Here is a 57,671-nt window from a genome sequence, read left to right as displayed (position 1 = left end):
TCTTATCTAAGCAATATTGAATCATTGTCCGGGTGACTAGCGACTTTCCTACCCCACCTTTTTCACCATCTATTAAATGAATTGTTGGCATAATAGCTACCCCTAATACTGTTTGAAGTTATTTAAAATATCTGCTTGTGTTTTGGAAGCTTTTGGTGGCTTCTGCTGCAACTTTTATACCATCTGTTGAGAAATACTGCTGATTTTTCGTTAAATTAACGCGATGTGTGACTTATTCTTGAAACCCCTCTCCAAACCTCTCACGCCAGTCGCTACAACGGAGGAAACCTCCGCAACGCGCTGGCTCCCCGAAGCGGAGAGAGGCTTTGAATCTTACCCCCCTTCCCTTGTAGGGAAGGGGTTGGGGGTTAGGTTTGAGAGAAAGTTGCACATCACGTTAAATTAACGTTTATCTATAGAGTTTTTTGAGACTTTGTGCCTGTCATGTTACCGATCAGGGTCAAAATTTAAATAATCCTATCATCAAAGACTGACAAGGGTTCGATACAAACTTTTACATTTGCTGGGGGGAATAAGAGGCAAAAAAATACCAGACTCTACTTTTAGAGTTTTGCGAGTAGCACTTTAATATTTTCGGTGTTATCTTAAAATCCTGGCTTTATGTCAGGCTGTGCGCTTGATTATTTAGCGATCGCACCCACAAACATCATCACTATATCTAGTAATTTTTGCCTAGTAATTGAGCAAAAAAATCTCATCCATAAATCATTGAATCTGTCCTGTATCTACCTAAAAATACAGTCAATTAGTGTATCTATTGTTATAGATTTAATTGCGAAATTGTAATATTAAGCAACCAATTTTGAGCAAGAAGTCTACAATTTGGGTGGTAGCTTCTATAACTAATTTGTGTAAAAATAGGCGGCTACCTCAAGCTGTTTTTTAATGGGGGTCAGGTAATGGCTATCGCCACCATCAATCCCGCCACTGGGGAGACGCTCAAAACTTTTGAGCCACTCAACGATGTAGAAATTGCCGCTAAACTAAATTTGGCAAATCAGGCTTTTGAGCAGTACCGTAAGACGAGTTTCCCACAGCGATCGCTCTGGTTGCAAAAGGCTGCGGAAATTTTAGACCAAGAAAAGGCAGACTTTGGCAAAATTATGACGCTGGAAATGGGTAAACCATACAAAGCAGCGATCGCAGAAGTTGAAAAATGTGCCAGTGTTTGTCGCTATTATGCGGAAAATGCTGCTGATTTTTTGGCGGATGTGACTGTGAAAACAGATGCTAGTCATAGCTTTGTCCGCTATCAGCCCTTGGGGGTAATTTTGGCAGTGATGCCGTGGAATTTTCCCTTTTGGCAAGTGTTTCGCTTTGCTGCACCTGCACTGATGGCAGGTAATGTTGGTTTATTAAAACATGCGTCGAATGTACCGCAATCAGCTTTAGCAATTGCCGATATTTTCCAACGGGCTGGTTTTCCCGGAGGTGTATTTCAAACTTTATTAATTGGTGCGGCAAAAGTAGCTGATTTAATTGCTGATGACCGAGTAAAAGCTGCTACCTTAACTGGAAGTGAACCTGCGGGTGCGTCTTTAGCCGCCAACGCCGGCAAACACATTAAAAAAACTGTTTTGGAATTGGGGGGAAGTGACCCGTTTATTGTTTTAGCCAGTGCGGATATAGCAGCCGCAGCAGCGACAGCCACCGCCGCCCGGATGTTAAATAATGGGCAATCTTGTATTGCTGCGAAACGCTTTATTGTGGAAGAAGCGATCGCTGATCAATTCGAGAAGTTATTGTTAGATAAATTTCTGGCTTTAAAAGTCGGCGATCCTATGCAACCAGACACCGATTTAGGGCCACTCGCCACACCAGATATCCTCCAAGAGTTAGATCAGCAAGTACAAGTTGCCAAACAAAGCGGCGGTAAAGTCTTGACTGGTGGGCATCCTATATCAAACCTTCCTGGTAACTTTTATCCACCAACAATCATCTCAGATATTCCTCTTGACGCGCCAATTGCCCAGGAAGAATTTTTTGGCCCAGTCGCCTTGTTATTTCGAGTGCCAAATATTGATGCAGCGATTAAACTGGCAAATGCTACACCCTTTGGTTTGGGTGCAAGTGCTTGGACAAACAACGACGAAGAACGTTCACGCTTAATTGCCGAAATTGAAGCTGGCGCAGTCTTTATCAATGGTTTAGTTAAATCTGACCCCCGCTTACCTTTTGGCGGTCTCAAACGTTCTGGCTATGGCCGAGAATTAAGCATTCAAGGCATACAAGAGTTTGTCAATGTTAAAACTGTTTGGGTGAAGTGATTAGTGAGTAGGGAGTAGGGAATAGGAAGGCAAAAATCAAAAGGCAAAAGTTAAAAGAAACCTAGTTTTTTACTTTTTACTTGATGTATCACTACTCCCCACTCCCCACTCTCCATTCCCTACTTTGTGCATCTTATGAGGAACTTAAAATGAATACAGCAGAACTATTAGTAAAGTGTTTAGAAAATGAAGGTGTAGAGTATGTTTTTGGACTGCCGGGTGAGGAAAATTTACACGTTTTAGAAGCAATCAAACACTCTACCATTAAATTTATTACGACTCGTCATGAACAAGGTGCGGCTTTTATGGCCGATGTTTATGGACGGTTAACTGGTAAAGCTGGGGTTTGTCTTTCTACCCTTGGCCCTGGGGCAACAAATTTGATGACTGGTGTGGCTGATGCTAACCTGGATGGTGCGCCTTTAGTAGCAATTACTGGGCAAGTGGGAACCGATAGAATGCACATTGAATCTCACCAATATTTAGATTTAGTGGCGATGTTTGCCCCGGTAACTAAGTGGAATAAACAGATTGTGCGACCGAGTATTACACCAGAAGTAGTCCGCAAAGCCTTCAAGCGATCGCAAACCGAAAAACCCGGTGCAGTGCATATCGATTTACCAGAAAATATCGCCGCTATGTCTGTGGAAGGGAAACCTTTACAGCGCGATAAAACTGAAAAAACCTACGCATCTTTCGCCAGCATCCGCGCCGCCGCCGCGATGATTTCTCAAGCCGTCAATCCCTTAATTTTAGTTGGTAATGGTGCAATTCGTGGTCAAGCTAGTGATGCGGTAACACAATTTGCAACACAAATGAATATCCCTGTTGCTAATACATTTATGGGTAAAGGTGTAATTCCTTATACTCATCCTTTGGCATTATGGTCTGTCGGATTACAGCAAAGAGACTTTATTACCTGCGGTTTTGATAATACAGATTTAGTAATTGCGATCGGCTATGATTTAATTGAATTTTCGCCGAAAAAATGGAATCCTGAAGGGAATATTCCCATCGTACATATTAGTACATCTGCGGCAGAAATTGATAGTAGTTATGTTTGTAATGTGGAAGTTATTGGTGATATTTCCGATTCTTTGTTTGAAATCTTAAAAGTCGCCGACCGCCAAGGTAAACCAAATCCTTATGCGATTAGTTTACGCAGTGAAATTCGCGCTGATTATGAACAATATGCTAATGATGAAGGTTATCCAATTAAACCGCAAAAATTAATTTACGACTTGCGGCAAGTCATGGGGCCAGATGATATTGTAATTTCCGACGTTGGCGCACATAAAATGTGGATGGCGCGTCATTATCATTGCCATAGTCCCAATACTTGCATTATTTCTAACGGCTTTGCCGCAATGGGGATTGCGATTCCTGGTGCTTTAGCCGCTAAACTGGTGTATCCCAAGCGCAAAATTGTGGCTGTAACGGGTGACGGTGGCTTTATGATGAATTCCCAAGAATTAGAAACAGCGTTGCGCGTCGGTACTCCCTTTGTCACCTTAATCTTTAATGATGGTGGTTATGGCTTAATTGAATGGAAGCAAGAAAACCACTTTGGTAAAGGTAATTCATCTTTCGTCCATTTTGGTAATCCCGATTTTGTCAAATTAGCCGAAAGTATGGGTTTAAAAGGCTATCGCGTGGAATCTAGTCTCGATTTAATCCCGATCCTTAAAGAAGCCTTAGCGCAGGATGTACCCGCAGTTATTGATTGTCCTGTAGATTACAGAGAAAATCGCCGTTTTACTCAAAAAGCCGGTGAATTGAGTTGTGAACTGTAGTTCTGAGGACTGACACATAAAGGTTGTCTATTGAGAATGGGTGTAAGGTTTTTCCCTCCTAAACCTGCACCCTGATACAGCACTTTTGAAGTAAGTGAGGTACACCATTTACTTTTTTCAATCAGTTGCTGTACCTCATAAACAAGGCTCAAGTATTACTACTTGAGCCTTGATAAAATTATGTAACCGAGGTGTCGGTATTTTTCAAAAAATAGCAGTAGTCAAGTTGGTAATTAGACAGCAAAAGGCTGATAATTCTGCCCTCTGTTACCTGTTACCACTTAATAGCGGTTACGGTAGCCGCCGCCACCACCGCGATTACCACCACCACCAAAGGAACCACGGTCTTCTTTAGGTCTAGCTTTATTAACTTTGAGGTCACGACCCATCCATTCAGCACCATCAAGTGCTTCAATAGCGGCTGTTTCTTCAGCATCGCTACCCATCTCTACAAAGGCAAAACCACGTAGACGACCTGTTTCACGGTCGGTAGGGATTTGAATCCGCTTTACAGAACCATATTCTGCAAAAACACTATTCAAAGCATCTTGTGTAACTTCATAAGAGAGGTTACCTACGTAAATTGACATAATTTAAATCCGAAATCGCAAGTTTGCAGAGATATTAGATTTCGGGGAGAAGTCTGTAAATACCAAAAGGAAAAGCCCATCAATACTAAAAACAAACGCTATCGCCGAATTAATTCTCACACCTCATCATGACACAAGATGTAAGTTTTAGGCAAGAAAAGAGAAAAATTGTCATAAAAAGAAATGTAACGACTTGTAAAATCTGCTGGATTCTCCATTTAACGGGAGAGTTTAGGATGAATGTAACGAGTAGGACACAAATAGTTCCTTTGAATAACAAAGAGGAACAGCTATGTTAACTAAACCAACAATTTATGGGCTAGTAGGTATACTCGCAGGTAGTGCGATTACTGCTTTATCCTTTACCTACGCTACCAGAGCCGCACAACAGCGTCTACAATCGCCTCCTTGTGCGACAAGTAGCACTATGCCACACAAAATGGCAGGAACACAGCAAGCAGATCAGAACTTCATCGAAATGATGATTCCCCACCATCAAGGCGCAGTCGAGATGGCGGATATAGCGTTGCAAAAATCTCAACGGCCAGAAATTAAACAGCTGGCTACGGCAATTAAAGCTGACCAGACCAAAGAAATTGACCAAATGAAAGCTTGGTACAAACAATGGTATGGCGCGGAAGTTCCTGCGACTCCAAGCACCGAGATGGGAAGTCATCATAGTGCAGGTCACAAAATGCCGGAAATGTCCATGCACTCAGGAATGATGGGTATGGGGATGAATTTAGAGACATTAAAAAATGCCTCTGATTTTGACAAGGAATTTATTCGTCAGATGATTCCTCACCATGAATCAGCAGTGATGATGGCCAAGATGGTAGCCAATAATGCTACACATCCTGAAATTAGGAAGTTAGCTGAAGCAATCATTAAGTCTCAAACTGCTGAAATTCAACAGATGCAGCAATGGTATCAAGCTTGGTCTAAGTAGTTTTATCATTCAAAATTCTAAATCTATGACACTGACACTTACCGTTCCCAACATGGCTTGTTCTGTTTGTGCTAACAATATCACCAATGCTGTGAAAACAGTTGATGCTGATGCGATCGTACAAGCTGATCCCGCAACTAAGCTTGTTAATGTGGAAACTCAAGCTTCTGAGGAAAAAATCAAAGATGCTTTAGCTAATGCTGGCTATCCCCCAGCTTAAGTATTACCTGGATTTACCTGTGTTGAGGCTGGGTGTAAGGGTTTTGAACACCTACACCCTTACACCCCTTACACCCCTGTCACCTGTCACCTATCACCCGCTATTTCATCATACTTAGCGCGGACTGCCTGAATATCTTGCCACATCAACCATTTTGGGCTGCCTTTTTCTTTCGATGGGTTACGCAACAAGTAGGAAGGGTGAAAAATTGGCATACATAAACGGCCTTCCCACTCTATCCACTGACCGCGAATTTTGGTGATTCCTTGCTTTTCGCCTGTTAATCCTTTGACGGCTGTTGCACCTGTTAACAAAATAATTTTGGGGTCAATTAAGCGAATTTGTTCTAATAAATATGGGATGCAAGCTGCCATTTCATTAGGAGTAGGAACCCGATTAGCAGGAGGGCGACAATTATGTACAACCCCTGCTGGTGTGACAAAATTGGCTGTATCTTCAACATCAATACAGTAGACTAACTCAGAATTAGATTTTGGTGGTACTGGTTTTTTAGTAACTGGTTTCCAATCAGTGACTACTGCTTCTTCTTGGTAAACTTTTAAGTTAAATGGAATTTTGTGCAGTTCCTCTGGTAATTTATACCGCATCGATACAGGAATATATTCGGCAATGCTCTCTAAAAATCGAATGCCCTCACCATATCTAAAAAATATTCTCCAAGTTGACTGAAAAACTGCATAAGTTTTGTAACCTTTGCTGTCAAAATACTGAACAACTTTTTCTGCTGTTTCTGGTTTGATATCTCCTAAAGCAATTTCTACATCAATGCTTTGTCTAATTTTTCCATCTTTAGTCTTTCTTCGCCAATAGCCATCATCCATGTACCAAATAGCTAGACCAAAATTGTCTAGTTTTTCTAAGGCTGCAATCGGAAAGTCTTTTTTACCTTGGGGATACCATTCTTCACGTAGTTGATGCAAATAGTATGTTTTTGCCAGTCCCATGCTTAATGATTGATAGGTATTGCCATTTTGGGACTTAGCTAGATATTCTCTCATCTGGGGTTTAAAGCCAGTTAATACTCTTGCTTTTAGCTTTAAATACGCAGCTTGTTGAATACTGTGATTTTCAATAAATTGACCATTGGAGCTAATACAAGCATCACCCAACAACGAACCTAATAATATCTGTAGTCCTCTATTTCCAGGAGCAGGTGTCCCAGTTGCTACTAAATCATCGTCTTGTAATTCTGCAACAGTAATCCAGCCTCTACGGGTCATAACTGGATGATCTTCTGTGGCAACATAGCCAACTTCACCGTTATTACTACCTTTGCCACCTCTAAAGGATACTTTGTAAAGTTGTCTGCCTGCTAGTTGTGATCTGTACCAACCAGTTACTTTTTTCCAAACTAGTTGTCCATGTTCAGTAACACTCGCTACTTCACCTGACCACTGGTTTTTTACAATCCAATTAAGTCGTTTAGAACCTGCTTTGGTGATGACTCTAGTGTAACCATCAAGGCATTTATTGATGTTACCAATGTAGACATCTTGCTCAGTAGTCAAATTCACCGATGCTAATATTTTTTCTAGTAGCTGACCAGACCGACCAACAAATGGTAAGCCGGTTTCGTCTTCGCTTTGGCCTGGTGCTTCGCCCACAATCATGATTGGTGCTTTGAGATTACCTCGCCCTACGACAGCATTGGTGCGTGTTTGTCCTAATTCGCAACGTTGACACTGGTTGCAGTGCTGTGCCAATTCGGTCATGTTGTTGTAGGTTCCCGTCGGAATGGGAATTTTGCCATCTGTAGGAATCTGGTCTTTTTGATTGATGTTAGATTCTCCAAAGAGACTCAGTTGAATGTCGCTGCTCATGAAACTACGGTTGTTGGTTTAAGCACCTAGATTGTGTTGATTGCGGAATACTGAAATTGGCGTGAGTTCCATTGTAGCAGCGAACTTAAGACAAAAAACTATTGCCTATTGCTGATATTGCATAGCTTTGGCGTAATCACCCAAGGCATAGCAAGCAACTTTGAGGCTGGCAAGGGCTTGTTCTTCAATACGGCGGTCTTTGATACTTCTCGCTAAGAGTAAGCGTTGTTCATAATATTGGATGGCTTGGTTATAATCTCCCAACGCTTCACAAGTTACGCCTAAACTGCCTAGAGATTGTTCTTCACTGCGTTTGTCTTTTAATTCTCTGGCTAGTTGGAGACGTTCTTGATAATAAGTCATGGCTTTGCCATATTCATTGGTAGCATAACAAGCATTGCCTAAATTTTTGAGTACTTGAATAGCACTGCGGGGGTTGTTGAGAATGCGTGCGACTTTGACACATTGTTCGTAATAGGCGATCGCTTTGGGATAATTGTCCAAAGCATACCAAGCATTACCCAAATTTTTCAGGACTTGTTCTATACCCCAGTTATCTTGAAGTTCCTGCACCAATTTTAAGCTTTGCTCTTGATACTCGATCGCCCGTGTTAAGTTACCTGCTGCTTTGTAAACCAATCCTAAATTATTTAAGGCGGCAACTTGACTGCGCTTGTCTTGCAAGCTGCGGGTAATTTTCAAGCATTCATCTAAATATTTAATTGCTTTCTCATGCTCATTTAAGTGACGATAAGCGTTACCTAAATGGGAAAATGCCTGCATTTGTATTGATGGGTCTGGTGTCTCTTTTTTTAAAGTCAGACATTGCTTGGCATAAGTAATAGTACTTTTATAATCTCCCGAAGCGTAGGTAACTACTGCTAAAAAGCATAGCGCCTGTTCTTGTTGGGGGATATCTCCAATCACCTCAAATAACGCCAAGGATTGTTGCAAGGACTTCAAAGCCGCGATGAGTTCTCCCGCTTGTTGCTGTTGTATACCTTGACGCAATAGTTCTGCTGCTTCCCATAACTGAGTATTGCTGTTTTCCGCCAACATTGCATCAGCAGCATTTTGGTCAAATTCATGGGTAATGGTATTGCGCTTGATTGGCGTAAGGCGGGTTGTAGGCGCTGGCGTAGGAGAGGTACTGTTCAAGTTGTTTTTCCATTGACCGTCAGACATTGACCAATTCCCGTTAAATCAACTAGTAGATCAAGTGTTCCCAAAATCAATGCTGATCTCTCATAGACAGGAGTTACGCACCAAAATTGTGTATGGGGAGTGTGGGGAGTGTGGGGGGTGTGGGGAGTGTGGGGAGTGTGGGAGGTGTGGGAGGTGTGGGAGGTGTGGGGAGTGTGGGGGGTGTGGGGAGTGTGGGGGGTGTGGGAGGTGTGGGGGGTGTGACTTGATTTTTTCGTTTTTTTGCGTAAGTCCTAATAGAAAACTATTACTGTAGTTATTGTTGGTTGAATAACAGGGTTGATGATGGAAAGAGTTTTGGAACCAGAAGTCATGGATACTTGGGAAGAAGCCATTGACTATGATGCGATGGATTTTACTGAGGTTAACACAGCTTTTGCCAAGGAAGCGATCGCTCTGGGTACAACAGCACCATGCTTAGTACTCGATGCGGGGACTGGCCCCGGTCGTATCCCGGTTCTCATTGCACAAATGTGTCCCCAATGGGGGTTGATTGCGATTGATTTAGCTCAGAATATGCTCAAAATTGCCACGCAGCATGTTCAACAAGCTGGCTTACAACAGCAAATTGCTTTGGAATTGGTGGATGCGAAACAGTTACCCTACGCAGATGCAATGTTTGATTTGGTGATTTCTAATAGCTTGGTTCACCATTTACCTGATCCTCTGCCGTTTTTCCAAGAAATCCAGCGTGTTAGTAAACCGAACGGTGGCTTGCTGATTCGTGATTTATTACGTCCAGCCGATGCAGAGACCATGAATGCTTTAGTATCCAGCATTGGCCATGACTATGATCCCCTTCAGCAAAAGTTATTTCGAGATTCTCTCCACGCTGCACTTACACTAGATGAGGTGAATCAGTTGGTGACTAGTGTCGGGTTAGCTGGAGTGAAGGTTTATCAATCAAGCGATCGCCATTGGACTATTGCACGTCATTGTAATTTATCTGTTTAAATTAAGTCAGCAACGCTTTAATTTCTACTACCCAAATTTAGCGATTCATTGGGATTTTTGTATTCCACACTTGTTCAAATTCTGCTTTAGTAATCCCAAATTCTCGAATATCTTCTTCTTGAATTGGTTTATCACATAACATTCCGTAATTGTCAGCAAAGTGGCTACTATCATAAAATAAGACATTGCCATTTTCGTAAACTTCTATTTGTCTGATCGGATATAGATCATCACCAATTTCGAGAAAGTAAGTACTAGTACCCCAAGCATCATATTCTCCTCCTAGGGTTTCATCCCAAAACCATTTACAATATTGTTTGACTTTAGTTTTTGATAAAAGCATATTTTTGCCTCCTTATATTGCCTCCTTTCAAACTCTGTTCTTTTTTACTTAAAGTTACAAAAACTAGTTTTTTGTAACTTTAAGTAAACATCTATTAATAAATTCACATTGATGACTGAAATGACTATCTATACAGCAATCATAAATGATTTATAAACATCTTTTTCTTATTTTCCTTGTCTCCCTTGTCTTTGTTGTTCAGATATCAACTAGGACTGCTATACAAGATTGAAAATTAACACTGACCAGTTTATTTTATCGTAGCATTTCCCGATTTAGTGCCATCTTCTGCGCGTATAATATCGCGCACTTCCATTAAAATTATCCCTAACATATTTTTGCCACTGCCGTCAGCGCCACAACCCCAATAATAATCAATGGGAGAATTTTCTACTATTTCGTCATTACCTGTACTGAGTAAAATTTCTCTAATATCTGTATGGGTTGTAAACTTGCATAGTACTGCTTTTTTCATAATACTATCTTTGACTTGCTCCCAATCTTGACGCAAAGGACGGCTTCTTTCTCTACCCATTTTTGCGGCTTCTTTTGGAGTTTTTACCAAGCGAATTTGTTCTAAATGAAATGTTCCAACAAACTTTTGTGCTTGAAAATAATGTTCGCTTGTATACCAGTATAAATCATCCAACACAAATCCGTGATCAGAAAAGTTGGAGAAGCAACCATATTGTTCGCGGGTGCTATAAAAATAGATAGTCATCGAATTACTTGTGAAAAATCAGCTATTAGAGATTATTCATAGCATTTTCTTGGCAAATCGACAAAATTAACTCTGAAAGTAACTAAGCTTTGCACTTCAACGATGAAATTACATTTCATTAATAAAACAAAGAAATTATAGGACTCATATAGGAATCCGATTTGATTTCTGAATTTATTTGTGTAGGTAGGGAATAGGGAGTCGGGAGTCGGGAGTAGAAAAGAATCAGTACACCCAGGTCATTGCAATCTCATGATTTCAATCACTTTCACCATAAAATATTGAAACTGTTGTTATACCAAATTAAAAAATGATTGCGACAGATGGATGGCTCAAAGGCTTACCGATCAACCCTTACCCAATCCAAAATCTAAAATCCAAAATGGTATTAGATGTGTAGCCGCGACTGAAGTCGCTGGCTACAAGCTATATATAAATTTCTTAATTAATTTTAAACTTTATACTTTTCTCCTAATCTGCGATCGCCCAGCGCACATAAGGACGAGAAGCAGCTACAGTTTTGTAAGTAATTAGCTGTCCTGGTGCGTTGATGTTTCGCAAATCGACGCGAAAATATGCCTTTTTATTTTTAAACCGCACATTATAAAAAGGATATTCCTGACTTTGGGTTTGACCAATACAGTTAGCATAATTACTGCGTAAAGGTGAAACAAACTCAACAAACAGCTTATTATTAGATGCGACTAATTGAGTTGTATCGGCAAAATCTCTAGTCTCGGCAATTACAGTATGTTCTGCACCACCTTCATAAGGTAAGATTAACCACCACAAACCAACTGTCTGCGGGCAAGTTCCGCTTGTGCGTTGCACTTTTAATTGTACATTGGGTTCAGCTAGTGGACTCTGTGAAGGTTGTGCTTGCGCTGTAGAGGCGATCGCACCTGCGGTAATTAAAGGGCATAAAATCCCAGCAAAAATTGTCAATTTTGCCAACTTATTCATAACTCAAAATGTTCATTGTACTAACTATTCTTCATAAATTGACTCGGTAAATGTCGCAAAAGTGCCTAATTAATTTGATTTATCGCTAAGGTGTTTTCAGTTACAGTTACATCCTCAAAAACAACGCCACAATATGGTTAATTACGAATTACAAATTACGCATTCATACTACTTGCTGTCTCATGAAACCTCGAATCATTGTTTGTGGCTTAGGGCGTACAGGATATAAAATCTTTCGTCTGCTGAGACAGCAGGGCGCATTAGTTGTTGGTATTCATCACAAACCAATTGCCGGGGAATGTTCTCCAGATATTATTATTGGTAATTTACATGCGGCGGCGACTTTGACGGCGGCCGGGATTCAGCAAGCACATACGTTGGTCATTACAGCTTCGGAAGATACTTTAAATTTATCAATTATGATGCAAGCGCGAGTGTTAAATCCGCGCATTCGCATTATTAACCGCTTTTATAATACAAACTTAGGTGAAAGGCTAGATCAAACTCTCCCAGAACATTTAAGTATGAGTGTTGTGGGATTAGCTGCACCATTATTTACCTTTGCGGCTTTAGGAAATCAAGCTATAGGGCAAATCAAATTATTTGACCAAACTTGGCCTGTTCAAGAAGAATATATTGATGAAAATCATCCTTGGTTGGGGCGGAATTTAAGTGATTTGTGGGAAGAACCCGCGAGAATGCCAATTTATTATCTGCCGTTACAAGGGGAGATGAATTTAATTGATGGAGTGCTATCTGGACAAGAATTACAAGTAGGCGATCGCTTAATTGTCGCCACTCAACCGCGTATTCGTTCTACCCGCAGATCATTAATTAAAAAAGTCTTGAAAGTTTGTACCAGTTTGCGTCAGTTTCAGCAACATGGACAATCAATAGTCGTGGGTGCGTTAGTCTTAATAGCAATTATAGCGATCGCCACACTCACATATATGTCTACAGAACTGAGTTTATCTGTAGTCGATGCCCTTTATTTTTCTGTGGGGATGATTACTGGTGCAGGGGGTAATGATAAAATTGTTGAAAACGCCCCCAACAGCATCAAATTATTCACCATTGTGATTATGCTAATTGGTGCAGTGGTGATTGGTACTTGGTATGCGATGCTAACTGATTTTGTGTTAGGTAATCGCTTTAAGCAATTTTGGGACGCAGCGAGAATTCCCCAACGCCATCATTATATTGTCTGCGGTTTAAGTGGCATTGGTAGCAAAATTGTTCAGCAACTTCATAGCAGTGGTTATGAAGTTATTGTGATTGAAACCGACTCAAATAATAAATATGTCAACTCGGTGCGGGGTTTGGGGATTCCGGTAATTCAAGGTGATGCAAGTTTCCGCACGATTTTGCAAACCAGTAATGTAACTGCGGCGGCGGCGGTATTAGCTGTTACTCACAACGATGCAACTAACCTAGAAATTGCCCTTAAAACTAAAGGTTTAGCACCTAAAATTCCTGTAATTGTTCATTATGCTGACCCCGACTTTGCTAGGATGGCACAACAAGTATTTAATTTTGAAGCCGTCCTCAGTCCCGCAGAACTAGCCGCGCCAGCCTTCGCCGCCGCCGCTTTAGGTGGACGCATCCTCGGTAATGGTATCACCGCCAATAAACTATGGGTAGCCTTTGCCACACTCATTACAGCATCACATCCCTTTTGCGGTCAATTGGTGAAAGAAATCGCCATATCTGCTGACTTTGTACCGTTATATGTGGAAAGTAACAGTCAACGTGTCCAAGGTTGGCAATTACTCACAACACAATTAGACGAGGGCGATATTCTATATTTAACAATGCCAGCAAATCGTTTATATCAACTGTGGCGGGATGAGAAAGTATCGCAGACAAGTTAGGAAAAGAAAGGGTGTGGGGGTGTCAGGGTGTGAGGGGGTAGGAGTTGAAGAAATGCGATCGCTCACATTATGATTGTGATGATTGAAAGATGAAATGCGATCGCTCTCATTATGGTTGTGATGATTGAAAGATGAAATGCGATCGCTCTCATTATAATTGTGATGGTTGAAAGATGAATTGCGATCGCTCTCATTATGATTGTGATGGTTAACAATATAGCGGTTCTTACTTGCTTGTAATACAGTCGGAACCCCACCCCGCATTTGCTAACGCAAACGCTCCCCTCCCCGCACGCGGGGAGGGGTTGGGGGTGGGGTTTAAATGTATCTCATCCAACCGAGAACCGCTATATAGTAATTCTTCGTTGACACAGTACATTTTTGACCTCTCTCCTAGGAGGAAGGAGGCTTTGAGTCTTACTCCCCTTCCCTCGTAGGGAAGGTGCTGGGGATTAGGTTTGTATCAAACTCAACTCTAAACGGATATGTTGCGATCGCTGACATTAAACGCTATGGATAAACCAAGAGTCTTTGCCGATTTTCATAATGCTGATTCTCAAGGTCGCTTGCGACTTAATTGTACTGGTACTATTGAAGATTTAGCTCGTTAAAAAATTTGGTTGCGAGATAATTTAAACGCTCCTAATTTTCTTCTTCTAGTAATTGTTCAATATATTTCTGCACTAAAGGCACTTGAAAAGCATTACCTTCTTGAGTCAAAATTTCTTTGCGGGTGAGCCTTCTTACTGTTCCTTTATCTTGTGGTGTGGGAGTTTCATCTTGAATTATTCGCTGAAGTAAATTACGGTCATTTTCTGTTAAATTATTCCAGATTTCCCGAAAATATGAAGTGCCTCGCTCTAGCACAATGGGAATAATTTCTTGTACATCTTGCGCGGTGGCTTTGATTGTCTTTAGTTGGCGGCGATTTGCTCTAATATCTTTGTTTAAAAATTCTACTAACTCATAACACATTAACTGCACAAGATAAGGTTGACAGTGCGTTAGGTGAATAATTAAATCTACAGCATTTGATTCATAAATATTAGAAAAATCTTCGATAGGACAGGTAATTAATTCACGCGCTTCAGACTCTTGCAAATAACTCATTCGCAAAGCGCGAGTATTAATTAAATAATCAGTCCAGTAAGCATCAAGTTCTGATAATTGATGAGAACCACTAAAGAGTAAAAGCCATTGTTTTTGATGTTGTAGCAAATTGCGAATAAAGTTGAGTGGCGCACGGCTATTTGTGGCTGCAACTACCTCACTCAAACGTTCATATTCATCTAAACATAAAAGAAATCGCTTACCAGAATTGCTGCGTTCGATTTCTGCTAACCAAGTTTGCAATGCGGGAAATGGATCTTCAGCTAATTTATCAGCATCTGGATGTGGTAAGAAGATTTTGCGGGGTAAGCGTCGAGCAGCCTCAATAATTTGTTGGGCTAGATTTTCGGCTAATCCTTTAAGTGTTGTAGCTGATAAACCACCTTGTAAATCTACCAGTAAAGGAACAATGTTAGCGCCTATTTTGTAAGGTAGATATTTTAGTGCAGAAGTTTTACCAGTTTTTCGCCCACCGTACAGTAACAAAACTTCTGGCTGGTCGGCAAGTGTTAAAGTTTCAATTTCTCGAAAGATGTCAATTCGCCCTTTAAAGCGATTTTTAGCTGTTGTGGGGTCTAATGAATTACTAGCAATATAAACTTGTGAAATTTCTTGTGATTTTTTTGCTGTTTCTTCTAAAGTGCGTTGTGCTGTTTCTAAAATTGTTAGCCAACGGTTGGTAATGCTGCCAAATTGAGTAGCTAATGCAGCGTTTTTTGCAAAAATTAGAGTGTTTTTTAGTTCCTGCAAAGCATTGATAGGAGGTTTTAATAATTCATATTGTCGATAAGATGTGGTTGCTTCTTGTGATGCTTTTACGCCTTGGCTAATATCTAACAATTGGGGCAGAATTGTACCAATTTCTGGTGGTGGTGGTGACGGAATCCATGTTAATTGAGAGGCAATATCGGCAACATCTCCTAATTTTCGGCATTGGTGGAGACTTTCTACAGTAATTTTAATAATTGCCTGTAGTGCAACTTGTTGTTTATTTGTGAATGTAATTAGATAGTCAATAGTTTCACGAGCAGTATTTGGGTTTTCTTGGTAAGCCTTCATAATCATCGTATCCATGAAAGGCAGAGGTAAAATAATCAATTGATCGAAGCGAGGCGGTAGATATTTTAAATAATTTTTTGGTTTTTGAAAGCGAGACATACAGAAAAGGATGAACATCCACAGCAATTCTGCCAGCCAAAAGTAAATCCGCAACACCCCAAAAAACCACGCCAAGCCTACCGCCAAGCTCCCTGCCAAGCCTATCATTGAGCCTAAGATGCTTGATAGTAGGCTTCCTCCTACTAAACCTATCATTATGCCTCCCACTTCTACTCCTCCTGTTGCCGCGCTTATCTCATAGCTTATTCCCCAACTTCTTGCGATACTTTGCGCCCAACCAATTGACACACATAGCGCCAAGCTCATCCCCAAGCCAATTGCCACGCCTAGCGCCAAGCCTACCGCCATACTTCCCCCCAAGCCTAGTACAACGCTGCTAAACGCCATACTGTACGTCACGCTTAACACCAAGCCCATCCACAGGCCAATCCCCAAGCCCATTGCCAAGCCCCCTAAGCCTGTTGCCAAACCAAGCGCCAAGGCAACAGCTACGCCTGACAAAAACCTAAGTGTCAACAATAAAATCAGAGCAGCAAAAAATAAAGTTACTAATCTATTTCTATTAAAACCACGGTCTAAAACCCTTCCCATTAACCAGCCTGAGCAAAAAATAAAACTTACGAACCATTCAAACGACTTACCACTAAGCAGCATGTAAACTGGTGCTACTAGCAAAACAGAAAACATTGGTGCTAATGCAGTTAACCACCAAACTTGTCCTGCATAACGACGCAAACGGGGATTGGTGCGAAACTCAACGCGTCTGTTAAAGGGGTTATCTATAGGTTTTAGTTCTGGATGGATATCGCGCAGCCAGCGTTCAAAGGTAAAAGGCTTGAAGTAAATCCAATATAAAAGGCGCAGACATTCAGCTACATAATTCCAAAAGCCTGATTTTGGTGAGGTTTGACTCATATCATGTTCTGTAAATAATTTGTCTTACGTCATTGCGAGTGCAACGAAGTGAAACGAAGCAATCGCAAACTCTCGTACTAAAAACTAAACTATGCGATTGCTTCGTCGTTCCTCCTCGCAATGACATTTGTAATTAATTCTGTCTGATTACTTCTCATCGCTACTTAATCCCTAATTGGTCACGCACAAAATCCCAAACTTCATTCCAATTGATAACTCGTGTAAACACCAAAATAACCATTACTAAAATAGTCATTCCTTTAATCCAGCTACTCACATCATCTACAGTTCCGCCCAGAAATTTAACTATGCGCCCTAGACGTATTGGTAAATTCCAAACTAACCAACGCAGTCCACGCCACCATCGGCGCGAACCTAACCGAGACTGTGGTAAGCGCCGAGATTCTTGAACAAAACGAGTTTTCACCCAGTTTTCATCGTGTCCTTGTTGACGTGCTTCACACACCAAGCCTCCTGCTATTTGCAGTAAAAATGGATGACTCCCAGCTAACTGCTGAGTTAAACGCTGTTCATCCAGACTTAAAGCAGATGCAGCATTATTAACTGTACTAGCTGGTAAGCGTAGCAAATCTTTGACTTCATCTTCTTGCAGTTCTCCCAATTTAATCACATGACCTAAGTTGAAAAAAGAAGAAGTTAATTGATGTTTTTTGCTGTAAAAATCTAATTGATGTTGTGAAGCGATTACCAACATCACAGAGTTGTGATTCATCAAAGAACGCAAATTGTTGTAAAAGTCATTATTAAATTCGCTCTGGTTGTCAAATAAAGTTTTGAAATCATCCAAACATAAAACTGGTAATACACCTTGCCTTTTCCATTCTCTGATTGCATTAGAAAAAGCTATACGGTCAAGGGGTCTAATTCTTAAAGGGTCACTTAAAGCTGGGTTGGTCGCCACACTAGGCAAATTGAGTAATTCCTGCGCTACCGCTAAATAAAAATTTTCTTCCCGTTGACAATGTACACTTTGCAAAGAAAGGTAAATTACAACGTAGCGGCTAGGGTTCTGTACTCGCTGTTCCCAAGTCAGAAAAAAGTGATAAAGCAGCGAAGATTTACCAATACGCTTTTCACCGACAATGTTAATACTTGTTGGCTGTGCGCCACCCATCCGAGATGCGATCGCGTGTAATTCATCCTTCCGACCAACAAACAATCTAGAGTCTTCAATCATCCCCGCAGCCACAAACGGGTTAGCAGGCAGCGATCCAGAAGTCATGTAAAATTTTATATTAATTTAATTTATTTCAGTGTAATTGCTTAAAAGCATAGCATTATATTTTGTTCGGTAAAAGACTCATCATCAAAGCCGCAAAATTTGTAAGGAAAGCAACCATTACAAGTGTGATGGTTGAAAGATAAAATGCGATCGCTCACATTATGATTGTGAGGGTTAAAAGATGAATTGCGATTGCTTACATTGCTGTTGTGATAGTTGAAAGATGAAATGCGATCGCTCTCATTGTTATTGTGATGGTAAAAATAAGAATTGCGATCGCTCACACTGCTATTGTGACGGTTGAAAGATGAATTGCGATCGCCTGCAATAAAAAAACCGGGATGAACCCGGTATAGTTTTATATTACGTTTGCAATCGCAGTGTTATAGACACGGTAGCTGTGAGTAATTGAGGAATGCGCCAAGAAACAAGCGATCGCCTGATAATATCAATTACAGACTGTTCCTTAAAAGTAGAAGTCTGCTCATCTAACAACACCTGTCTGACTCGTCCCTTATTTATCTGCAATTCAAACACTAAATCGCCACTGTAAGCTGTATGCAATGGGATAGATTCTAAATACTGAGTCAGCAGTGCAATCATCTGCTCATTCAATCCTGTCACACTCACCACTTCTAGATGCTCGACAGGCGCAATATTCCCTAAAAAAGTTTCTTCATCCTCAAGACTTTCATCAGCAAAATGGTACTGTTCTTCATAACGTGACATTTTTGGCGATGGTACAGGAGAAGACCTCAAAACTCCTGGTGCGCCTGGAGATGCTAGGCTTCGCTTACGTTGCAAAAACTCAGGCGCAGCAGATATTGGTCTTCTTTCCATTGCGGAAGTAGCAGCAGTAACAGCACTCCCAAAAATACCTTGATAACTAATACCTTCAGCCATTTCTACAGGTACTTGCACCGAAACTGAACCCTGACGCGAATCAACTCGCACATCATCACTCACAGCCACAAAAGCTGTATATTGCGACAACAGTTGATAAGTCAAAGCTGTATCCGTCACCGCTTCCACACCCAACTTAGTGTCACCACTCACCATAAGATTCATTAATTCCTTGATGCGGGAACGTCCCCAAAGTTGAGCGATTCCTGAATTACCAATTTCCTCAAAGTTCAAGTCAAAGGTATGCTGATAACGTGTACCACCCGCAACGATTCCCGTAATGTGGAGTTTTCCCCCACGTCCATCTGGCTTTTTAGCAAATAAAACTAACGGCTGTTCTGCAAATAAATCTGGTGGGGTGCAAGGATAAATAATTGGCGCATCACCATCGCCTTCCCATTGCAAATTAATGTTAGTCAAAACTGGATTATTAATTTGACGGTAGAATTTATCGACTACCTCATCCGTTGGTTCATCGTGGCGAATAATGTGAGATATACCCCTTCCTAATTCTGCAATGCGATTGAGTAAAAAGCGATTTACCGAACTACCTGCACCAAAACTATAAAGGCGGTATCCTGGTTGGAGATATCGTTGCACGTCAGAAAGAATTTGGTTTTCATTGCCAATATAACCATCCGTCAACAATACAATACTCCGCAAACGCACCGTATCTGTAACTGGGAAATTCAAAGCACTGAGAATACCCCGTGACATTTCCGTGCCGCCATTAGCAGTCAATCGATTAATATAATTGATGGCGCGTGTGCGATTTTGGGAATTATTAGAGAGGGGAACAGGCGATAGTTGCCGAGTCGTATCAGAGAAATCAATAATACTAAAAGTGTCATCAGGGTTAAGTCCATTAATAAAGCGGCGCATCAACTCTTGACATTGCATCAATGGCGCACCCATTTGTGAACCGGAAGTATCGATGAGAAATACCACATCTTTAGGAACAACCTGATTCTGATGATATTGGAGTGCAGGAATTAGATATAGTGCAAAATGTCCACCCCGTTCATCAGTTTGGCTGAGTACCGTAGCTTGGGTAGATTCACCTGCGACTTGATAGCGTAAAATCAAATCTTTATTAGGAATAGTATCCCCACCCGCCAATTTCACTAACACCCGCTTACCTTCATAAGCTACCTGAATTTGGTGAGAAGGAGACTGGACATTCTGCACCTCAACCCCCGCATCAATTTCTACCGTTACATTAATATCATGGGGCGATCGCGTACCCGATGGTAAGATAGGTGCATTCAACCGTGAACCATCGGGAACTATATCTGTATCTTGATTTTGCGTCATCGGTGCAGTAGCCGAACCTACACCACCTGCATTTCCCTCAATTGGTATCCCTGGAACGTAACGGGGAGCAACCACCATCGGGAAGACAAACTCATAATTACCCGCAGTAAATTTCAAACTTTCAGAGTAGCGAATAATCACATCAATTTGCTCACCTGGTTGAATGTTGGCGAGGGATTGAGTAAAAATATTGTCTCGTTCTTGTTCCAACAGTCCGGCGGTGCGTCCTTGTTCCTTTGCTTGCTCGTAGATTTGCTGTGCTTCTTGGCGTTTTTTAATACTACCTTTAATAGTCTTGTCACCAATCCGAATCAGCATATCATCAACAGCCGCCTCATCCGGTAATGGGAAAATATAAACAGCTTCCAACGTAGTTGTAAAAGGATTTTCAAAACTTTGGGTAACTTCCACCCGTGAAATATTCCCCGCAATTTTGGCTTGTACTTCAGTGTGCTTGAGGGGGAAAGCTATTTGCTGTTGTTCAGGCGTTTGAACATATAAGCCACCAGCTTGGCGTTCTATAGTTTGAGTCATATCTGTTACCTCACGCTTGTATGTTATGTCTCTAGCGTAGGTGTGTTTACTTGACAGATATGCTCAGTTTTGTGTTCAGTCGATGCTCAGTGATTGGCTCATTGCCAAAAGCCGATTTTTACCAGAATATATGCTGAATATCTTGTGTATTTTAGTTGCAGTGAAAATTAGTGATGAAGATTGTTCAAGAAGTTTCATTAATTAGTATAGGGAATTTTGAAGAATCGAGCGATTGGGCGATAATTCGTGCTGAAATTCGTGATGCTATCTCTCTAATTGTTCACCCTCCTGGTACATCTAGCTTTACAATCAATCCAAAAAAGCACGGTAATGGTGTCAAGCCTATTAAAGAAGCTTGCATGATTGCATTAAGAGATAAATTTGAGTGGAGATTAGAAACTTCGATTAACTATGCCACAAAATCACCAGGAAAAGTTGATGCTACAAAAGTTATCGATAATCATCTTTTTGCCCTTGAGTGGGAAACTGGAAATATTTCTTCCAGCCATCGCGCAGTTAACAAAATGATTCTGGGATTAATACGTGGTGTTTTTTTAGGTGCTGCTTTAGTTCTTCCCAGTCGGAAACTTTACCCTTATTTAACTGATAGGATTGGTAATTACGAAGAGTTAGAACCATATTTTGATGTTTGGCGTTCTGTTCAACTCCAAGAAGGGTTTCTGGCAATTTTTGTAATTGAACATGATCAGCTAGATAGTAATGTACCAACGCTTACCAAAGGAACAGATGGACGTGCTTTAGTCTAAATTTTCTGACTTAAATATTTATTGAGAATAGGGGATAGAAAGTTGTGAAGCATTGATTTTACTTTGCTTTGATTTCTTATTTCCCCTTGCTGATTCCCATTGTTCGATAATTCCGTTAGCGAGATCAGTTAATCGTTCTACAGCCGGATCTGTATCTCCCAGTTCTGAACCTATCCAGTAACGCTGTAACTTTTCTGCTGCATAAAATGTAGTACCAGATCCACCAAAAGGATCGACTACAATTTGTCCCGGATGAGAGGCCATTGCGATAATTCGCTCTAGCATAATGGGTGCAAGTTCGTTAGGAACTCGCTTTTTGTGTTGACGATGGCGCACTGGGGGAATGTCCGTCCACATTTCTTCTGTTAATGTCCATAAAATATCTTGAGAGTCAGCTTCAGAAGTTTCTTCCCAAACCTCTTCCGGCACATCCCAAACATCCATTAAATTAATACCCTGTGGATTAAGTTTTTTGCGATGTCCACCATAATCACGAATTTCCCCACCACAATGTCGGCAAACTTGAATGGGTGTATAAACCTTATTAAAAACTGCGGGTTCTCCTTTAGTGTAATAAAGTAATCCATAATGAGCCGGAGACATTTTTTTGCCTCTAGGAAAAGCTTTCGGCATTCTACAAGCAATCCAATGCCGAAAATTCATTTCTTGCTGATTCAAATATGCACCATATTCTATACACCATTTAGGTAGATTAAATACAAATAAACTGCCACCATTTTTCAAAACTCGAATACTCTGATTTAACCACTGTTTTGACCATCTTAGATATTCATCATCTGCCATTTGATCATTCACGCCTTTACCATATTCTTTACCAAGGTTAAAAGGTGGATCAGCAAATACAATATCTACAGATTCATTCGGTAATGCTGAGAGAAATTTTAGACAATCTCCTTGATAGAGAATTCCATATTCACTTTTATAGATTTCTTGTAATTCCCGTTCTTGTGCAACGTCAGTAGCAATCAGTTGAAAAGGTAGCATTACTGTATATTTGAGTTTTGCTTTATATAACTAGTATAAAAACTCTATTAACACTTGTCAATAGAGTCATAGTGTATTTGTACTACGAGGTTGATAAGGTTTTCCCATCGGTTGATTTTGATATCGCTCGATTTCAACATTTTCTATGTAGTAATAACGTCCAAGTTTACAAGCTATAATTTGACCATTCTTAATTAAGTTGTGTACTCGTTGACGTGTAACACCAAGTAATTTGGCAGCTTGAGCTACAGAGAGTAGTTCAGCACCATTTTTAGCAATAAAGTCTGTCATACGTTAGTCGATAATAATGCTTAAAATTAACAGGTTGATCCAATCAATATTGCATTTTCAAGCGTAACTCAGTCTTACTAGTGAGGAAAGCTCAAACCCTTTGACTTTGAAATCATCTGCTCAGTTAACAGATATATGTCAAACTCGCTCAAAGCATCAACAACTGGACTGGTAATTGTAGACAAGGCGCGAAAACGTCTTGGGTGGACGAAAACTAGTACGGCGCGTTGGTGGCAAGATGCTCACACTTCTAGAGCTACTTTACGGCGATTTTGGCAGGGCGATCGCATTCAACAAGAAATTTTCATCGCTATCTGTCAGGCTGTTGGCATTAACGATTGGCAAAGTATTGCAGAAATCCCTAACGCAGACTTCGAGGAAACCTCTACACAATACCTCGACTGGGATGAAGCACCTGATGTTGAAAGTTTTTATGGACGCAATCAAGAATTAACTCAGTTAGAAGAATGGATTGTAGGCGATCGCTGTAAACTAATCATCATCACAGGGATTGCTGGCATTGGCAAAACGTCTCTGGCTCTGGCTTTAGCTGATTGTCTTCAGTTACAATTTGATGGCTTAATTTGGAAAACGCTTTATTCCGCGCCATCCCTAGTTTCGCTGTTAGATGGACTTCTCCACACCTTTAAGCAAACTCCGGTTGATGACATACCCTCAGATACAGCAAAACTCATTTACCATCTACAACAGCATCGGTATTTATTAATACTTGATGGGTTAGATGAATCAGAAAAACACTATAATCAATTTATCCAGCAATTAAGCCGCGCTCATCATCAAAGTTGCATTATCTTCACCAGTCGAGAACAACCAAATCTCATTGAATCGAATACAAAAACAGTTCGCAGTCTCACATTACAAGGATTACCAAAAGCTACGGCTGTGGAACTATTACAAGCCAGAGGATTTACAGGTAAGGAAATCGGACTATCACCCTTAATTCAACTTTATCGCGGCAATCCTTTGGCACTCAAACTAGTTACGCCATTGATTCAATTGGTGTTTGGTGGGAATATTGCGGCTTTTCTGAGTCAAAATACGATAGTGATTGGCGATCGCTTGCGTGCTATCCTCAAGCAACAGTTTGAGCAACTGTGTGATTTAGAACAAAGTATTCTCTATTGGTTAGCAATTTGGCAACAACCAATCTCTTTTAGCCGCTTGCAAACTCATTTACTCATTTCGCTCGACCCAGCTACAATTTTAGATGCTATTGTCAGCTTGGAGAGGCGATCGCTTTTAGAAAAATGGATTTGTAGTGATGCACCAGCTTTTACCTTGCAACCACTGGTGATGAAAATTGTCACCGATGAATTAGTAGAACGTGCAACTCAAGAGATAATTCTGGTGATGCAGAGTCAAGATATCGCTGATTTTAAAGTTCTGCGAACCCATTGGTTATTGCGTCCGGGTAGTGATGATATTGTAGGCGATCGCATTTTGCATCAACTACAAGAAAAACTCTGGCAGATTTATGGAGCAAATCTCGTACAAAATCTCCAGCAAATTCTATTACTTTTAAATGATAAATCCCCTTTAGCAATTGGTTATATTGCAAGCAATATCACAACAATTATTAAACGATTAGGATAATAATATTGCTACCAAATTTTAGACATATTCAAGGAAAATCCTGGTAAAACTGGATCTGCACTAACTGTCTCAGGATTTTCTAAACATTCTTCTGGTTGACCAGGACGATAAATATAAACTTGGCGATGCTTGCGGTCAATCAAAAAACCTAACTGTACCCCTGGCTCTTGCATATATTCTGCCATTTTATCTTTGAGGGGTTGGAGATTATCGCTAGGCGATCGCAATTCAATGACAAAATCAGGACAAATCGGTGCAAATCTTTGTTGTTGTTCTGATGATAAAGCATTCCACCGTTCTAATTTCATCCAGGAAGCATCAGGAGAGCGTTTTGCACCCGTGGATAATGTGAAGCCTGTACTGGAGTCAAAACAAATACCTGTACCGTCTTTTTCTGACCACACCCATAACTGTCCGAATATATTACCTCCTCGATACCCTGTCTCTGAACCTGTAGGTGGCATAATGGAAATTTCTCCGAATTGATTCATTTCAATGCGTAAGTCACGGTTGACTTGACAGAAATCAAAGAATTGTTCATCTGTCATTTGCATTGATGCTGGCATTTGAAGTAATAAGGGATCTGAAAGCATAATGCTTGGGCGACTGGCTTTATTTTTATTCTCACGCATAGACGCGGTAGCGGCTTCTCGAAGAATAGGCGCAAAGTCGCTAAGAATAGAGTCTTGCAACTTTGCGCCTTGATACAAAATTTTAATGGGACTTTAGCATACTCAGTACTGATTGCTGAATGCCTTAACTCAGCACTCAGCACTTTCAACTCAGCACTAATTACTTGTTAGGTTGAGGAGTTAACCGCAAATAGGGTTTGACTACTTCGTAACCTTTGGGGAATTTTTCTTTTAAGACTTCGGGGTCTTTGAGAGAGGGGACGATAACAACCTTATCACCATCTTTCCAGTCTGCTGGGGTGGCTACGCTGTAGTTATCGGTGAGTTGCAAGGAATCAATTACTCGCAACAGTTCATCAAAGTTACGTCCAGTGCTGGGAGGATAGGTGAAGGTGAGACGCAGTTTTTTGCTGGGATCAATTACAAACACAGAACGCACTGTTACTGCTGCGTTAGCGTTGGGATGAATCATGTCGTAAAGGTCGGAAACTTTACGATCTGCGTCTGCCAAAATGGGGTAATTAAGGGTGGTGCTTTGAGTTTCTTCGATGTCGCCTACCCAGCCTTTGTGAGATTCTACATCATCAACGCTGAGAGCGATCGCTTTCACGTTACGCTTGTCAAATTCTGGCTTGAGTTTCGCAACTGTACCTAATTCAGTTGTACAAACAGGTGTGAAGTCAGCAGGGTGAGAAAACAGCACCACCCAGCTATCACCAGCCCATTCGTAAAAATCTATGTCGCCATGTGTAGAAGCTTGTGTAAAGTTTGGTACTGTATCACCAAGACGGAGAGCCATAAGAGATTCCCTGTAGATAAAGAGGCAGATGTAGTCTACTTTGCCATCATCCCATAAAACATCGGTTTCCCTATCGACTTTTAGCTATTTGTTACAAAATTTTAATTTTTTAGCACAGAGGCAGGGAGAGATGCAGTGTAACTAGATGCGGCTTGATTATTATACAGATATAAGGTTTATCTTTTACACTCCATCAATTAACTGAAAATTAACTTTTTGATCGCACAATAGAAGCAGAATTTACCACTTGATTGCCAAGATTACTAGATTACTCTTGATTCTGGGAGAAGTGCATGGTTTTTCAAAGGTCGCGGTTCGCCACTCATCTTGTAGTAATCTCTGCTTTAGTGTTCATGACGGGATGTAACACTGACCCAAATTCCGAGAATAATTTTACCGGGTTAACAGTCAAGTTACTGGTTGGTAGTGCTTTGGGTGACTTTTGCAATCAAGCGGCGAAAAATTTTAATACGACTCAACCAAAGCTAGATAATGGTACAGCTTTTCAAGTGAAATGCGAGTCTTTGGGTAGTGGCGATGTCGTGACCAAGGTAGTGGCTTTAGCAGAACAGTTGCAAAAGGGGACAGTACAAGCCGACGCAGCAGATTTTCCCACAATTATTTCTCTGGATGGTGACATATATCACAGTCAGTTAATTTACCGGATGAATCAACTGTTTCCGGGGAAAAATTACATCCCAGAAATCACAGAGTCGTCACTGGTTGCGAACACACCAATGGTATTTATGGCGCAAGCTGACATCGCCAGTGGTTTGCGGAAGGTTGCAGATCCTTATAAAGCTTTGGTGACGGCTAAAACTCACCGTGATATTGACCCAACTTCGCCACCTGTGACAGTTCATTATGTACATTCTGCCCCGACTCGTTCTAATTCTGGGCTGCAAACATTGGTAGCTCAATACGCCAGTGTATCAGGTAAGCGTCCTGAAGAAATCACAGTGGCGGATGTGCAGCAATTTCAACCCCAAATTCAGCAAATTCAAAGCAAGATTACTCGTTACGGGGTTTCGACTAATTCTCTCGCCCAAGCAATGGTGAAGAATGGGCCTTTTTGGGCTTCCGTTGGTTCAGTATATGAATCGAGTGTAATTGTGGCTAATTCTGGTTTAGCGACAGGACAGCAACGTTATCAAGCAGTTTATCCCAAAGCTACTTTTACTTCTAATATGCGGGCGATTATCCCGAATGCACCTTGGGTCAGCGCCGATGAAAAGGCGGCTGCGGAAAAGTTTATCACTTATTGGCGATCGCCAGAAACACAAAAAATTGCCACCGATTTGGGTTTACGTCCCGGAACTCCTGGTGTAGCTTTGGGTGCTAAGTTCAGTCCCGACTTTGGTGTAGAACCCCAAGCTAAATATGATTCACTGCGTCCACCAAAGCCAGAAGTTGTCGATGTAATGTTGAAATCTTGGCAAGAATTGGCAAAAAAACCTTCTTTAGTGGTGGTTGTTGTTGATTCTTCTGGTTCCATGTCGGGTGATAAATTACCAGCAGTCCAAAATACTTTACAAAACTATATTAAGAACTTGGGGCCAAAAGAGCAAATTGCCTTGATTGATTTTGACTCAATAATTCGTCCACCTGTATTAGTTGATGGTACACCCCAAGGACGCGATCGCGGTTGGCAATTCATCAATGAACTGCGGGCTGATGGCGGCACAAAATTATATGATGCGGCTTTAGAAGCAAGAAATTGGCTACAAAAAAATCTGCGTCAAGATGCCATTAACGCTGTGTTGATATTAACTGATGGTGAAGATGCTGGTTCAAAGATTAGATTAAATGAGTTAGAAGCAGAATTGAAAAAAAGCGGTTTTGCAACTGACCAAAGAATTAGCTTTTTTACGATTGGCTATGGTAAGGAAGGTGAATTTAAACCAGATGTTTTAAAAGCAATTGCCGAGTTAAATGGAGGATATTATTCTCAAGGCAATCCTGAGACAATTTCGCAGGTCATGTCAAACTTACAGGTGGAGTTTTAAACGCCAAAGTACGCGGAGTTTTTTATGGTGAAGTTAGTCAATCCTTTGTATTATCCAGTGGCTGTTTTAGTTGGTGGTTTGACTTTATTTGTTGGGGTACGTTTGGGGAATTTGTCTAGTTTGATGATGCTACCTGTGGCGACTGGTGTGGCGGTGGCTGGTGCAAGTTTTTTCAAGTCTCGTGAAGGTGAGGTATTAGAGTTAGATAATCCAGCTTTAGAACGGGAAATATTAACAGTTAAATCATCGGCTTTGGCTTTAGCAAATCAAGCTAATGCTATGCGGTTAGAGGTGCAGAAATTATTAACTGATACCTTTCATGTGGAACTGTTGACAACAATTTTAATGAGTTGCGATCGCGCCGCCGAACTTCCAGCTAAACTTGATAAATTAGGAGTTAGTCTACATCACACAAATTCGCTCCTTTCTATCGAAGCTTTACAACAGCAACTTACAGAAGTCAAAACCAAATTACCAGCTAGTTCTGGTGTAGCTAAACGACACCTGAATCAGTTAGCAGAAAGTCTGAAACGTAATATACAGTTAGCACAAGAAGGTGAAGATAGTCGTCTAGCCAGAGTTATCAATATTGCGACTCTCATTCAAGATTTTGCTGGCGTATTGCAAAAACTCCAAACAAGATTACGTACATCTGATTTAAGTGATGCAGAACAGATTAATGGTTTGCAATTAATTGCTGATGAACTCAATAGCCTTGCAGAGAATCTGGATTTAGTAGTATAACATTTCCTAGTCTGCTGAGGTGCAAATTTATCTGTGTCCATCTGCGGTTAATTATTCTTGCTTGTACTTCACTAGAAAAAGAAAGGCTATAAGACAGTGAAGTTGTAATTTCAGGAATCAAAGCGGATTCCTATATATGCAGAAAAAAATCAGCCATCTCAAAAAATTTACCTTTGTTGTCATCTTTGCAGAGTCGTTGATAGTTATCCCTATGTTGGTATTGACGCTGGGTAAATCAATTAACTTAAAATGTCACCGACTTGAACCTAATTATGTCAAATGTCAGCAGCAGGTTAGCCATTTATATGGTTTATGGTCAAATACATCTACATCATTTAGATTAACGGAGGTGGAGCTAGAAGAGTATGTCTTTAAAGAAGATTTACCTGAAGGAACTTATATTTACCTCAAAACTAATAATCAAGGAGAAGAGCTATATTTTTACGGGAGTAATTTAAAAACAGCATTAGCAGATAAAGAACGACTAGAAACACTACTAAGTAATAGTGGTCAAGCATCCTTAGAAATCACAGTTAAAGATACTTATTGGAGTACTTTAGATTGTCTGGCAACCTTAATAGGTCTCAACATTATTATTATCTTCTCGATAGCTTTATTATTCTGATTATGTTCGCTTTGATACTAGTTACTGCAAGCCACTTTTTTAACAAAACAAAATAATATGAAAAGCAAAAAATCTCAATTCAACCGCAGAAAACAAGTTTTTACTTCTGTAACTATTATCGCAGCTGCATTAGGTTTAACCTACGCGCCAATTCCTGGTTTACAGCAAACAGTGGTCATTGTTAGCGGGACAGAATTACAAGAACCACTGCAACAACTAGAAGCTAAATTTGAGCAAGCAAACCCTAATATCAAGTTAGAACTCAAATTTCAGGGTTCACAAGATATGGTGAACAATTATGTTGACCAGAAAAATGATTTTAAACCTGCGGTGTTAATTCCAGCCAATGGAGAAATTTTAACAGAATTAAGCGATCGCCTCCGCAGCACCACCCAAACCGAACCCTTTTATGAAACTCCTCAACCACTGGCTAAAACCTTACTTGTAGGTATTGCTTGGCCAGAACGGGGTAAAGTCCTTTTTCCCAATGGACGCTTTCAATGGTCAAAACTAGAACAAGCAATGCAAGCTGGTAACTGGGGAAAAGTTGGCGGTTCAAGTAACTGGGGTAGTTTTGATTTTGTCACCACCGACCCCACGCGGTCTAATAGCGGTCAGTTAACTTTGAACTTGTGGACACAATCAAAATTAGGTGGTGTTATTAACGCCGATAGTTTTAATAATTCCTCAGTCCAAGAACTATTTAGTTTAATCAAAAAATCAGTTTATCAACCGCCTCGTTCTACAGATATTCTTCTACAAGAATTTATTGTTAGAGGTGCTAATGATGCTGATGTCGCTACTGTCTATGAAAGTGTAGCTTTATATCGTTGGCAACAATCAGCCGCCAGTAAAGGCAAACCATACCAAGTTTATTATTTAGACCCATCAATTGAAACTACCGCCACCGCCGCCATTGTCCGACGAGACGTAGACGCAGGGACAGCAAAAGCCGCCAAACAATTTTTAGACTTTCTCACCCAACCAGAACAACAAGCAGTATTTGTGCGGTATGGTTTTCGTCCGGTAAATCATAATATTGATTTAAAGACTGTGCCGAATAGTCCGTGGAATCAAAATATTCCTGGTGTAGAAGTTAAGCCGAGTGTGAAAATTCTTCCACCAGCAGATAGTAAAACAATTACAGAAATTCAACGTCAATGGGAAAGGACGAATTAAAAAATGAAATTAATTAAGGGATTGATATTATTTTTTGTGATATTCGTTTTACCTGTAGGGATTTCCGTCTGTTTCTCAGAAAGTGAGTTTATCTTCTATCCTTTAATTGATACTCAATTACCTCCAGGTTTTACAATGCAGAAGTTCGAGAGTATCAAACCAGGAATGACGAAAGCTGAAGTATCAAAAATTTTACCAGCACAGAAGTATTCATCAGAGGATGACAGTTCTTGGCATTATGGCCAAGATGGTGCAGCACCTTTTGGGGATTTTGCGTGGTTTGAGTTTATCATCCGCTTTAATGCAGAAGGAAAAGTGATCAAAACAGAACGGCAACAATTTAATGACTAAGTTTTCCCAATTCCATGAATTTATAGCCAATTACCTACTAAAACGTAAGGAGACCAATAAAAAGGATGCCTATAATTAGGGTCTGCTAAAAGCAGAAGTTGAGCGCGTTTTAAAGCTTCTGCTTTAGTCTCTTTGCTATTAGCAAACTGTTTATAAAACTCTCCCATAATCATAGCAGTACCTTGATCATCAACACTCCATAATGTTGCTAATGTACTACGCGCCCCAGAACGCAGTGCAAATCCAGCAATTCCTAAACCAGCCCGTTTATCGCCAGTAGCGGTTTGACAAGCACTCAAAACTAATAGCTCGATCGCATTTCTTTGGCTATTCTCTCTAGTTTGCAATAATGAACTTAATTCGTTAACATTGACGCGATCGCCGACTAAGGTGAGGTCTTTAGTTTGTGAATCTTTCCAAGTCAAAATAAAGGTATCTTCGGCGTTAGAAGCAAATTGACCATGTGTCGCCAGATGAACTACCGGTGCGCCAAATGACTTGATGATTTTTTCTAAGGCAATTTTAGTAAATTGACTATCTAGCAGGACTCGCGCTGGTACTTGTTGTTTAATAGAGTTGATTTCTTGTTCAACACTGGGTAATCCTTCAAAGTTTCCGATAGCTTCTGTGATTCCGGCTGCAATAGTGCGTGGTTTTTCTCTATTTAAAGAACGAGTCGGTAATAGGTGTAACCCTGGTGTGAGTGCAATGTTATAGCCTTTCTGAATCAGATATTCTTTCCCATCATGAAGTGCGGCCATTGGGACACTCCGCAATGCGCCATCTAAGACAAACACGAGGTTTTCTACTTTGTGTGCTTGCAATTGGGGTTCGATATCTTTAATCAACCAGTTATAAACTTTTTGGGAAATCGGCAAAAATTCCCGCGTTGAACGTGTCACCAATTTTGCCCGTAATTCTTGAATGGTCTTTTCTACTTCGGTTTGAGAAACTGGAATGGGTTTGGGGCGTAATAATAAGTTTTGTTTTTGGTTTTGAGCTTTGTTAGGTAAAGAAACAATTACCTCTAAGCGATCGCGTAAAATAATCGGATAAATGACTGCGGCTTTAGGATCAATTTCGTCAATCTGCACAGGTTTAGCATCTAGACAAGCTGTGCGAAAAAAGTTATCTAACTCCGCTAATTGCAGTGATTCAATAACATCCCTAGCAGTTTTGAGATTTTCTTGGCTGGCTGCGGAATCTTCTTGATAGGGCGAATTTTGCAGCAATAAACTCACGAGTTCCCGATAAACCGGTTCAACTCCCTCTTGAAAGGAGAATTGGACTTCCCGGTTAATCGCTACTAAATCACTCCGCAATAATTTGAGAATATTCACCGCTTTGGTGTAAGCTGCGATCGCCGCTTGTTCGTTACGTCGCGGATTATCTGGCGCTGTGAGAATCCTGCCTAATTGCCAATGCCAACGATAAGCAATATCAGCAGCACCAATTCCTTCCGCCAATTTTAAAGCTTCCTGAGTCAATTGTTGGGCTTCTTGCCACTGGTGGGTTTGCTCGTATAAATTACCTAATGCCCCTAAAGCATAAGCTTCTGCACGCCTATCCTTGAGGATTTTAGCTTGGTCAACTGCACTGGCAATCATTTGGGCGATCGCTTTCCATTCTACATTTTCCCCGGTTAATTGCACAGTTTCGAGGTTTTTGACATTACTAAAACTCCCATCGGCTAATATCTCATTTTTGGGACAATTAGCATTCATTCCCATCCTCATAGGTTCAGTTAATTGTTTCAAACAAGTCAAACTCTGAGCAAAGTGAATCCGCGCATATATAGTTGTGCGATTTGCTGGTACAGCATCGAGTTGTTGGTGAATTTCTGGCAACAAACTTTGGACTTGCTGCCATTTTTGCTGATCCATTAATAGGCGCATTTGATTCAGTTTTGCCTGTAACCGAGTTAACGGTGATTTAGCTAGGGTAGCTTTAGTGTAATAATCTAAAGCATCGGCAAGTCTTTGGCTTTTCTCTTCAGGATTCTGCCCTAAACTTAAAGCTTGAGCAGTGTTTCCTAAACTCAACTGAATTTCGGGCATTAATTGTGGATATACTTGTGCAGCTAGGGATAAACTTTTCTCTAATACTTGCAAAGAACCAAGGTTTTCTATTACTGTTCCCTCAGCATTTTTTTGAGTTAAATCACCCATCAACCGCAAAGTATTACCTAAATTCAGTAGTCCCATCACTTTTAGGGGAGAAGTTGGTTGTTTTTCGAGTAATTCATTTACCTGAATTAAAGTAATTCTTGCCCGACGATATAATCCTAATGCTTGTAATGCTTGCGTTTGATTTAGTTGGCTACCAATTTTCCCCGCATCATCACCTAATTTAGTATAAATAGCTGTTGCTTGCTCCCAACTTGCTAATGCTTCTTGGGAATGTCCTGATGCTAATTGTATTTGTCCTTGAGTGTTCCAAGCTTGGGCAAGTATTGATAAATAGTCTGACGAATTTCTTTGCGCCGCTATTTTTAATAGTGCTAAACTGTCAGCGATCGCTTTTTGCGCTTGGGGTAATTGTCCAATTTGCTGTTCTGCCAATGCCAGATAATTTAAGGCTAGGGCTTGATTGAGATAATCTGCTTGTGCTTGAAAACCTCCCACCGCTTGCTGAAACAATTTAGCAGCTTCGCTAAAATTCTCACTTCGGTAAAGTTGCATCCCTTCTTCTAAAGTTTGTTGGGGATTTGCTGACAACAGAGTTTCTGTGATGGGTGTAGTCACATTTTGTATCGCCACTTGGTAAGAGTTAGGAATCAGGGCAACTGGCTGAGTCATTTGTGATATTGTCGCAAAAATAATTAGTGCAGACATAATTTTTAAATTCGTAATTTAACCAGACAAAAAATATTTGATCAGCAGAAGGAATAAGTTAAACCTGACTTGAGATTACCGGGTTTCGACACTTCTCCTGCCGGAGACGCTACGCGAACGACAAGCTCAGTGCATCGCTTCGCTTAACCCCCGTCTAGTCAGCTTTTTGAGCATTGAGCGCAGTCGAAATGCGTCTTATAAATAATTTTTCAAAACTCTTTTTTCTGATTCAAACTTCAGACTTCCTAAAACGGTTGAGTATAAACTAAAGAAAAATACAAACCATTTTCCTGTAAAGTATTTTTCTGAGAATTAGCATCAATTAAAGGGATACCCCAATCAAATCGGGCATTAATGCGATCGCTTTGCCATAGTAATCCCAAACCAACAGAAGCTAGGCTATTAGGATCAGGATCAGCACGATTGGAACTGTTGTAAGCAGTACCATAATCAATAAATGGTGTTAATTGTAATACACCTCCTAATTGCGGGGCGCGGAGAATCGGATAACGTAATTCAGCCGACACAAAAACTGCATTATCTGTCAAAAGTAAATCTTGGCGATAGCCCCGGACTGTTGCTTGACCACCCAAACCAAACTGTTCTAGGGGTACTAATGCTCTGTCGGCTAATTGAGCATCGGCTCGTAATACAAGTAAAGTTTCCGGTGCTAACAGGCGTACCCATTGGGCTTGTCCCCGCCAAGAGAAAAACCTGCTATCTGGTGGTGCGCCACTGTTGGTAACATCAAAGGCATCGATTCCAAAACTAAATTGCGATCGCGCTGCAAATACTTCTCTACTATTGCGTTGTGTCCAATCTTGAAAAAACCGCAGCACCGAAAGCCGAGTTTGTCCATCCACAGCCCCAGGTGAAGGAAAGGGAACACGTTCCCCAACTAAAGCTTCTAAATAGCCAATATCACTGTTACGCCGATTGGCTGTAATTCCCAAGGCAAATTCTGTGGTAGGAGTTTGCAACAGTGGTTGGCGAAAGGTAATGGCAAAGTCTTGGGATCTACCTTCAATATTTAAAAAATCAAAAGGTTCTTCTACAACATTGCTAGTGGTGTAGTTATATTGAAACTGCACAGTCCCATTGTAGGGATTAACTGGTAATGTGTAGCTAACATCAACATCATTACTGCCATCGGTGTTGGCATAAGCAACAGAAAGTCCATCACCTAATCCCAATAAATTGGCTTGGTTAAATTGAATTTGTCTCTGAAAACTGCCAATACTTGGAACTCGATTATTATTAAAATTCACCTGGGCGCTGAAGGTTGAATTTTCAGATGCCCTGATATCAATTATACTAGTCCCTGGACGAGAACCAGCCGCCAACTCCGCCGAAATATTTTTAATTAAAGGATTTAGTTGTAATAGTTGCAGTGCTTGGAGTAACTTGTTGACGTTTAAGGGTTTGCCTGTAGCTACAGCAATGCGACTCCGCACATAATCCGGGTTGAGTCGTTTGAGTCCCCTAACTTCTATGCTTTCTACACTACCTTCAATCACTTGAATTGTGACAACACCACCCCTAGTCTTGAAGGTTTGATCAGCCGGGATAAATGCTCCCGAAGAAATGTAACCTTTATCTGTATAGAGTTTTGTAATCGCATCACTGGCTCTGAGCAATTCCGCAAAGGTGATGGGTTTACCAGTAAATTTTTGCGTGGCTTCTGCCAATTCTGCACTGCTAAATACAGTACTACCAATTACCTCAAAGCGATCGACGCGAATTGTCTCTTGTCTACCACTGGGGATTGTTTCTGGTGGTGGAGTAGTTTCGTTGGGCGTGCGGAATAAATCTGCTGGCGGTGGTAATTTGGGAGTCTCTGGTGGAGTTGGTTGTGGTAGTTGTGGTCTTGGTAAATTTTCTGCTGGTGGCAGATTTGATCTGGCTTGAGCTACTAGATAAATACTTCCCGTCTGCGCCTGCACAAGACTAGGAGATAAATTGCCAAGAAACAACGATAGGAAGATCAGGCAATTGCGCGATCGCCTATAATCTTTCAGACTCAAAAAATATTCAACGGACATGGTAGGTAGATGTTGATAGGATATGTTATGTGTTTCCGTGGAAGCATCGGCTGTGTGACTTTGCCTTTGTTAATGTCCGGCTAGTAGTAGTCATCTCCACAATTGCGCCATATCAATATCTATCTTGGAGAGATATTTAAGTTTTTCACTGTTTTTCGCTAACTAATAAACACCCAAAAATTATTCCAGATGAATTTATCTACTGATTTTACCAGTATATTTGCGTAGGTAATCTTTCTATTTTATTAATTTTCCTGATGCGCCAATAGATTACTCATCTTGAAAAATCAGACTAAGTTAGCTAAAGTTTCAGAGTAAAAAATCTGCACCCAAAGCATTTTGGGTATTTTAAAATACTAAAAATTCGGTGGATTATTCTGCGTTGTCATTGGAAAAAAACCGCTTTTCGTCAAGCTCTGTAACAGCCTGTGCGGGTTCTCAGGAACTTCCAACTAAAAAATCCCATCATCAGGAGTATTAGCAATACGGTTCGGATAAGAAACTTACTTGTGTAGGCAAGCAAGGGTGCAGGGGTGAAAGGGGTGAAAGAGGGAAGGAAGGTACGCTCTCCCCTGCACCTGAAGCTCCTCCGCCCCCCTGCTCACCTTTCTCTGCATCTTAATGCTAAGTCTTTCCGCGAGCCAGACATTACTCAGTAATTTACACTAGAATTGTTGGAAATTTATAACCACAAAAAAACAGTATTTATACTATGCTTCAGTAGTAACAATTTAAGAATATTAATAAATAATAAGATTTTACTTACCGAGCGATCGCACTTTTATTCAGCAATTCTCAATATAATTATTCGCGGAAGTTGGCAGCATTCTGAAACGAGTGATACATCGTATTTTCAGGAGCGAGGCGCAGCGCCATATTATAGTCTTCCATCGCTTTTTTCTGCTCGCCTAGGTCATTATAAGTCTGACTACGCCAAAGATAGAACAAAGCATTTTGGGGATGAATCCCAATGGCTTTACTGTAGTCATCAATCGCCCCTTGCTTGTCTCCCAGGTTCTTACGCCGGAAATTTGCCCTTTCACCATACAAATAAGCATTCTGGGGATTTACACCAATTGCCCGATTAAATTCTTCAATTGCTCTTTGGCTATCCCCTTGTTTGAAATAACTATAGGCTTGTTTAATATATGCAGTAATATCTGTAGTTTCTGTAGTATTTTGTATTTCGGTTCTGTCTTGGGAAATAGAGTTTTCTGTGGATGCAGAATTTATTTTCTGAAAAGACAGTTTACTTAAAACAGACTTTTTATTTCTCAGCGCCAGCCAGCCAAATACTCCACCACCTGCAATTACCAGCATCACAGATAATTGCTGTCCAATGCGATTTTGATTGGGGCTAGAACTCAGTTCAGATAGTTGACTTAGACTGCTAGTGTAATTTTGTTCAGCCATTGCAGGTTTAATTTTACCTAAAGGCGTGAACCATGTCATTGTCATTAGTGCTGTAGCCGTGAGGAATCTGTGCTTCATAAATTAGCTCGATTTGACTTAAGGAGGGTGTACAGCCAAACTTTGATGCAAGTCATTAACTAAATAAGAATTGATTGACCTTGCTGTAAACATTGTCAGCTAGATGAATTTTGTGATCTTATCCAGAGTTGAAAATTAGGAACTGTGATTGCTTCTAATTCTCCCAAAGTTATTTGTTCTTGACTTCTGTGTTAGTACTTACCGGGTATAGTAGCAATCATCATCGATAAAAGTATCTATTTTCCAGCAGATATCAGATGTTTGAATACAATCATACTTTAGGTAGTACAGTCATATCTATGGCCGAATTTTACATGATTAAGGATATATATAATACAGTAGATAACTTTGGGGATCACCCTTTACATAATTAAGAAAAAATTTTAGTCTCCCAGTGGGAGCCTATTCATAAAGTAAGTATTAAGTAGATAGTCAGTGTGGTAAAAAGATTTTTTGATAAATAGCAAATATCAAATAAAGTAATTTTCATTTATATGAAGCACAAGACAAGTTTTACAACCAAATATAAAATTGCTTCATACTACTTCCACATCCAACTCTAGAGCTTATCCAAATCCTCAAGAACTTCTTTAGCAGTTTGATATCTTCTGAGATAATCAAAATAAGTCATCTTGTCTAATATCGCCGCCAACCCATCAGAGACTTGTGCTTTGTCACGCCAAGTTAGTGCTGTTGTTTGGGGGTCACGTTCAATTTCTTTCGTAACTTTTCCAGTTAAAGCTTGAATTCCAATCATACCCAAGGCATGAATATCACTGTTTAATCTGGGCTGACCCATGAGTTGTTCAGGGGAGGCATAACCCAAAGTACCTACAGCCACTGTTAAGCTTTCTTCTTCTTGCTGTGGTTGAATTTGTTTAACTGCGCCAAAGTCAATCAATACTATCCTGTTGTCTGTTTCCCGGCGCATCAAATTGCTCGGTTTAATATCTCGGTGGATGACATTATGATCATGGACAAATACTAGTACCTTCAACACATCCCTTAAGATTTTAATGACCTCAGCTTCCTCAACACGCTTACCAACAACCAATTCATCTTGTAAGCAATGTCCTTTGACATATTCCTGTACAAGATAAAATTGTTGATTTTCTTCAAAATAAGCCAATAGTTGGGGAATACGCTTGTGTTGACCTAAAATCTCTAGAATTTCCGCCTCTGCTTTAAATAAACGTCTAGCAACTTCTAAAAATCTGGGGTCTTTCTGAGCAGGTTGTAAATGCTTGACAACACATTTTGGCGAACCAGGGCGTTTAGTATCATCTGCTAAGTAAGTATAGCCAAAACCCCCTGAACCCAGTACACTGCTTACTTTGTAACGGTGGTTCAGCAATTGATCCCTTTGGGGCTGGCTATCAACTGGTGAACTAGCTTCGTTGCCAGTATTACTACCTTCTCTTAATAAGGATTTTAAGAGGTCTATAGTTTTTTCTTGTTCTTGAATTTGATGGGCAATTTTATCTCGCTGTAGTTTTTCATAGTATGCAGTGTAAACAACTACACTGCCAGCAGCAGCGATTAATCCCAAGACAGGCTGTGCTATTGGTACCCATCCAGCTTGAGTAAAAATGATAAAGCCACCACCTACCAAGCCAACCACAGCACCGCCACCAGATAAGCCCAGAAGTATGGGATGTTTAATTTTCCATCCAATTAATGAACCGATAGCAGTCCAGCCCCACAGCCAAATGACCTCTCCCCATTCCGGGAAGTACCAAAATATGCGTCTTTGGTCAAGAACTGCACTGAGAATTTCACTCACAATATGGGCATGAATCACAATTCCGGGCATCTTGCCCGTGTTGTCTTGTCTACCAGTAGCGTAAGGAGTATTACGAATATCCTGTTTACTAGGTGCTGTGGCTCCAATTAAAACGATTTTGCCCTTGACCCAATCAGGATTAACTTTATTGTTGAGTACGTCTATAAAACTAACTGTGCGGGCAATACTATGAAAGGCACGGTAGTTGAGCAAGATTTGAAAACCACCATTATCTGCGGCTACATAACCGCCTGCATCTGGTAATAGACGATGAAACAGAGTTTTTCCCAGCTTTAATTGTAAGCCTTCACCTGTTTGGGTAATTTCTGGTTGGATTTTGGCTGTGTCGGTGAGATATTTTAGTGCGGCTAATACTGCTAGAGACTGTTGGCTTTGGCAAGGTGCTTTTGGGTCTGGACTGACAAATAGCAGGGCGCGGCGAATAACTGCATCAGGGTCTTCTGGCAAATCGGCAAACCCGACATTATTAGCATCTAGGCCTGGTGGCGGTGGTGTTGTGGTGCTACAAATCGGAATAATTTTATTGCTTGTTTGCAGGCGGTTAATTAGTTGGGTATGACCAGGGTTGAGAGGTACATCTCGAAAGAAGTCTAAAGCAATAACACTGGCTTGGTTACTTTCTAATTTGCCTAACAGCCTGTCTAGTTCTTCATCTGTGGGGGTGCCATGCTTGAGTTGTTGGATATCTTCTTCTGTAAATCCCACAATCAACAGGCGGGGGTCAGGGGGTAAATCTGCACGCCTTTGCATCATTTGGTCAAACACCTTGAGTTCAAAGTATTCTAACAATCTGAGCCTTTGAACCCCAACCAAAACTAGTGTAACTAGGACGCTAGTAACGATGACTGGCTGTGTGAATAATTTTTTCGCCCCTGCAAACATAGTCTTAGGAAAGTTGGATTTTTATGGTATGTCAACTACGTTACAGTAAACAACTTTGGCGTGAGTGTAAACATACACATTTAAAAGTAATTGTAGGTTGATAACTTCAAGTTGCGATATTCTGTATCAGAACTGGAACAAAAATCATTAAATCTCTAGAAGTAGGGAAAATCATCTTTGATTCTCCCTACCGTAATTTACATTAACTTGCCTTGGCGATCGCACCACAAGCTAAACGACCACCACCAGCTTCATCGGCTGTACCACCAGATTTCTTTTGATCCTGGAGCTTATGGATAATAACTGCACTACCATCACCATCAAATAAGCTGATCGGACTATCGCCAAGAGTGACACTGCTAATAAATGCTTCTAAACGACCTTGACCCAAGGGATTAATTTTAATATTGGGTAAATCACCTAAATGATAAGGATGGTTTTTTTCCACCGGAGTGGGTGAACCAAAGGGGCCAGGGTCGAAGTGTCCACCAGCAGAACTAAAAGGCTTTTCTGTACCTGCTTCACAAGCGCCTTTTTCATGAATATGAACACCATGTAATCCTGGAGTCAAGATTTTGGGATCACCTTTAATTTCCACAGCCACCCAAACAGACTGAAGCTCGGTATTTTGTACAGCTTTCAGCGTCCCTGTAATCCCAGGGCCACTAATTTGGGCTTGAGCTTTTAGCGGTACCCCAGCACCATTGGAAGGAGAAGCGCAAGCTGTTAGTAGTACTAGACAAGCAATAACAATGTAAGAGATAAATTTCATAATTCAAATTCTCAAAACTCAATCAACACTGGTTTTGTTATTCACAGGACTTACGTACAAAGATTGTCTATGAAGATTGGGTGTAAGGGTGTGTGGCTTAAGGATTTTAGATACATACACACGCCACTTGGCTCAAGTCGGGAAACCCGCCCACGCCAGTGGCTCCCCTACACCCTCGCCAAAACCCTTGATTTTTCGTCTTTATGCGTAAGTCCTAATTCAATATCTTGACCACAAGAGGAAGTAAAAATGCGTGAACGTTTACGTAAATGGATACAAGACTTTCAAGAGTGGATTATTTTTGCTGCGATATTTGTGTTGTCAATAGTGGTGATTCGGTTTGTTGAAGATAAGCCTCCATTTAAAAGTATTGTGGAATTATTGATGAGTTCTAAGTTTATTAGTACTCTGCAAGACTTGAGTATTTTAGCGGTGGTGATTCTTTATTTCCGAGAAACTCCTTCTCGAAAAAAGCAAGAACATTACGAAGCATGGCGCGTAATTAACTCAGCTTATGGACAACGAGCAAGTGGGGGTAGAATTCAAGCCTTACAAGACTTGAAAAATGATGGTATTAGCTTGGCTGGACTAACTGCGGAGAAAGCCTATTTAGCTGGCATTAATTTAAAGGGTGCAGATTTACGAGACGCGAATCTCGAAGGTAGTAACCTAAAAAATGCTTGTTTGCAAGAAATTGATTTACGCAATGCCAATCTGCAAGGTGCTGATTTAAGATATGCCAATCTTGAGGGAGCAAATTTAAGAAATGCCAATCTTCAAGGACAAAGTACTAACCTCAGCTATACAAATTTTCAGAATGCTTACTTAAGTCATGCCAATTTTCAATTAGCCTATCTCTGGAGTGCCAATCTGCAAGGTGCTGATTTAAGTTATGCCAATCTGCAAGAAGCTGATTTAAGTTATGCCAATCTGCAAGGTGCTAATCTCAAATATGCTAATTTTCAAGGTGCTGACCTCAGCCCAACTAATCTTGGCCAAGCCAATTTTCAGGGGGCTGATTTGCAAAATGCTGATCTCAGAGATGCTCAAAACTTGAATCCAGAGCAAGTTAAATTAGCCAGAAATTGGGAACATGCCAGATATGATGAGGCTTTGCAAATGCAGCTAGGGTTAATTCCCGCTCACCAAAACTTTGAACTCATACAACCAGAAAACTCTGATCAAGACCATAATTTTTTTGATACCTAGCAGTTCCAACTCTCTGACGATTTTTAACGCTCCTAGATTAGCCAACTAAGCATCAATCACCACCTTCCCAACTGGATAAGCAACACAAGTTAAGACATAGCCTTCTTTAATTTCACTTTCTTCTAAGGCTTCGGGATCATAGCCTTCCATTTTGACAGTGCCTTCTAACTTCCGTTTTTTGCAAGTCCCACAAACCCCAGAACGGCAACTACTACGGATTTTTACGCCTTCTTGGTCAGCCATATCGAGGATTGTTTCTTCGCCATCACAAGCTACTTCTTTACCTGATTTAGAGAAAACTATCAGGGTTTGACTAGAAGAGGCTGGGGGGGGAGAAACAGGAGCAGATGCTGGGGTTGTGGCCACACGCGCTCCGGCATCTTGGACTGGTGCTGCTTCTGTCGAGATTTTACCAAGCATTTCGCGTAGCCCTTTGCCTGCGGGAGCCGCAGCAACTTCTACTGGTGCAGGAGTCGGTGCTGGGGCTTTTTTGACTTTTTTCCGGGGTGGGCCGAAGCTTTCTTCGTAGTAGTTTTGCATCGGGAAGTCGATACTTTCGAGTAAGTCGTTGACCGATTCCATAAATGGGTTCGGGCCACATACATAAACTGTACGTTCTTTGTAGTCTGGCGCAATCAGTTTTAACATTGCCGCATCTAGTCTGCCGGTGAAACTCATCCAACTTTGACCAGGTTCACGGCGGGTAATGCTAATTGCGAGATTAAACTTAGGATGGTTGGCTCCTAACCAATCAAGTTCCTGGCGGTAAATGATATCTCTGGGGCTACGAGCGCAATGGAAAAAGACGATATCCACATCTGAGGCGGTGTCATACACCCAACGCGACATAGACATCATGGGTGTGATGCCACTACCAGCAGAAATGAGCAACAGTTTTGGTGAAGGGTTGGCAAAACAAGTAAATTTACCTGTTGGCCCATTGACTTTCAGGACGCTACCTGCTTTTACGTTGTCGTGCAACCAGTTGGAAACTAAACCACGGGGGACATCTGGCCCCGCATCTGCTGGTGCAGGCACACGTTTAACTGTGATTTCTAGGGTATGGGGACGAGAAGGTGTAGATGAGATGGAATAGGAACGTAATACCTGTTCGCCGTTAATTTCTAGGTCGAGGGTGATAAACTGACCTGGTTTATAGGTAAAGAGCATTGGTGGGTCAGCCACGAAGCGGAAGGTTTTAACATCGTGGGTTTCATCAATGACTTGGATACATTGGACGGTTAAATCACCTTTCATCCACCGCTCAATTTGGCTGGGTTCTAGCGTTGCTAGGGGCATATACTCTTGCGGGTCTTTGGTGGGAAGCGCAGGAGTGGGGAGGGGTTCTGGGGTTGGTGTGGGTGCGACTGGTGCGATCGCTATTTCTTGTTGTACAGCCTGACCATTGCTTGTAGTGACAACGTTAGTATTAACGTTAATATTCAAATCAATCATGGTCGGTTCATTGCTGGCTATTAGGCTGATTACCATCAAAAAGAACCGACCAATCTGCATCATATCTCCCGATTTCAGAGGATAATCTTGATTGATTTGGATTTGGTCAGCATTCAACCGTGAACCAGCCCGGCTGGCTAAATCGGTGTAATAATAACTACCATTTTTCAGAGAAATTTTGCCGTGCATCCGACTCACTTCGGCACTATCCAGCACTACATTACAGTTGGGATAGCGGCCAATTAGACACTCATGATTGAGCATGGTATCTAAGTTGAGGTCTAGTTCCTTGAGTTCGTTGGGTTTCTGAGGATCAATGATTCTGAGTTTAAGCATATTAATTACCTAATACGTCAACTTCTCTGTGTTTATACGCAGAAATTTCTGCCGAATTCTGAATTCTGCTTTGTCAGCATTACCTAAACTCAATAGAGGTAATGAGGCGTGCTACAAAACTAATGCCCATAGTTTTAACTGGGACGGTACTACCATCCCAGTTAAAATCTTAGAGTTGCGTTATTGAACAAGCTTGTCCCATACTTGCTTGCAGACGATTACTCAAAAGCTCCAAGATATTTCTAGCTAGTAACGTGTCTTGTGCCAGCACTGCCTCAAAATTCTCGGCATTGATTCTGAGTGTCTTGGTTCTAGTACCAGATGCAACGATGGTTGACGCATAATTGGTGTGGTTTAATACTTCCAATTCACCAATTGTTTGTCCAGGTGAAATCATCCCTGACATATCTTGATTGCCCATACTTTGGCTGACTCTCGCCTCACCATCAATTAAAACAATCAAGTCATGGGCAGGTGTACCCATCCGGCAAATTTCTTCTTCGGGGCGATATACGCGCACATGGCTATTTTTCGCCAAATCAATTAAGACGTTGGCTTTTAAACCAGAGAAGAAACTACTCTTATACAGCCACAACAGTTTTTCTAAGGTACCTAAAGCGTCCGCAATGGTGTCTCCTTGTTGGGCTTGCATTTCCCACTGCACCAGAATCACGATGTCGTCACCACTGCTGAAGCGGACAACATCACCTTGTTGGAGTTGTGTTTGCTGGTCAAAGATTTGTGTCTTACCAATCCGCAGACCATTGCTACTACCCAAGTCTTTCACACTCACGCCTTTTTCATCTACATAGAAGATGGCGTGTTGGCGAGAAACGCGGTTATCGGAAATGATAATGTCGTTGCCAACTTCCCTTCCGACGCGCACTGTAGACTGTTGAAATACTCGTCTTTCCACACGTCCCATGATTTTGATTTGAGCAATCATGGTCGGGACGGTGGTTTTGCCGTGGGGTTGTCCTTGACCCAGAATCCTTTCGGCTGTTTCAATCACTAAACTCTCTTTGATGGTCTTTGTATCTAACAGCTGACGGGCTTGTTGAAAACCCAGACTGGGATCAATTTGATGTAGCGCATACAAACTGGCTGCTTGGACTAAGGGATCGATGTCTTGTAACAGTTGCATTAAGACATCAATAATCACATCAGAACGTAAAGCAGGTTCGGGGATTTGGGTAGGCGCGACGATGGAACTCCAAGTGGCGGTGGTGGGAGTAGCATTGCGAGTGGCATTATTGTTACCCGGAACGTCGATTTGGGTATCGGCGATGCCATTATTAAAGTCTGTTGTTAGGGGAACTGATTGGGTTACTAGGTCTTTGGCTTGACGTAAGGCAGAGATTACTCTCATACTCAGACGGGACATCCATCTGGACTGCTCTTCGTTAGACCGCAGAATTTCTCCGAGGATGTTGGCTGCTAGTACACCAATGGAACGAGCAATATCCAGGGCTTCGGGGGTATCTCCTAAAATTTCTAGGATGCTGAGTAACTGGGTAACAATCAGTTTTTGTTTTTCTTGGACTGCTTGGCGCAGCAAGAGGTAAACAGGTGCATGGGGATTGGAAACTAAGTTTTGCAGGGCTTGATAACGAACAGCTAGGTCTTGTAGTTGCGAGAGTAGCTGTTCTGCTGTCCGCAGCAGTGCGCCATCTTGGTTAAACATTTCTGCCAAGACTTGTTCTTGTTCGGCAGATGTGATGGCATATTCTTGGCGCAAGCTCATAATTTGCTTTTGTTTGCGCTCAAAGGCATCTGCTAAGGGTGTGCCTGTTTCTACGAGTTCTTGGATGACTATTTCGAGGGCGCGGCGATAGCTATCAATCCGCAGTTGGTTCTCCCGGCTGAGTTGTCTTTGGGGATCAAGGAGGGAGGGGTCTTCAACACCGAGTTCAGCGAGGACAGAGTAATGCTCTTCATCGCTGATGTTCAATTCTTTGCGGACATCTTTGAGAACTTCTAAGCTGTCGGCAGATTGGACGTTACCTTCTTGCAGGGATTCTTGCAATACACCTTTATAGACGCGCAGTCTGTCGGCTCGGTTAAAACCAGGCAGGACTTTGGCTAGAACATAGACTTCGTTGGGGAGGAGGTCTTGGAGCGATCGCCCTTCGAGGAATTTGCTCCAATCTACGGCGAGTTTGTTCAACTGGCGGCGCAAACTACTAGCCAAGCTCTCACGAGAATAGTTATCTCTGCTGCGGGCTAAACTTCTGTGTAACCACAAGCTGCTGACAAGGACGATGATGGCGTTGAGTACCAAAATCCCCCATTGGGGAAACAAGCTGATGTTGGGACGACCACCAAAGGAAAAGAAGACGTTAAAGGAGATAAATGTACACAACACAAAGCAGACGTGTAATATATCTTCTTCACTTACGTTTCTACCTTGGCGCTTGAGGAAGGCGCGATAAGCATTTTCTAGGGTTTGACAAATCAAGTAGCTGAGGGCAGCACAGATCCCAATGGTCAGAGGCGAAGCAATGATTTTGGGGATGGGAATAGCTTGACCAAAGATGTAAAAACCAGGGTTGAATAGGGTGCTTAATTGTCCTTCTTCATGTGTCCATGCGCCTGAGTAGTAGTAGTCCCAGTTGCCTGCATACAAGAAGTAGTAGAAGTAGAAGCCAAACATCAAGCCAAAATAGGTGTAGAACACTAATTTTTGGTCTGGTCTGGTAATGCCTTCCCAATAGGAGCGTTCGGAGTCAATATCTATACAAGGAGATTGACAGCTAACACAGGCACTTTTTTCGTTACCACTGGTATCTACTGACCGACACATGGATTGAGTGATACTTTGGGGCGGCTTGAGGTGAGCATCAGTACCTAATAAGCCTCTAGGGCCTGTATAAAACATCTGCACGGGAGCCATTGGGCAGAAGTATTGACACCAGCTTCTACCCTTGAATAAATAACCCACACCAATGGATGAGGTGATGGTGAATAGCAAAAACAGCGCCATTGCGGTGCGATCGCTATTCACAAACAAAATGCGGATGTTCAAGCCCAGGTAAAAGAGGAACATTTGCAGGTAGAGGTAATTCCTCCCTAACCAAGATTCCTTTTCTACTCCAGCTAGTTCATAACGCACGTTACCTGTGTCGGGATTGACAACTTTGCGCTTGCGTTGAATCCCCAAGGCGCGAGGAATTTGGGAGAAGAAATATAAAGGACAGATCCGCCGCCAGAGTTCATGTCCAAATAACACCAAAATCATGATCCCGATGGGCAGTACCATCGCCCAGAAGATCCGCGCTCCCATAGGATAGGGTTGTTCTGGTAAACACACACCTTGGACTGCGACGCAATCATCCGGATCGAGGTATCTCTCTGGGTGGAGATGAAAAGGACTGGCAGTATTACTGGGGTCAGTTAACCAAACTGAAAGGGGATCATAAAATAAAGAAAAGATTAATGTCAGCCAGCCGATCGCCAGCAGCCACCTGACAATGTGCATCTTTTTTTCTGAGACTTGACTAATCATTAGTTTGCAATTGCTATAAAGTTAGATTTTTACTCAGTAATAGTGGATAAAATTCCCTAGCCTAAGAAGTACAATTTCATAGAAAAACCTTCAGCTACTAATAGCTTGTATGCTCACATTGGCACACAACAAAATTAGCTGCCCAAGCAACTTGATATTTGATTGCTGGTAATTTGATTCACAGTGTAGTAATTATACAAATTGATGACAGTGCTGCTTGGTGAAGTTTATTTACTATGACGACTCCTAATATACGTACGTATGATGTTATAGGGTTTTGTGTGTCAGAAATTAAAAGTTTTCCTTAATCATTGTTTCACCACCGTAAAGTTTGTTGCTAGGGGTGATCAGTTAAGCTGACTAATTGATTGTGCAGCAAGGTACTAGAGGTTCTTGAGTAATTTCCTCTAAGCCTCCAGAACGTAACAAATCTTCCCAATCATTTTTAATTGTCAGGTCATCAGGACTAGATTTACGCAATTCACTCAGAATTGCTAAAGAATCTTCCCAAAATCCTGACAGGGCATACATGGCCGCTTGTTCTTCTGGTGTGACTTTCTTGATTTCCGATATCAGGGCAGCATCAGGAGTAATACGTTCAATTGAGCCAGAAACTACATAATCTTGCTGCCGATCGCTGCGATCGCAAATCACGGAAAAATCCCAGTGATAAGTTTTACCAACTTTTAAACTTGGAACATCAGGTTTTTCAGGCAAACTCAGGCTGACAATACCAGCTTTGCCTGGTGTTGGCAAGGTTTGTTGATACACAACATTATCTTCTTCATCTGACAATACCAGCTCCATAACTGGTGCAGATGTTTGCGGTACATAAAAGAAAAATGTCGGATGGGCAGATGTGGTTCTTTGCATCACATCCAAGGTAGGTGTGAGTGCTATTAAGCGTTTTTTCCCTGGAATACAAGCTTCGCCGCTTTCACTCAAACGTGTGCCACTGCGAGTTCCTCCCTGAATTTGCCGCGATGGTTTGCCCAAGTTTCGGGGAATGTAGGTAACATAAGTTGGTCGCTTGCTGTTGCCATTGCGGCGATCGCGGGCTATATAAATTTGGACATTATTCACTGCTGTGGTAGCGTAGCGATCGCCTGGTATTTCCTGGAGTGCTTGTTTAAAATAATTTAAAGCGGCTGAGTAATTGCGCTGACGAGTCGCACTGTAACCCGACTGCATATATTTGTTGTAGTTTGACTGAGCTTGAGCAATGTTATCAGGTGCAGCTACTACTTTATCGAAGCTCACAGGTAACAGAGAGCCAAGGATTAAGGTAACACAGACGCATCTTATCAGGAAAAACGGTTTCATAATCAATCCCTTCTCTTGGGCTTTACGGTATGTTCATACAACACAGATCAGTTGCATTTCGCATATTTATGCAAAATTTCATCTATTCTTGTTGACAATTTTCAGGGTGATCTGTGAAACTTCTAATTTGGTGCAATAAAGTAAGTCAGTATATCCTATTACAATTTCATCGGTAATTCACTACATTTGTGAAAGGTTAATATTATTTAGCTAGTTGTTATGGTTAGTTTTTACGTAAAACTACTATAATCTAGTTGCAACTTGCTTGTACATATTTTTATGCTCAAGATTAGTAACAAATATGTAAAGTCTTCATCCTAAATTTTTGTTAAGTTGCCCGTTTAATTTATTTACATTTACTGCAATTAAAGATATCACCAGAGCAGAATTCTGTACTGAGGATTCAGCACTGAGAATGGCCATAATTTCGGTAAATATTCTGGAGATAAAACTGGAGATTAACTACTAGAGAGACTTCTAGGAGAATACAACAGCGCCAAAATTTTCAGTCTAATGAGAATAGATAGCAAGAAAATCGGTAACTAGATGGCACTTAGCTCCAAATTTACTTTGCCAGTATCTCACTAATCAAGCAGCTAAAATCAAACTAAAAAGTATACTTTTTCCAATTAAAGGTAGGAATAAAAACGCTATCAAGCAACTTCATCAATTCCCCAGATAAAACTTGTTTATTTATTGCATAAAATTCTTACAATCGGTTGCATATTCACGCAATGCTGTAATGCTTTTAGACACTTTTTGCTTTGACGCTTGTGGCTCATTTACCCCAAACAGACTGCTATGAATAGTTCCAGAAAAATTAGCATCTCGGTTTCATTCATAATCTTGAATTAACGCGATGTGCGACTTATTCTTGAAACCCCTCTCCAAACCTCTCTCCGTTTCGGGGAGAGGCTTTGAATCTTGCTCCCCTTCCCTGGTAGGGAAGGGGTTGGGGGTTAGGTTTGAGAGAAAGTCGCACACGGCGTGAATTATTCTGAATCACTGGCAACGATGAATTAATAAAACAAATCGCTACAATTGGGATGCGGTAGGAAAGTATGAAAGTATGAGATTGATTTCTGAGCCAGCAATTCCGGTAAAAATCCAAAAAATGAAGGAAAGGGTAAGGTGGCGACATAGCAGTATAATCCAGCGCGGCATCGATCAGACTAGTATGGTAATTGACGATGGCAAAGATGATACTCCCGACTTTTCATTTTTGGTGATTGGGGATAGCGGGACAAAATCTCATTATGGACACCACCCGCAACGAGAAGTGGCAGAATTAATGCTGGCTCATCAAGATGATTGCCGTTTTGTGCTGCATACTGGTGATGTGATTTATGTGGTGGGTTCCCATGAATATTACCCAGCCAACTTTATTGAACCTTATCGTGAGTTTTTAGTGGGTGGCGAGAACCCCAAGAATATTGCTTACGATCGCATGATTTTTAACCTACCGTTTTTACCAGTTCTCGGCAACCATGATTATTATGATGTACCTTTTGTGTATCGCTGGTTAACAGGTAGCACACTCAGACTAAGGCGAATGCTGCGCTACAAAGATTTTGAAATTGGTTGGCATGGTTCTAATCAAGGAGATGCCTATGCACGCGCTTTTCTGGATTATTTAGCTAGTTTTACAGATCCAGAAGAATTAAATCACCATTTAGACCAGTATTATACAGGCAAAACCGACACTGGTCGTTGTTTGCGTTACATACCAGGAGAGTTTACCCGTGTACCTAATCGTTATTACAGTTTTCGGTATGGTGGTATAGATTTTTTCGCCCTGGATTCTAATACTTTTAATATGCCATCGCCCTTACCGACAACTCAAGCGGGTGAAATTTATCGTCAGGAGTTGCAAAAACGCCGCCAGGAAATCGATAGAGAAGAAGAACAAATTTTGGCAATGAGCGATCGCCTAAATCCTGATAACCCAGCCGATGCGGAACAACTCGATGACCTCAGTGCCAAATTAGACCAAATTAACGAAGTCAAAATTGACATCGAAAAACAACTATCATCTCAGCAGTCAGCAACAATTGATTTTGAACAACTAGAATGGTTGCGTGACAGACTCATTGAATCTTGGCATACCTCAGAAGTTCGTGGTAGGATTCTCTTTTTTCACCATCCTCCCTACGTCACCGAAGCCACCAAATGGAGTCAAGCCCAAACTTTGGCGGTGCGTCACCGTCTGCGTTGGGTATTAGAACAAGTCAAAGAAAATCTGGGTTCCTTAGTACAAAACCGTCCCATAGTGGATTTAATATTTAACGGTCACGCCCACTGTTTAGAATATCTCCGCACAACCGATACCGGATATGCCGATTCTCATATTCCTTGTATTATCTCCGGTGGTAGTGGTCGCCGTCCCCGCCGCCAGCGCGTTGAAGGAACAGAATTGCTAGAGACTTTTAGCGGACTTCCTGGTAGTCCCACTCGCAAAGTCGCCGAGTCACTGCTTTATGTTGGTCGCTCTGGTTATGGTTCGCAAACACGCTTACCTTATTCTTGCGTGCGAGTTGATGTTAAAGATGGTTTTCCACCTAAATTTATTGTTCGACCTTTAGTTGCAGAACGGGTGGAACAAAAATGGTATCAGCATGAAATGGAACCATTGCTGTTGTAAATGCTGATTAAAATCAGCGACTCATAGCAAAAATCTGTTCAGCCGTTAGCGGAATGTGCGGAAACAATAACGAATCAATTTGTTGCTGTCCTCGAAATATCTTTGGGGGTAAATACTCTCCATCTTCTAATTGATATATTGTGATCGTCGGTTGCTTAGGCGAACCAATAAACCGAATCCCACCAAAAGCAGCATCGTCTATAATTATGTACTCCAAAACACCCAAGTCTTCATATGCAGCCAGTTTTGTGAGATAGTCGTCCTTCCAATTGTTGCTAACAACTTCAATGATTCCTGGTGGTGGAATATATGCAGCCGCAGAACTAGAAATAGTTTTCATCCGTTGCCATTCTTCCTTTGCAAAAATGACAATATCAGCTTTGCGGCTTTTTTCTTTTTCTCCTGATGCTGTCTTCAGCCGCACCTGTTTAGATTGTCGAGATACATAGGGGAGGTTATTTTCTTGGCAATGATTTTCTAAATAGGCGCATAGTTGTTGAATCAAATCTTCATGATTAGCATTTGGTTCAGATAACGGCACAGGAATTCCATCCCATAGCTCAAATTCTCTGCCTGAACCATCATCCCAGGCAAGAAACTCTGTAAAAGTCAGTGGTTGTGTGATGGCGACGTACATCGTTCTCGCTCTATTGCTGACGGGTGCTTGAGTCAATGCTACCAAGATATACAGCTTTGTCGAGATTACCAGAAGGAATTGAAATGATGAGTGCGATCGCTAATACTTCTGGATCTTTAACTCCTGCTAATCCAGCAGCAAAAGCTGTTTGAAAGTCAATTGTCGGTTCTCTTCGTAAAACCCCTGTGACGATTGCTTGGTTCAAATCAGCATCGGCTTGGTAGCGAATAATCACGGCTCTACCTGCTGTCTTACTACTTTAGCCGCTATGAGTTTGTTATACAAATCAGGATCACTGGCTTGAAGAGGTTGAGGCATAAAATCAAATGCTGCTTCTTCTGCTGCTAAGTAAGCATCGATTTCAGCGCGATTCGCTAGATAAAACGCGATCGCTCCATAAACTTGTTCAAGTGTTAGCAACGGAAAAGACTGAACAATACTTTCAGGTGATGAGAAACACTATAACTGGCTTTGGAATGTACCACGAAGCCGACCAATGCACTTTCGACGGATTGAGAATCTGCGATGTCTTCGACGGGCTACGCCTACCCAATGGTGGACGGCGCATTTGTAGTTATTGGCGAACTGGGTCGTGCATCAGCCTGAATTTTTCATTGTCTTGCCTCAGACCTGGGTAAAAGCTTGAAGTATTGTTGCAACTCTTAACGTTTCACATACCAGTTTCTCTCTACACCTTGGTAGACTGAATTTTATACAAATTAATTATTGTCCTTTGCTGCGCCCAAGGAAAGTATTACCATTGACTTTCAGGTTAAGCAATCTAAACTGCGAAACCCGAAGGGCGTAATCAAGATAATAAAGACACTCGTGGCAATCAAGACATGGTAGATTCCCTCAAAAAACCAGGCTTTGAAGAAATACGGCCAGGGATTAAAGTCCCGGCAAAAGAAACCTTATTAACACCACGGTTTTATACTACCGATTTTGATGAGATGGCGCGGATGGACATCTCTGTAAACGAAGATGAGTTAATCGCCATCTTAGAAGAGTTCCGCGCTGACTATAACCGCCATCACTTCGTTCGGGATGCCGAGTTTGAACAATCCTGGGATCACATCGACGGGGAAACTCGCCAGTTGTTCATTGAATTTCTAGAGCGTTCTTGTACGGCAGAGTTTTCTGGCTTCTTGTTGTACAAAGAATTAGGCCGTCGCTTAAAAGATAAAAGCCCCGTCCTAGCAGAGTGTTTCAACCTGATGTCACGGGATGAAGCACGTCACGCTGGCTTTTTGAACAAAGCGATGTCAGACTTTAATTTGTCTCTTGACTTAGGGTTTTTGACAAAGAGCCGCAATTATACCTTCTTTAAACCAAAATTCATTTTCTACGCCACTTACCTTTCCGAAAAAATCGGTTATTGGCGTTATATCACCATTTACCGCCATCTAGAATCGCATCCCGAAGACAGAATTTATCCAATTTTCCGGTTCTTTGAAAACTGGTGTCAAGACGAAAACCGTCATGGTGACTTCTTTGATGCCATTATGAGAGCGCAGCCACAAATGCTGAACGACTGGAAAGCAAAACTGTGGAGTCGGTTTTTCTTGTTATCTGTATTTGTGACAATGTATCTCAATGATTTACAGCGCAAAGACTTTTATGCTTCCATTGGTTTAGATGCACGGGAATATGATATCTACGTCATCAAGAAAACCAATGAAACCGCAGGTAGAGTCTTCCCGGTAATGTTGGATGTGGAAAATCCAGAGTTTTACGATCGCCTAGATTTATGTGTTCAGAATAACCAAAAACTGAGCGCGATCGCTAACTCCAAAACACCTAAATTCTTACAATTCTTCCAGAAGTTGCCATTATACATTTCCAATGGTTGGCAGTTCTTGAAGTTGTACTTCATGAAGCCAATTGATGCCGCTTCGGCTCATGGCATGGCACGCTAGATTTATTAGATAATTTGATGGGCATGGTATTAGTTAATTAATACCATGCTTTTTTATGTTTCGTGTTTAGGGTATTCCAAACAATAAATTATCCACACTTCTATAGCAATCCTGTCTGAGTTGTGAAAAAATATTGTTTTTAACGAACCGCATAGACGCGGTAGCGGCTTCCCGCAGGGTAGGACGCAAAGGACACAAAGAAGGAAAACAAAGAGAAGAAAGAGAATTTCATAAATGATTTAGAATTCTATATCTACCTTGTCCTCCTTGTCATCCTTGTCTATTCTCAACAGACCAACCTTTATATATCTTCTCAACTTGCTTCGGTGCTTGGATTTCTGTAAATAACTGAATTGCTTGCTGAAAATACATTTGGCTGATATCAGTCTTGGCGAGTTGTTGATAAGTTAAACCTAATTGAAAATAAGCTTCTGCTAAGTCACATTTCGCGCCTATTTGCTCTAGGAGTTCGATAGCTGCTGTATGATTTATAAGGGCTAATTGATAATCTGTTTGTTGGCGATAAATTTCTGCTAAACTGTTTAATGTTTTTGCTTTAACTTGCATATAATGACCTGCTTCTGCAAAGGTCAATGCTTGCTGAAAAATTTGGTTGGCTTGAGATAAATTACCTAAATTGAGATATGTTTGTCCTAAAATTTGGATGAAATAAGCAAATCTTCCCGTCTTGAGTAATTTTTCATTGGCAATATTTTCATAAGCTGCATTGGCTAATTCATCAGCTACATTACAAAATCCTAAATAGGAATTAACTAATGCTAAACATACAGAGGCTTTTTCAGCCCAGCGATGATGTGCAGTATTTTGCGCTAGATAAATTACTTGTTGAAATAACTTGAGGGCGGATTCTAGTTCCCATAAGTCTATTTTGTAAAGACCAATGCTTAACAGTGAATCGACTTCTAACATTCGCAGATAATAGACTTGATGTTTATTATCTAACTGCGGGACAAGTGATTTTAGTGCTTGTGTGGCTAAATTGATAGTTTTTTCTTGACAGGCGATCGCTTGATTAATTTTACCATTTATCCAATACAAATCACCCAAAATATTGTATAATTCAATAATATTTTTCTCTGATTCAATATTGTTAATTACTTGATTAATTGCCGCCAAAATAGGCTGAATTAATCCCATCCGATATAACGTACTACCCAAAGGTAAAAACTGTTGCCATTGATTATTGCGACTTTTGAGAATAATTTTACCAGCTAACTCAAATTCATGAATTTCGATGTAATGATAGTATGCCTCTAAAGCTTGTAAAGCATCTTTAAAAGTAGCGATTTGTGTAACACTAGCTGTCCAAAATTCGGCGGCTTTGTGATTTGTAATTTCCCACTCATCACTAGTGCGTAACCGGGCGATCGCTTCGGCGCGAATTACCGGGTGTAACCAATATTCGCCTTGATTGCACTCTATTAACGAGCGATTTCTCAGGGAAGCAATAATTTGACGATGTTCAGTCGGAGGAACATCCCAAAGTAAACAAAACAGCCCTGGAGATGGAATCGTGGGGATATCTTGGTAGCGATAACAACCCAAACGGCACAGCAAACGATAAGCTTGAGCATCAAGGGCTTGTAGACGATTAATTTGACTAACGGCTAAATTTTTTAAATCGGTGGCGGCTAAAGGATCATCATGATTTGCTTGCCAATATAAACTCATATCACCACCAAAATCCTCCTGCATTGCACCGCACAGAATACCCATTGCTTTGGCATTACCGCCGTAAGTATGATGTATTTGTTGCAAAGTAGAAAGATTAATCGTTAACCCACGGTTGTTAAAAAACTTTAGCCAAGTGCTTTGATCTAAACCAGGAAGCCGATAATGATGTACATTCAACCCTGGTTCGCACAAGCGATCGCGGCTAGTAATCAAGGTAACAGACTGCACCCGCACATCAGCCAAAACCCGCAACAATTCTACATAGCTGCGGTGAGGTGCAATTAACTTTCCCTGCTGATCTAATGCGGGTTCTAAATTATCAATTAAAATTCCAATACGCCGATTATGCAGTTGGCGCTTCAATCGTCCTAATGTTACGCCAAACTCTATCCCTGGTTCTTCCCCAAAGTCTTGTTTTAACCATTCCTCTACCACTCGTTCCGCCGCAGTGATATTTTGGCTTTCCTTCGCCATTAATAATTCTAAAACCAAGTCAAAACCCTGGGTTTGTAGATATTGCTGGGCGAGAGTCGTTTTGCCTAAACCTCCCTCACCTTGGATGACAATTATTTTCGCGCCTTGGTTTACCAGAGTATTCACATGAGCGATCGCATCTTGTCGCCCAATAAAGTTAGTATCTTCTAACCTGGGGACAGTTTGTGGCGGTGATAATGACTCATTAATCAACCCTGATATTGCAGAAGTTTTTCTCAGAACTCGTTCCAAAGTAGCGCGACAATTACTTTTAGTAATCTTCTGTCGCAACACCTGAGACAGTAACTTCCATAACTGTGAGCCAACATCCTTAACATGTCCTTCTGTACAGCCGTAAGCATGGGCAATATCTAAATATTTTCTACCCAACCAAACCTGCTGAAGAATAACTTTCTGCAATTCGCTCAACCGTTCCCCAGTTTGAGCAGGAATAATGGTCTCTAACCATGCTAATGCTGCTTCAGCGTTCATTATGTAACGATGAGGGTAGTTAGATTCTAGAACTATAGATTACTCTACAATTCCCCTACCCCATTTTTCCGATAAGATTCGATGAATCCGACTTTTCATTTAACCTATCACTTGTCTAACCAAGCCTTTAAATCAGCCAAACTGGTAAAATCTAGCAATGCTTCGCTCAAATCTTCCAGAACAGGCAAAGGCAAACCAGCAATTTTAGAGCGCATTTCTTCCGATAATTCGCCAAACCGCTTGGTTAGCTGTCGAATAATCAGATTAATTGTTGCTGTTTCTGTCAGTTCTTCTCGAACTTCTTCTTTAATTTCTCGGTAAACTCTGGTTTCTTTGAGTGTAATTCCCAGCATTGACTCAACCTCCGTTCTGGTTAATTGTTCAAACTTGTACACCATAATCGTGAGAATTATCTCTATTATGGCGCGACTCCCTGGCTCTGTAACTTCTTGGCGAGTTCTGGTTAACAAATATCTCGCTTCTTCTGGTGCTTGATTTTCCTCTAGAGTTGTCAGCACCATCAACGCTACCCATATCGGTAAAGAGCGAATATTGCCTAATTCATTCAGATACACCCGATGCACTTGTCCACCATTGAGGAATGAGCGATGTGGATGAATGTCGGTTTGTTCGATATTGCGTGATGGATAAATGATGACTGCTTGCCAATCGCTGAATCTAGAACGGTTGCGGTAAAAATAAAGTGCAGATTCAGCAAATACTCTTTCGTAAAGCTGTTCATCTGTTTGGAACTGCACTTCGCAGAAGTAGACAACGCCTGCGCCTTGATTTTCTGGCGGGAGAAACACACCATCAATTTCAAATTTGGGTTCTTTGACGGCTACTGAATCAAATCGGTACGCTTCTGCATTGCTGGGTGGTGTTGCTAATAATTGAAATAACAGTGTAGGAGATTGTTGAAATAGTTTGTAAAATATTGAATCTCGACGCATACAGTAGTATTAGCCCTTTAAGTTCAATATTTTAAACTAAAGCTCTGATTTTTAAAGAATGAATATTGCTCAAGAACAGTTTTGCTTGAGCATTAACTACAGCTGCTTTATCTACCTATAGGACTCATATAGCAATCCTAAACTACTTATGAGAAAATACGGAGAAAGTAAGAAAGTAAATTATATAACAAGCAAGCAGTTGTGGTTATGTGGATACAGTGGTTAGAAGATTTTATCAAAAATAGTCAAGAACAACGTGAAATCAAGCGAGCTACAGCAGTCAAAATGCTGTTATATGGATATAAGCATGAAGAAATAAT

General features: G+C 41.1%; 46 protein-coding genes and 3 pseudogenes (1 of these 49 running past the window's edge). 18 read left to right on the top strand and 31 right to left on the bottom strand.

The genetic code is table 11. From position 1 onward, the window contains the following. Positions 1–91, bottom strand: the 5' portion of a protein-coding gene (locus H6G28_RS24210; protein ID WP_096582981.1) for a P-loop NTPase family protein. 620 nt of this gene lie to the left of the window's left edge; 91 of the gene's 711 nt are visible here — the first part of the coding sequence; the start codon lies at positions 89–91; its stop codon lies off the left edge, out of view. 829 nt (positions 92–920) lie between these two features. Between H6G28_RS24210 and H6G28_RS24205 the strand changes: the two genes are divergently transcribed. Further along, a complete protein-coding gene (locus H6G28_RS24205; RefSeq protein WP_190674894.1) occupies positions 921–2,288 on the top strand; it encodes an NAD-dependent succinate-semialdehyde dehydrogenase in 1,368 nt (455 codons plus the stop codon). A 149-nt stretch (positions 2,289–2,437) separates the two neighbouring features. Beyond that, entirely contained in the window at positions 2,438–4,081 is a 1,644-nt protein-coding gene (locus tag H6G28_RS24200) for an acetolactate synthase large subunit (protein WP_190594422.1), read from the top strand. A gap of 281 nt (positions 4,082–4,362) precedes the next feature. Here the strand turns inward: H6G28_RS24200 and rbp are convergent, their stop codons facing one another. Then, positions 4,363–4,671, bottom strand: coding sequence for an RNA-binding regulator (gene rbp / locus H6G28_RS24195; RefSeq protein WP_190594421.1), 309 nt, complete (start codon positions 4,669–4,671; stop codon positions 4,363–4,365). Between the two features lie 292 nt (positions 4,672–4,963). On the opposite strand from rbp, the gene H6G28_RS24190 reads away from it, so the two are divergent. Together H6G28_RS24190 and H6G28_RS24185 are read left to right on the top strand one after the other, a co-directional pair. Further along, complete coding sequence (locus H6G28_RS24190; RefSeq protein WP_190594420.1) at positions 4,964–5,620, top strand: DUF305 domain-containing protein; 657 nt, start codon at positions 4,964–4,966, stop codon at positions 5,618–5,620. Positions 5,621–5,645: 25 nt separating this feature from the next. Further along, positions 5,646–5,840 carry a heavy-metal-associated domain-containing protein gene (locus tag H6G28_RS24185; RefSeq protein ID WP_190594419.1) on the top strand — a complete coding sequence of 65 codons (195 nt, stop codon included), beginning with the start codon at positions 5,646–5,648 and terminating at the stop codon, positions 5,838–5,840. An 86-nt stretch (positions 5,841–5,926) separates the two neighbouring features. On the opposite strand, the pseudogene H6G28_RS37960 reads toward H6G28_RS24185, so the two are convergent. The 4 genes and pseudogenes from H6G28_RS37960 to H6G28_RS24160 all read right to left on the bottom strand — a co-directional run. Next, positions 5,927–6,262 (bottom strand): annotated as a pseudogene (locus H6G28_RS37960) (uracil-DNA glycosylase); the annotation flags it as partial. A 294-nt stretch (positions 6,263–6,556) separates the two neighbouring features. Next, positions 6,557–7,270: pseudogene (locus H6G28_RS24170) on the bottom strand (hypothetical protein); the annotation flags it as partial. A gap of 27 nt (positions 7,271–7,297) precedes the next feature. Continuing rightward, positions 7,298–7,681, bottom strand: a pseudogene (locus H6G28_RS24165) (uracil-DNA glycosylase); the annotation flags it as partial. A 105-nt stretch (positions 7,682–7,786) separates the two neighbouring features. Next, positions 7,787–8,866, bottom strand: a complete 1,080-nt coding sequence (locus H6G28_RS24160) for a tetratricopeptide repeat protein (protein ID WP_190594417.1) — start codon at positions 8,864–8,866, stop codon at positions 7,787–7,789. A 92-nt stretch (positions 8,867–8,958) separates the two neighbouring features. Here H6G28_RS24160 and H6G28_RS37450 point away from each other — a divergent pair, with 92 nt between their 5' ends. Next, a complete protein-coding gene (locus H6G28_RS37450) occupies positions 8,959–9,093 on the top strand; it encodes a hypothetical protein (RefSeq protein WP_277883250.1) in 135 nt (44 codons plus the stop codon). Positions 9,094–9,169: 76 nt separating this feature from the next. Continuing rightward, positions 9,170–9,838 (top strand): class I SAM-dependent methyltransferase, encoded by a 669-nt coding sequence (locus tag H6G28_RS24155; RefSeq protein ID WP_190674968.1) that lies wholly within the window; start codon positions 9,170–9,172, stop codon positions 9,836–9,838. 37 nt (positions 9,839–9,875) lie between these two features. On the opposite strand, the gene H6G28_RS24150 is transcribed toward H6G28_RS24155, so the two are convergent. From H6G28_RS24150 to H6G28_RS24140, 3 genes are all read right to left on the bottom strand, one after another. Beyond that, positions 9,876–10,181 carry a hypothetical protein gene (locus H6G28_RS24150; protein ID WP_190593639.1) on the bottom strand — a complete coding sequence of 102 codons (306 nt, stop codon included), beginning with the start codon at positions 10,179–10,181 and terminating at the stop codon, positions 9,876–9,878. 250 nt (positions 10,182–10,431) lie between these two features. Then, positions 10,432–10,902, bottom strand: a complete 471-nt coding sequence (ybiA, locus tag H6G28_RS24145; protein WP_190674890.1) for a riboflavin biosynthesis intermediates N-glycosidase — start codon at positions 10,900–10,902, stop codon at positions 10,432–10,434. 471 nt (positions 10,903–11,373) lie between these two features. Beyond that, the gene (locus tag H6G28_RS24140; RefSeq protein ID WP_190674887.1) at positions 11,374–11,865 is read right to left on the bottom strand and encodes a hypothetical protein; all 492 of its coding nucleotides are present in this window, start codon (positions 11,863–11,865) and stop codon (positions 11,374–11,376) included. 182 nt (positions 11,866–12,047) lie between these two features. On the opposite strand from H6G28_RS24140, the gene H6G28_RS24135 reads away from it, so the two are divergent. Further along, on the top strand, positions 12,048–13,736 hold the full coding sequence (locus H6G28_RS24135; protein ID WP_190593645.1) for an NAD-binding protein: 1,689 nt from the start codon (positions 12,048–12,050) through the stop codon (positions 13,734–13,736). On the opposite strand, the gene H6G28_RS24130 is transcribed toward H6G28_RS24135, so the two are convergent. Continuing rightward, on the bottom strand, positions 13,692–14,000 hold the full coding sequence (locus H6G28_RS24130; protein ID WP_190674885.1) for a hypothetical protein: 309 nt from the start codon (positions 13,998–14,000) through the stop codon (positions 13,692–13,694). The two genes, H6G28_RS24135 and H6G28_RS24130, sit on opposite strands and share 45 nt — an antisense overlap. A gap of 221 nt (positions 14,001–14,221) precedes the next feature. Here H6G28_RS24130 and H6G28_RS37445 point away from each other — a divergent pair, with 221 nt between their 5' ends. After that, positions 14,222–14,347, top strand: a complete 126-nt coding sequence (locus H6G28_RS37445) for a hypothetical protein (RefSeq protein WP_277883249.1) — start codon at positions 14,222–14,224, stop codon at positions 14,345–14,347. Positions 14,348–14,378: 31 nt separating this feature from the next. On the opposite strand, the gene H6G28_RS24125 is transcribed toward H6G28_RS37445, so the two are convergent. The 4 genes from H6G28_RS24125 to H6G28_RS24110 all read right to left on the bottom strand — a co-directional run bounded on the left by H6G28_RS24125 (position 14,379) and on the right by H6G28_RS24110 (position 20,874). Further along, a complete protein-coding gene (locus tag H6G28_RS24125) occupies positions 14,379–16,880 on the bottom strand; it encodes an nSTAND1 domain-containing NTPase (RefSeq protein WP_190674882.1) in 2,502 nt (833 codons plus the stop codon). A 160-nt stretch (positions 16,881–17,040) separates the two neighbouring features. Next, positions 17,041–18,123, bottom strand: a complete 1,083-nt coding sequence (locus H6G28_RS24120) for an AAA-like domain-containing protein (protein WP_190674879.1) — start codon at positions 18,121–18,123, stop codon at positions 17,041–17,043. A 41-nt stretch (positions 18,124–18,164) separates the two neighbouring features. Beyond that, positions 18,165–18,407: a hypothetical protein gene (locus tag H6G28_RS24115; protein ID WP_190674876.1), complete on the bottom strand. Its 243-nt coding sequence runs from the start codon at positions 18,405–18,407 to the stop codon at positions 18,165–18,167. 79 nt (positions 18,408–18,486) lie between these two features. After that, positions 18,487–20,874, bottom strand: coding sequence for a VIT domain-containing protein (locus H6G28_RS24110; RefSeq protein ID WP_190674872.1), 2,388 nt, complete (start codon positions 20,872–20,874; stop codon positions 18,487–18,489). A 173-nt stretch (positions 20,875–21,047) separates the two neighbouring features. Here H6G28_RS24110 and H6G28_RS24105 point away from each other — a divergent pair, with 173 nt between their 5' ends. Then, complete coding sequence (locus H6G28_RS24105) at positions 21,048–21,641, top strand: PDDEXK family nuclease (RefSeq protein ID WP_190674870.1); 594 nt, start codon at positions 21,048–21,050, stop codon at positions 21,639–21,641. 18 nt (positions 21,642–21,659) lie between these two features. Here the strand turns inward: H6G28_RS24105 and H6G28_RS24100 are convergent, their stop codons facing one another. Next, positions 21,660–22,646, bottom strand: coding sequence for a DNA-methyltransferase (locus tag H6G28_RS24100; RefSeq protein WP_190674868.1), 987 nt, complete (start codon positions 22,644–22,646; stop codon positions 21,660–21,662). Between the two features lie 66 nt (positions 22,647–22,712). Further along, positions 22,713–22,937, bottom strand: coding sequence for a helix-turn-helix domain-containing protein (locus tag H6G28_RS24095; protein WP_190674865.1), 225 nt, complete (start codon positions 22,935–22,937; stop codon positions 22,713–22,715). A 135-nt stretch (positions 22,938–23,072) separates the two neighbouring features. On the opposite strand from H6G28_RS24095, the gene H6G28_RS24090 reads away from it, so the two are divergent. Further along, positions 23,073–24,551: an NB-ARC domain-containing protein gene (locus H6G28_RS24090; RefSeq protein WP_190674861.1), complete on the top strand. Its 1,479-nt coding sequence runs from the start codon at positions 23,073–23,075 to the stop codon at positions 24,549–24,551. Positions 24,552–24,559: 8 nt separating this feature from the next. Here H6G28_RS24090 and H6G28_RS24085 read toward each other — a convergent pair whose 3' ends face one another. Continuing rightward, positions 24,560–25,144: a Uma2 family endonuclease gene (locus H6G28_RS24085; protein WP_190674965.1), complete on the bottom strand. Its 585-nt coding sequence runs from the start codon at positions 25,142–25,144 to the stop codon at positions 24,560–24,562. Between the two features lie 199 nt (positions 25,145–25,343). Then, positions 25,344–25,982 carry a peroxiredoxin gene (locus tag H6G28_RS24080; RefSeq protein WP_190593664.1) on the bottom strand — a complete coding sequence of 213 codons (639 nt, stop codon included), beginning with the start codon at positions 25,980–25,982 and terminating at the stop codon, positions 25,344–25,346. Between the two features lie 293 nt (positions 25,983–26,275). On the opposite strand from H6G28_RS24080, the gene H6G28_RS24075 reads away from it, so the two are divergent. From H6G28_RS24075 to H6G28_RS24055, 5 genes are all read left to right on the top strand, one after another. Next, positions 26,276–27,988 carry a VWA domain-containing protein gene (locus H6G28_RS24075; RefSeq protein ID WP_190674859.1) on the top strand — a complete coding sequence of 571 codons (1,713 nt, stop codon included), beginning with the start codon at positions 26,276–26,278 and terminating at the stop codon, positions 27,986–27,988. 24 nt (positions 27,989–28,012) lie between these two features. Beyond that, the gene (locus H6G28_RS24070) at positions 28,013–28,732 is read left to right on the top strand and encodes a tropomyosin (RefSeq protein ID WP_190674857.1); all 720 of its coding nucleotides are present in this window, start codon (positions 28,013–28,015) and stop codon (positions 28,730–28,732) included. A gap of 136 nt (positions 28,733–28,868) precedes the next feature. Continuing rightward, a complete protein-coding gene (locus H6G28_RS24065; RefSeq protein ID WP_190674854.1) occupies positions 28,869–29,357 on the top strand; it encodes a hypothetical protein in 489 nt (162 codons plus the stop codon). Between the two features lie 57 nt (positions 29,358–29,414). Next, the gene (locus tag H6G28_RS24060; RefSeq protein ID WP_190593672.1) at positions 29,415–30,536 is read left to right on the top strand and encodes a substrate-binding domain-containing protein; all 1,122 of its coding nucleotides are present in this window, start codon (positions 29,415–29,417) and stop codon (positions 30,534–30,536) included. 3 nt (positions 30,537–30,539) lie between these two features. Then, positions 30,540–30,887 carry a hypothetical protein gene (locus H6G28_RS24055; protein WP_242048595.1) on the top strand — a complete coding sequence of 116 codons (348 nt, stop codon included), beginning with the start codon at positions 30,540–30,542 and terminating at the stop codon, positions 30,885–30,887. Between the two features lie 20 nt (positions 30,888–30,907). On the opposite strand, the gene H6G28_RS24050 is transcribed toward H6G28_RS24055, so the two are convergent. The 5 genes from H6G28_RS24050 to H6G28_RS24030 all read right to left on the bottom strand — a co-directional run bounded on the left by H6G28_RS24050 (position 30,908) and on the right by H6G28_RS24030 (position 40,712). Further along, complete coding sequence (locus H6G28_RS24050) at positions 30,908–33,721, bottom strand: CHAT domain-containing protein (RefSeq protein ID WP_190674851.1); 2,814 nt, start codon at positions 33,719–33,721, stop codon at positions 30,908–30,910. A gap of 245 nt (positions 33,722–33,966) precedes the next feature. Beyond that, entirely contained in the window at positions 33,967–35,763 is a 1,797-nt protein-coding gene (locus H6G28_RS24045; RefSeq protein ID WP_190674848.1) for a ShlB/FhaC/HecB family hemolysin secretion/activation protein, read from the bottom strand. Between the two features lie 804 nt (positions 35,764–36,567). Next, positions 36,568–37,254, bottom strand: a complete 687-nt coding sequence (locus H6G28_RS24040; protein ID WP_190674845.1) for a tetratricopeptide repeat protein — start codon at positions 37,252–37,254, stop codon at positions 36,568–36,570. A 559-nt stretch (positions 37,255–37,813) separates the two neighbouring features. Then, complete coding sequence (locus tag H6G28_RS24035; protein ID WP_190674843.1) at positions 37,814–39,940, bottom strand: CHASE2 domain-containing protein; 2,127 nt, start codon at positions 39,938–39,940, stop codon at positions 37,814–37,816. A gap of 202 nt (positions 39,941–40,142) precedes the next feature. Further along, on the bottom strand, positions 40,143–40,712 hold the full coding sequence (locus H6G28_RS24030) for a superoxide dismutase family protein (protein ID WP_190593682.1): 570 nt from the start codon (positions 40,710–40,712) through the stop codon (positions 40,143–40,145). 249 nt (positions 40,713–40,961) lie between these two features. Between H6G28_RS24030 and H6G28_RS24025 the strand changes: the two genes are divergently transcribed. Beyond that, on the top strand, positions 40,962–41,921 hold the full coding sequence (locus H6G28_RS24025) for a pentapeptide repeat-containing protein (RefSeq protein ID WP_190674840.1): 960 nt from the start codon (positions 40,962–40,964) through the stop codon (positions 41,919–41,921). Positions 41,922–41,966: 45 nt separating this feature from the next. On the opposite strand, the gene H6G28_RS24020 is transcribed toward H6G28_RS24025, so the two are convergent. From H6G28_RS24020 to H6G28_RS24010, 3 genes are all read right to left on the bottom strand, one after another. Continuing rightward, a complete protein-coding gene (locus H6G28_RS24020; RefSeq protein WP_190674836.1) occupies positions 41,967–43,712 on the bottom strand; it encodes an FAD-binding oxidoreductase in 1,746 nt (581 codons plus the stop codon). A gap of 169 nt (positions 43,713–43,881) precedes the next feature. Next, positions 43,882–47,217, bottom strand: a complete 3,336-nt coding sequence (locus H6G28_RS24015) for an FHA domain-containing protein (RefSeq protein WP_206758266.1) — start codon at positions 47,215–47,217, stop codon at positions 43,882–43,884. A gap of 360 nt (positions 47,218–47,577) precedes the next feature. Further along, a complete protein-coding gene (locus H6G28_RS24010) occupies positions 47,578–48,477 on the bottom strand; it encodes a DUF928 domain-containing protein (protein WP_190674833.1) in 900 nt (299 codons plus the stop codon). 1,132 nt (positions 48,478–49,609) lie between these two features. Between H6G28_RS24010 and H6G28_RS24005 the strand changes: the two genes are divergently transcribed. After that, the gene (locus H6G28_RS24005) at positions 49,610–51,181 is read left to right on the top strand and encodes a metallophosphoesterase family protein (protein ID WP_190674831.1); all 1,572 of its coding nucleotides are present in this window, start codon (positions 49,610–49,612) and stop codon (positions 51,179–51,181) included. A 13-nt stretch (positions 51,182–51,194) separates the two neighbouring features. Here H6G28_RS24005 and H6G28_RS24000 read toward each other — a convergent pair whose 3' ends face one another. Genes H6G28_RS24000 through H6G28_RS23990 form a run of 3 tightly spaced genes read right to left on the bottom strand, consistent with a single transcriptional unit; the run spans position 51,195 to position 52,238 of the window. Next, positions 51,195–51,818, bottom strand: a complete 624-nt coding sequence (locus tag H6G28_RS24000) for a Uma2 family endonuclease (protein WP_190674829.1) — start codon at positions 51,816–51,818, stop codon at positions 51,195–51,197. A 10-nt stretch (positions 51,819–51,828) separates the two neighbouring features. Beyond that, positions 51,829–52,053 carry a hypothetical protein gene (locus H6G28_RS23995; RefSeq protein WP_190593723.1) on the bottom strand — a complete coding sequence of 75 codons (225 nt, stop codon included), beginning with the start codon at positions 52,051–52,053 and terminating at the stop codon, positions 51,829–51,831. Then, on the bottom strand, positions 52,050–52,238 hold the full coding sequence (locus H6G28_RS23990; protein WP_242049220.1) for a DUF433 domain-containing protein: 189 nt from the start codon (positions 52,236–52,238) through the stop codon (positions 52,050–52,052). The genes H6G28_RS23995 and H6G28_RS23990 overlap by 4 nt, the downstream gene beginning before the upstream one ends. A 422-nt stretch (positions 52,239–52,660) precedes the next feature. On the opposite strand from H6G28_RS23990, the gene acsF reads away from it, so the two are divergent. Beyond that, positions 52,661–53,737, top strand: a complete 1,077-nt coding sequence (gene acsF / locus H6G28_RS23985; RefSeq protein WP_190674825.1) for a magnesium-protoporphyrin IX monomethyl ester (oxidative) cyclase — start codon at positions 52,661–52,663, stop codon at positions 53,735–53,737. Between the two features lie 270 nt (positions 53,738–54,007). Here the strand turns inward: acsF and H6G28_RS23980 are convergent, their stop codons facing one another. Both H6G28_RS23980 and H6G28_RS23975 read right to left on the bottom strand, forming a co-directional pair. Beyond that, positions 54,008–56,398 (bottom strand): helix-turn-helix domain-containing protein, encoded by a 2,391-nt coding sequence (locus tag H6G28_RS23980; protein WP_190674822.1) that lies wholly within the window; start codon positions 56,396–56,398, stop codon positions 54,008–54,010. A gap of 107 nt (positions 56,399–56,505) precedes the next feature. Then, entirely contained in the window at positions 56,506–57,351 is an 846-nt protein-coding gene (locus H6G28_RS23975) for an Rpn family recombination-promoting nuclease/putative transposase (protein WP_190674819.1), read from the bottom strand. Positions 57,352–57,671: the final 320 nt, after the last annotated feature.

It is taken from the genome of Nostoc sp. FACHB-190 (assembly GCF_014696905.1).
Classification (GTDB): domain Bacteria; phylum Cyanobacteriota; class Cyanobacteriia; order Cyanobacteriales; family Nostocaceae; genus Nostoc_B.
The sequence above is the reverse complement of the archived record's forward strand: the minus strand, read 5'-3'. Positions and strand labels throughout refer to the sequence as shown.

Bases quoted from the DNA above. Each gene is read 5' to 3' on its own strand.
- H6G28_RS24205 (WP_190674894.1), top strand. From the start codon at position 921: ATGGCTATCGCCACCATCAATCCCGCCACTGGGGAGACGCTCAAAACT.
- H6G28_RS24200 (WP_190594422.1), top strand. From the start codon at position 2,438: ATGAATACAGCAGAACTATTAGTAAAGTGTTTAGAAAATGAAGGTGTA.
- rbp (WP_190594421.1), bottom strand. From the start codon at position 4,671: ATGTCAATTTACGTAGGTAACCTCTCTTATGAAGTTACACAAGATGCT.
- H6G28_RS24190 (WP_190594420.1), top strand. From the start codon at position 4,964: ATGTTAACTAAACCAACAATTTATGGGCTAGTAGGTATACTCGCAGGT.
- H6G28_RS24185 (WP_190594419.1), top strand. From the start codon at position 5,646: ATGACACTGACACTTACCGTTCCCAACATGGCTTGTTCTGTTTGTGCT.
- H6G28_RS24160 (WP_190594417.1), bottom strand. From the start codon at position 8,866: ATGTCTGACGGTCAATGGAAAAACAACTTGAACAGTACCTCTCCTACG.
- H6G28_RS37450 (WP_277883250.1), top strand. From the start codon at position 8,959: ATGGGGAGTGTGGGGAGTGTGGGGGGTGTGGGGAGTGTGGGGAGTGTG.
- H6G28_RS24155 (WP_190674968.1), top strand. From the start codon at position 9,170: ATGGAAAGAGTTTTGGAACCAGAAGTCATGGATACTTGGGAAGAAGCC.
- H6G28_RS24150 (WP_190593639.1), bottom strand. From the start codon at position 10,181: ATGCTTTTATCAAAAACTAAAGTCAAACAATATTGTAAATGGTTTTGG.
- ybiA (WP_190674890.1), bottom strand. From the start codon at position 10,902: ATGACTATCTATTTTTATAGCACCCGCGAACAATATGGTTGCTTCTCC.
- H6G28_RS24140 (WP_190674887.1), bottom strand. From the start codon at position 11,865: ATGAATAAGTTGGCAAAATTGACAATTTTTGCTGGGATTTTATGCCCT.
- H6G28_RS24135 (WP_190593645.1), top strand. From the start codon at position 12,048: ATGAAACCTCGAATCATTGTTTGTGGCTTAGGGCGTACAGGATATAAA.
- H6G28_RS24130 (WP_190674885.1), bottom strand. From the start codon at position 14,000: ATGCGGGGTGGGGTTCCGACTGTATTACAAGCAAGTAAGAACCGCTAT.
- H6G28_RS37445 (WP_277883249.1), top strand. From the start codon at position 14,222: ATGTTGCGATCGCTGACATTAAACGCTATGGATAAACCAAGAGTCTTT.
- H6G28_RS24125 (WP_190674882.1), bottom strand. From the start codon at position 16,880: ATGAGTCAAACCTCACCAAAATCAGGCTTTTGGAATTATGTAGCTGAA.
- H6G28_RS24120 (WP_190674879.1), bottom strand. From the start codon at position 18,123: ATGACTTCTGGATCGCTGCCTGCTAACCCGTTTGTGGCTGCGGGGATG.
- H6G28_RS24110 (WP_190674872.1), bottom strand. From the start codon at position 20,874: ATGACTCAAACTATAGAACGCCAAGCTGGTGGCTTATATGTTCAAACG.
- H6G28_RS24105 (WP_190674870.1), top strand. From the start codon at position 21,048: ATGAAGATTGTTCAAGAAGTTTCATTAATTAGTATAGGGAATTTTGAA.
- H6G28_RS24100 (WP_190674868.1), bottom strand. From the start codon at position 22,646: ATGCTACCTTTTCAACTGATTGCTACTGACGTTGCACAAGAACGGGAA.
- H6G28_RS24095 (WP_190674865.1), bottom strand. From the start codon at position 22,937: ATGACAGACTTTATTGCTAAAAATGGTGCTGAACTACTCTCTGTAGCT.
- H6G28_RS24090 (WP_190674861.1), top strand. From the start codon at position 23,073: ATGTCAAACTCGCTCAAAGCATCAACAACTGGACTGGTAATTGTAGAC.
- H6G28_RS24085 (WP_190674965.1), bottom strand. From the start codon at position 25,144: ATGCTTTCAGATCCCTTATTACTTCAAATGCCAGCATCAATGCAAATG.
- H6G28_RS24080 (WP_190593664.1), bottom strand. From the start codon at position 25,982: ATGGCTCTCCGTCTTGGTGATACAGTACCAAACTTTACACAAGCTTCT.
- H6G28_RS24075 (WP_190674859.1), top strand. From the start codon at position 26,276: ATGGTTTTTCAAAGGTCGCGGTTCGCCACTCATCTTGTAGTAATCTCT.
- H6G28_RS24070 (WP_190674857.1), top strand. From the start codon at position 28,013: ATGGTGAAGTTAGTCAATCCTTTGTATTATCCAGTGGCTGTTTTAGTT.
- H6G28_RS24065 (WP_190674854.1), top strand. From the start codon at position 28,869: ATGCAGAAAAAAATCAGCCATCTCAAAAAATTTACCTTTGTTGTCATC.
- H6G28_RS24060 (WP_190593672.1), top strand. From the start codon at position 29,415: ATGAAAAGCAAAAAATCTCAATTCAACCGCAGAAAACAAGTTTTTACT.
- H6G28_RS24055 (WP_242048595.1), top strand. From the start codon at position 30,540: ATGAAATTAATTAAGGGATTGATATTATTTTTTGTGATATTCGTTTTA.
- H6G28_RS24050 (WP_190674851.1), bottom strand. From the start codon at position 33,721: ATGTCTGCACTAATTATTTTTGCGACAATATCACAAATGACTCAGCCA.
- H6G28_RS24045 (WP_190674848.1), bottom strand. From the start codon at position 35,763: ATGTCCGTTGAATATTTTTTGAGTCTGAAAGATTATAGGCGATCGCGC.
- H6G28_RS24040 (WP_190674845.1), bottom strand. From the start codon at position 37,254: ATGAAGCACAGATTCCTCACGGCTACAGCACTAATGACAATGACATGG.
- H6G28_RS24035 (WP_190674843.1), bottom strand. From the start codon at position 39,940: ATGTTTGCAGGGGCGAAAAAATTATTCACACAGCCAGTCATCGTTACT.
- H6G28_RS24030 (WP_190593682.1), bottom strand. From the start codon at position 40,712: ATGAAATTTATCTCTTACATTGTTATTGCTTGTCTAGTACTACTAACA.
- H6G28_RS24025 (WP_190674840.1), top strand. From the start codon at position 40,962: ATGCGTGAACGTTTACGTAAATGGATACAAGACTTTCAAGAGTGGATT.
- H6G28_RS24020 (WP_190674836.1), bottom strand. From the start codon at position 43,712: ATGCTTAAACTCAGAATCATTGATCCTCAGAAACCCAACGAACTCAAG.
- H6G28_RS24015 (WP_206758266.1), bottom strand. From the start codon at position 47,217: ATGATTAGTCAAGTCTCAGAAAAAAAGATGCACATTGTCAGGTGGCTG.
- H6G28_RS24005 (WP_190674831.1), top strand. From the start codon at position 49,610: ATGAGATTGATTTCTGAGCCAGCAATTCCGGTAAAAATCCAAAAAATG.
- H6G28_RS24000 (WP_190674829.1), bottom strand. From the start codon at position 51,818: ATGTACGTCGCCATCACACAACCACTGACTTTTACAGAGTTTCTTGCC.
- acsF (WP_190674825.1), top strand. From the start codon at position 52,661: ATGGTAGATTCCCTCAAAAAACCAGGCTTTGAAGAAATACGGCCAGGG.
- H6G28_RS23980 (WP_190674822.1), bottom strand. From the start codon at position 56,398: ATGAACGCTGAAGCAGCATTAGCATGGTTAGAGACCATTATTCCTGCT.
- H6G28_RS23975 (WP_190674819.1), bottom strand. From the start codon at position 57,351: ATGCGTCGAGATTCAATATTTTACAAACTATTTCAACAATCTCCTACA.